The organism is Mesorhizobium sp. M6A.T.Cr.TU.017.01.1.1 (genome assembly GCF_004023115.1).
Lineage (GTDB): Bacteria > Pseudomonadota > Alphaproteobacteria > Rhizobiales > Rhizobiaceae > Mesorhizobium > Mesorhizobium mediterraneum.
The window spans coordinates 1-57,671 of the sequence record NZ_RZTA01000022.1; the positions used below are offsets into that span (position 1 = coordinate 1).

Sequence of the window (57,671 nt, forward strand, 5' to 3'; positions counted from 1 at the left end):
CCTCTGGGTTGGTGGCGCGCCGGAAATGGCGATCCCATCAGCTCTTCGCCGTGGCCGGAGACTTCGTTACAGGCTTCACCGCTTCGTGATCGTTCTTCTTCCCAGGACGGGGGAATGCAAGTGGCACCGGCTCCGCATGTCTTGAAATGACGTCGCTGTTCAAAACAAGCAAAAACACCGCCCGGCGGAAGCGGAGCGGTGTTGTCGGTGCGGCACGAAACCTGCCGGTGGCCTATTGCGTAAGCATTGTTTCCGAAGGCCGCTGATTAAACCCGCACTTGCCGGTCACGGTGTAGAAGAAGTCGGCTTGGGTATCTTTAAGGGCGGCGGCCGTCGGCACGGGCGATCCGCCGTCTTCCCAAGCCTGTGAACTGGGTTGGCCGCACGGCACCGCGGTGAAGATGTCCACCGGTTGGCCGCTCGCGACTTCGACGCCGTCGAGATACAACCGGTTCGATGTCGCCGTATCGTCGGACTTCAGTTTGTTGGGATTGCCCGAGGGGACATCCATCTGCAGATAGAGCCGGTTCATCTGACTGACGTTGATCACCGCGCCGGTGCCGGTGGCGGGGAAGTTGGTGGTCGCGCACGTGATCTTGAAGTAGATAGTCCTGTTGTTGTCGTTTTTGTTGGTGGTGGTGCTGGAGAAAGAACCGGCCGGCAGGGTTCCGAAGCTGGTTGTGGAGCCGACCGTCGTACAGACCTGCTGCTGAACCTTCGTCTCCATACTTCCGTTTACCGTATACACAGTTGACGTTCCGTACCCCTTTGGCTCAGCTGCCGAATAGTTTCTATTTCCAATCTTGTAAGTATAAGTATAACTTTGGAACGTGTAATCTATCTTCATCAGGCTCTGCGCGTTCGTCTCGCTGAATTTCGTGCCGTAAAGCCTCATCGTCTTGTTCCAATAGCCCGACACCTTGTCGACCTTGAAGGTGGCCTCCACCAGCGCCGGCCTCTTGCGCACCGCCGAGGCAACGCCGATCTGCACCGTCGGGATATGGGCGATCTGTATGAAATTGGTCGGCATGGCAAAGCCGGCCGAAGCATTGATGGTGGCGGTGCCGTCGGCGGCGACGACGAAGCCGTCGAGCTTGGCGGCGCCTTCCCCGCTATTGGCGGCAAATGACTCCTGCAGCTTAACCTGACGGTCCGCCAATGACGTGTCCGTCGGCAGCGTCGTAATCGACAGGGTCGCGGCATCGAGCGCGTTCTGCATCGATGCCTTGGTCGAAACGGCCGAGTTGTAGTCGAGCGAAAAGCCCAGGGTGGCAATCATCGGGATAAGTGCGATGGCGAGTATCGGCGCAAGGGAGCCGCTCTCGGAGTTGAGAAAATGACGTCCTGCTTGCGGCATGTCTTGGTTCCCCCAATGGTGACGGGTGTGCCCTATCACGCAGGGCGCGAACTATGCTCTAATGGGATGGATCAAAGTTTAACGACTTTGCTCCGCGGCCGGCAGGACAAGCGCTTCAGACGAATGCTGGCGTCCAATGCATGCGCAGCGACTGGCCGCACACCCGGCCGCTTGCCCGGGCAAGCTGCCCCTGCTAAAGCGCGCGGCATGACCACGCCGATCAAGAACATCCGCAATTTCTCCATCGTCGCCCATATCGACCATGGCAAATCCACGCTTGCCGACCGGCTGATCCAGTCCACCGGCGGGCTGGAGCTGCGCGACATGAAGGAGCAGGTGCTGGACTCGATGGACATCGAGCGCGAGCGCGGCATCACCATCAAGGCGCAGACGGTGCGGTTGAAATACCACGCCAGCAATGGCGAGGATTATATCCTCAACCTGATCGACACGCCCGGCCATGTCGACTTCGCCTACGAAGTGTCGCGGTCGCTGGCCGCCTGCGAGGGCTCGCTGCTGGTCGTCGACGCATCTCAGGGCGTCGAGGCGCAGACGCTGGCCAATGTCTACCAGGCCATCGACAACAACCACGAGATCGTCGTGGTGCTGAACAAGGTCGACCTGCCGGCCGCCGAACCCGAGCGCATCCGCGAGCAGGTCGAGGAGGTGATCGGCATCGACGCCTCCAACGCCGTGCTGATCTCGGCCAAGACCGGGCTGGGCATTCCCGACGTGCTGGAGGCGATCGTCAACGATTTGCCGCCGCCGCGCGAAGGCGACATCGCAGCCCCGCTGAAGGCGATGCTGGTCGACAGCTGGTACGACGCCTATCTCGGCGTCATCGTGCTGGTCCGCATCATCGACGGCGTGCTGAAGAAGGGCCAGACCATCCGTATGATGGGCACCGGCGCCAAGTACCTGGTCGAGCGCACCGGCGTCTTCACGCCTGCCCGCATCAATGTCGACGAGCTCGGCCCCGGCGAGTTCGGCTTCTTCACCGGCTCGATCAAGGAAGTCGCCGACACCCGCGTCGGCGACACCATCACCGAGGACAAGCGCCAGACGGCGCAGGCCCTGCCCGGCTTCAAGCCGGCGCAGCCGGTGGTGTTCTGCGGCCTGTTCCCGGTCGACGCCGCCGATTTCGAGGATCTGCGCGCCGCGGTCGGCAAGCTGCGCCTCAACGACGCTTCTTTCTCTTATGAGATGGAAACCAGTGCCGCGCTCGGCTTCGGCTATCGCTGTGGCTTCCTCGGCCTGCTGCATCTCGAAATCATCCAGGAGCGGCTGGAGCGCGAGTTCAACCTCGACCTCATCGCCACCGCGCCCTCGGTCGTCTACCGGCTGCTGTTGAACGACGGCACGACCAAGGAATTGCACAACCCGGCCGACATGCCCGACGTGGTCAAAATCCAGGCCATCGAGGAGCCATGGATCCGCGCCACCATCCTGACGCCGGACGAGTATCTCGGCGGCATTCTAAAGCTCTGCCAGGACCGGCGCGGCATCCAGGCCGACCTGTCGTATGTCGGCAAGCGTGCCATGCTCACCTACGACCTGCCGCTCAACGAGGTCGTCTTCGACTTCTATGACCGGCTGAAGTCGATCTCCAAGGGCTACGCCTCCTTCGACTATCATTTGACCGACTACAAGGAAGGCGATCTGGTGAAGATGTCGATCCTGGTCAATGAGGAGCCGGTCGACGCGCTGTCGATGCTGGTCCACCGCACGGCGGCGGAAAAGCGCGGCCGGCTGATGTGCGAGAAGCTCAAGGAGCTGATCCCGAACCATCTGTTCAAGATCCCGATCCAGGCCGCAATCGGCGGCAAGGTCATTGCCCGCGAAACGATCTCGGCGCTGCGCAAGGACGTCACGGCCAAGTGCTACGGCGGCGACGTCTCGCGCAAGCGCAAGCTGCTCGACAAGCAGAAAGAGGGCAAGAAGCGGATGCGCCAGTTCGGCAAAGTGGATATTCCGCAGGAGGCATTTATCCAGGCGCTGAAGATGGGGGATTGAGCGGGCCGGCCTTTCGGCCGGACGCATCGACCGGGTGGGTCGATGCGAGCGCAAGTCCGGGTGGGAGCTGCCGCAGGCAGCGGGTCCCACCCCGGGGGTTGCGGCAGCGCGGTGACTCAATTGACGTGCTGAGCGCGCCAACTTATCGATCCGGCGAATCGATGCCAGGCTTCGAGGCCGATGGTGATGCCTTCATCGCCGCCAACGTAGAGGATCCACTACACTGACGACGCTTCGCATTGGGACACGCTGGCGGCTTATTTCCCGATAAAGTGTATCAACCATCAGGACGAGTACTCGAAGGACGGCGCTCGCACCAATCAGTCAGAATCGTTTTTCTCGCGTCTGCGCTGTGCTGAAATCGGCATTCATCATCGCATCGCTGGCGACCATCTCGGCTCCTATGCCGCCGAGATGGCATGGCAGGAAGATAACCGCCGCAAGACGAACGGCACTCGGTGCGCAATGGTTGTCAGCGCAGTAAGTGTCGCGCCGAAGTCGGTCCGGTGGTGCGGCTACTGGCAGCGCCGGACCTAAGGCTCTAGTGCTTAGACGGCATAAGGGCCTTGATCTTTTCCAACTTGGCGATGAACTCGCCGAGATCGTCGGCGTTGTCGAACTGATATTGCCCCGACACTGTTTCCATGTCGAACATGATCGGCTTCGAAGGGGCGGCAACTGGCTGCGGCCTCGCAAATGGGTCCCAAACCGGCGACTGTGTCTTTTCCATAGATCCACCCTTGGTCGGTTCCTGGTCAGGCTTGGTCTGACCCTCTGGAGGGCCGGATTCTAAAGGCGATTTTGTGGCAGCGCCACCCCTCAACCCTGCAAACTGGATGTTATCTTTCAGAATACTCAAGAGCGCCCGTGCGGACTGGTCGTTAAGATGACGTTCAATTTTGAGATGGCTTCTCGCAACAGGATCAGCCGGAAGACCCTCTGACCATCCATCCTTTTCCCATAGGATTTTGAACAAAGTGGGCGACAACGCGAATGTCGCCAACATCCCTTGGCGCACCTCGTCGCGCTCATCGAGAAAATATTTGCGCGCCTCGTTTGTCAGTCTGACCTTGCGGTCATCGTTTGCGCCGTCATCATCAAGCAAGCCATACGCCTTAAGGGCGCTGATCGTCTGAAAGCCGCCACTGCTCTTAGGGCTGTAGCCCCACAATTCGAACGCAGTGGATACAGCCATTTGCTTGCCGCTGCGGTCGCCCTCATAGATTTGCCCCGCTCGACCTAGCGCTTTCTCTAGGCTGATGAACGGGAAGCGCACTGTCGTATCGGCGGCCATCGTGGGCATCTCCATCTTGAGTGGCAACAGAGATAGGCCCGCCCGTTTCTGAATACAACATATTTCTTTTTCAGTTCTCCATGACCCTTGACACAGAAACGGCAGCAGCATCTATTCCCGGTGCTGGCTTGCGATCATCTCGATTCGATGAGGGCGGGTTAGCAAGCGGAAAAAAGTAAGAGCTTCCAGCCCCGATCTTGGGACTGGAAGCTCACACGAAGGAGATGCGATGGAACCCATATGACGCCCGCTTCCTGATCTGACGAGGTTTGCCGACCTGGTCAGTTTCAGCAGCCGCCGCTGGGCGGTAGGAGCCGGGGCAGAAATGCTCCGGTTCCACACTGGTCCGGAAATCGTTCCGGATCAGAACATGCTACCGAATAAACGGCGCACAGCAACGCAGCGACAATGATTCATCCGTGATTCAGCGTCAACTGTTTATTCGGTCGCATCCTTTTCGAAAGGAAAAGGCAATGCACGACCGGAAGGTCACCCCGGACATGGTTCCGGTTATCAAGCTGGCCCGCGATCTGGGCATCAACTACGCGCTCATCGCGTCGTACTACCAGATTAATCAGGGCCGGATCGCGGACGTCATGAAGGGGCGCTTGTTCCCAGATATTTCGCCTGCGATCGAACTCCCCGCTGACTTCCCGATGACGGCGGCGGCTTAAACGAAAAGAGGGGGCGGCCCACAGGTCGCCCTCTCCTTGACGTATCCTCCCTAGCTTCGAGGAACATGAAATGCGCACCACTCTAGACACCACCGCCGCAATTGGCCTAGCCATCGGCGGCGCCTTCGGCCTGGCCGGAACCTTTGTTGCCAGCGCTCCGCTGCGCGAAACGCTCTGGACGATCGACGGCGTAGCACTTGCGGTGGCGACCGCGTTGCTCACCATGAAATACCAGCGGCTGGGCAATGACTGTGTCGCGGCCGGGTTCCTCACCTTCCTCGCCGGCGAGACCTTGATCATGGCCGGCAATGCGGCGGGGCTGGAGGCCAGCGTGCCCTCCTATGTCGGCGGCATTTCGCTGTGGGCGGCAGGGCTTGCCCTGATCGGCGCCGCGAACACATTCGCCCTGTGGATGCGGCTCACCGGCCTGATTGCCGCCATCCTGTTTGTCGCAACAGTGGGCATGGTGCTGTGGGGTGCGCCCTTGCTGCCGACCTCGGCGCCGCTGCCCGCCGCCGGCTATCCGTTCCTGGTGCTGACCTTCATCGGCTGGATCTGGACCTTGCTGAAGCCCGGTCGATGAGGCAACGGGGAAGCATGTTGTGAATGCGCCGGGCTCGCCGATGCGTCTCAGGTCGCACAAAGTAGGCGATCCTTCACGCCCCCCTCTGTCCTGCCGGACATCTCCCCCACGAGGGGGGAGATCGCCACTTGACGCCCTTCGCGCAGCAGCCCTAGCCTGTCCGCAACCCAGGAGACCCCACCCATGGCAGGCATGGTCGAAGGCGAAAAAATCGATGTCGGCTTTTCCGGCCGGCGCTGCATCCATTCGCGCAATTGCGTGCTGGGCGATCCGCATGTCTTCGTGCCCAACGCGCCCGGCCAGTGGATCCATCCCGAGGCGGCCAGTGTCGAGAAGATCGTGGCGATCGCCGAAAGCTGTCCGTCGGGCGCCATTACCTATGTCAGGAAGGATGGCGGCCCGCAGGAGAGGCCACCGGTGGTCAACACCGTGCGCATCCGGGAAAACGGCCCGCTGGCGCTGCATGCCGAGATCGTGCTGGGCGACGAGAATTTTTATCGCGCCACGCTCTGCCGCTGCGGCGCTTCGGAAAACAAGCCGTTCTGCGACGGCAGCCACAACAAATCAGGTTTTGCCGCCACCGGCGAGCCGGCGCTGAAGGACACGCCGACGCTGGACGCGAGGAACGGCCCGCTGACGGTGACGCCGACCACCAACGGCCCGCTCAAGCTCGAGGGCAATGTCGAAATCGTCACCGGCAACGGCCACACGGTCGAGCGCACGCAACGCACCTTCCTCTGCCGCTGCGGCCACTCCGCCAACAAGCCGTTTTGCGATGGCAGCCACAAGCGCGTGGGGTTTGTGGGGTAGGCGGTCGTTAGACGGCTCGCACCTGTTAGGGCGGCGATCCTGCCCACCCCCCTCTGTCCTGCCGGACATCTCCCCCGCAAGGGGGGAGATTGGCAGCTTCGCCGGCGGCACCCTGTTTACAGCGTTGAAAATTCGCGAAGGCGTCGGTGACATCCGATCTCCCCCCTTGCGGGGGAGATGTCCGGCAGGACAGAGGGGGGTGCTGTCCCTCCAGCGTTGGGCTAGCCTCCTGAACTCTCCATCGTGGCCCAGCGCTCGCGGCTTTATCCGCGGTTCCGTATCGGCTAAGGGGCGGGGACGAAATTCGCCGGACCGCTGACAGAATATGACCGCCAAGACCAAATCCTCCCCCCTGTTCCTCGGCATAGACACCGGCGGCACCTATACCGACGCCGTGCTGTGGTCGGAAGCCGGCGGGCCTAACGGCAAAGTGCTGGCCAAGGCCAAGGCGCTGACCACCCGCCACGACCTCGCGGTCGGCATTTCGGGCGCGGTCGACGCGGTGCTGCAAAAGTCCGGCACCGATCCTGCTGCCATAAAACTGGTGTCGATGTCGACGACGCTTGCCACCAACGCGCTGGTCGAGGGGCAGGGCGGGCGCGTGGCGCTGGTGATGATCGGTTTTTCCGAAGGCGACCTCGCCCGCGACGGGCTGAAGGCCGCCCTCGGCACCGACCCCGTGGTGTTCTGCCCCGGCGGCCATGATGTCCATGGCAATGCCGCCAAGCTCGACCTGTCCGGGTTGGAGGCAGCGCTGCCGGAACTCGGCGCCTCGGTGTCCGGCTTTGCCGTCTGCGCCTATTTCGCCACCCGCAATCCCGCGCATGAGCTTGCCGCTCGCGACCTCATCCGCGAAAAGACCGGCCTGCCGGTCACCGCCAGCCACGAGCTTTCGGCCAAGCTCGGCGGCCCGCGCCGGGCGCTGACGACGCTGCTCAACGCCCGGCTGATCTCGATGATCGACCGGCTGGTCGCGGCGACCGAAGGTTTTCTTGGCCAGCGTGGCATCGCCGCACCGCTGATGGTGGTGCGCGGCGACGGCGCGCTGGTCTCGGCCGCCTTTGCCCGCCAGCGGCCGATCGAGACGATTCTTTCAGGCCCGGCCGCCAGCCTTGTCGGCGCCCGCCACATGACCGGGCTCGACAATGCTGTCGTCTCCGACATCGGCGGCACCACCACGGACGTCGCCGTGCTCGACGGGGGCCGTCCCAGGCTCGACCCGGAAGGCGCTACCGTCGGCGGTTTCCGCACCATGGTCGAGGCTGTCGCCATGCGCACTTTTGGGCTCGGCGGCGATTCCGAAGTGGCGCTGGAGGATGGCGCGCTCAACCCAAGAATCCTGCTCGGGCCGCGCCGCCTGGTGCCGCTGGCGCTGGCCGGCATGGTGCATGGCGAAGCCGTCACATCAGAACTGGAGCGCCAGCTGCGGGCGCCGAACCCCGGCCGCATGGATGGCCGCTTCGCCGTCCGCACCGGCGTGCCGGAGCGGCTGGCCGCGGGCCTGACCGGCGCCGAAGCCAAGCTTTACGAGCTGATCGGTGCTGTGCCGCTCGCCCTCGACAGGCTTTTGACCTCTAACGCCCAGAACGCCACCTTGAACCGGCTGGTGTCGCGCGGGCTGGTGCATATCGCCGGCTTCACGCCGTCGGACGCCGCCCATGTGCTGGGCAAGCAGGCCAATTGGGATGCCGCCCCGGCCCGCCTGGGTGCGGAGCTGTTCGCCCGCAAGCGCGACGGCCGCGGGCAATCAATAGCCGCCTCGCCGGAGGCGATATCGGAACGGGTGCTGACCACGCTGACCCGCCTGTCGGCGGAAGTCATTCTCGAAACCGCCTTTGCCGAGGACGGGTTGGATGGCGCGGCGACCGTCGCCCATGCGCTGGTCCAGCGCGCCGTCGATTCCCATCCCGGCATCGCCCGTCTCAGCGTCACGCTAGACCGTCCGGTCATCGGCCTCGGCGCCTCGGCGCCGCTGCATTATGTCGGGCTGCCACCGCTGGTCGGCAATGACTGCGTTGTGCCGGAGGATACCGATGTCGCCAACGCGCTCGGCGCCGTCGTCGGCCAGGTCCGCGTCTCGGCGGAAGCGCGCGTCAGCCAGCCCAAGGAAGGGCTGTTTCGCGTTGCTTCGGGCGAAACCGTGCGCGATTTTATCGACGAGGCGGCGGCGATCGCCGCGGCGGAAACCGACGTGCGCGCCATTGCCGCCGGACGGGCCAGGGAAGCCGGCACCGACAGCGCCGAGATCGAGGTCGCCAGCGAGTTCCGCGTCTCCACCGTCGAGGGCCAGCGCATGTTCATCGAGGCGCATGTCGTGGCGGTGGCGTCGGGAAGGCCGAGGATTGCGGTGTGAGCGCGTAATCTCCCCCCTCGAGGGGGAGATGTCGCCGAAGGCGACAGAGGGGGTCGCCGCGCGTGCAGCGCTACTTCCTTCTGTCGCAGGAGGCCGAGCCCGGTCGGACCGACCCCCTCTGGCCTGCCGGCCATCTCCCCCTCAAGGGGGGAGATTGGCAGCTTCGCCGACTTCGAAAATCTTCCCCTTCACCCTAAGCTGAATTGACCGTGCTACCCTGACATGCCAAAGGCCCGGCCAAAGCCTTTCATCTTGGAGAAGCCCTGATGACCGATCGCGTCGAAATCGCCGGATTGCGGATTGCCCGCGAGCTTTATGATTTCGTCGTGAACGAGGCGCTGCGGGGCACCGGCATTGCCGCCAACGCCTTTTGGACCGGCTTCTCGGCCATCGTGCACGACCTTTCGCCGAAGAACCGGGCGCTGCTGGAAAAGCGCGACGCCCTGCAGGACCAGATCGACCGCTGGTATCGCGACAATAGCGCGCCCAGCGACATGGAAGCCTACAAGGCGTTCCTCAAGGAGATCGGCTATCTCGTGCCGGAAGGGCCGGCCTTCTCGGTCGCGACGGAAAATGTCGACCCGGAGATCTCGGTGATTGCCGGGCCGCAATTGGTAGTGCCGGTGATGAACGCGCGCTATGCGCTGAACGCCGCCAATGCGCGCTGGGGCTCGCTCTATGACGCGCTCTACGGCACCGACGCCATTCCCGAGACCGACGGCGCCGAGAAGGGCGGGAGGTTCAATCCCGTGCGCGGTGCCAAGGTGATAGCCTGGGCGAAGGTTTTTCTCGACGAGTCGGTGCCGGTTACCTCGGGAAAATGGGCAGGGGTGAACGGGCTTTCGGTTGCCAACGGCATGTTGCGGCTGGGCGAGGGCGCCGGCGCTACCACGCTTGCCGACCCAAAACAGTTTGCCGGCTATCGTGGCGATGCCGACAATCCCGAGGCCGTCCTGCTCACCAGGAATGGCCTGCATATCGAAATATCAATCGACCGCAGCAACCAGATCGGCAAGACCGATCCGGCCGGCATTGCCGACGTTGTGCTGGAATCGGCGCTGACCACCATCCAGGATTGCGAGGATTCGGTCGCGGCGGTCGATGCGCAGGACAAGGTCGTGGTCTACCGCAACTGGCTCGGCCTGATGAAGGGCGACCTTGCCGAGGAGATCACCAAGGGCGGCAAGACGTTTACGCGAAAGCTCAATCCCGACCGGTCGTACACCACGCCCGATGGCAGCGCGCTGACGCTGCCCGGCCGCTCGCTGATGCTGATCCGCAACGTCGGTCACCTCATGACCAATCCGGCGATATCGGACAGCGACGGCAACGAGGTGCCGGAAGGCATTCTGGATGCGGCGATGACGGCGCTGATCGCGCTGCACGATGTCGGGCCGAACGGACGCCGGCAAAACTCCCGCGCCGGCTCGATGTACGTCGTGAAACCCAAGATGCACGGACCGGAGGAAGTCGCCTTCGCCGTCGAGATATTCGACCGCGTCGAGGCGCTGCTGGGGATGCCAGCGAATACCATCAAGATGGGCATCATGGACGAGGAGCGGCGCACCACCGTCAACCTCAAGGAGGCGATCCGCGCCGCGAAGGACCGCGTCGTCTTCATCAACACCGGCTTCCTCGACCGCACCGGCGACGAGATCCACACCTCGATGGAAGCCGGCCCGATGATCCGCAAGGGCGATATGAAGCAGGCCGCCTGGATTGCCGCCTACGAGGCCTGGAACGTCGACACCGGGCTGGAATGCGGGCTGGCCGGCCATGCCCAGATCGGCAAGGGCATGTGGGCGATGCCCGACCTGATGGCGGCGATGCTGGCGGAGAAGATCGCCCACCCCAAGGCCGGCGCCAACACCGCCTGGGTGCCGTCGCCGACGGCGGCGACGCTGCACGCCACCCACTATCACAAGGTCGATGTGCATGCCGTCCAAGTGGCGCTGAAGAGCCGGCCGAAGGCCAAGCTCGACGACATCCTGTCGGTGCCGGTCGCGGTGCGGCCGAACTGGTCTCCGGAAGAGATCCAGAAGGAGCTCGACAACAACGCGCAAGGCATTCTGGGTTATGTCGTGCGCTGGATCGACCAGGGCGTCGGCTGCTCGAAAGTGCCTGACATCAACGATGTCGGCCTGATGGAGGACCGCGCCACGCTGCGCATTTCCTCGCAGCACATCGCCAACTGGCTGCACCATGGCGTCTGCACCTCAGACCAGGTGATGGAGACGATGAAGCGCATGGCCGGCGTCGTCGACCGCCAGAACGCAGGCGATCCGCTCTACCACCCGATGGCGCCCGACTTCGACAAGTCGATCGCCTTCCTCGCTGCCTGCGACTTGGTTTTCAAAGGCCGCACCCAGCCCAACGGCTACACCGAGCCGGTGCTGCACGCGAAGCGGCTGGAGCTGAAGGCGCGGGAACGGGCGGGATAGACGGCCGCTTTGCGCCGCTTCGGCACCGCAGTGGTTGCGGCCTCCTCCGTGAGAAGCGGAGGGCAACTCGTCCATGGCGTGACGTTGGCCGGAACTGTGTCGTTGCCCTCACATCCTTCTGGATTTTAGATTTTAGTTGCTTCTAAAATAAAAATGGAGCAACAATACTGGTAGGGGAATGCTAGGCGGGGTCGGGGATGCGAAAGCTCTTTGCCATTGCAGCAATGATCGTCTTTGTAGTGCAAGGTTGTGCGTCAACATCTTTTAAAGATCTGAAGCCAATCAGCCAGACCGACATATATAAGGTTATCGCGGAGGTAAAACGGCAACTTGGCGTCTATACAGCTTATCAGCGATCGCCCTTAGGCTACCCGTCTGTGATTGCTAACTCACGGACCAAGGTTTGCGGCAATGGTTTACTCGGATTTGATATAGTTTCTGTCAAGATGGAACTGCTTTCGACATCGGAAGGCACCGTAAGTGCTGGCGTGGCTGTCAGCCCCGTACCTGTGGGCGGAGGGGCCGTTGGAGGCAGCGTTGGGGCGAGCCAAGTGACAACCGATAGCCAGGTCCTCCTCATTCAGGAGGAGGTCTCGCTGAGCAGCAAGGCGCTCGACTATCAGCCAGGTGCGCTCGAAAATGCCCCGATAGCCAAAGCAATGGTCAATCTGTGGAGCGCTGCATTGCAGAGCGGTGGCGATGCTAGTGACATATGCTTGAAGTTGAAGCAGGGATCGACCGATGCGAATACGTTTAAAATGTCCATCAATGTTGTGAAAGGTATAAATGGCAAGGTGAGTGTGGGTCTTGCTCCCGTTACACTCACCGGGGGCGGTGAGTTCAAGGGCACTACCGGCAACACGATCACGGTGAAGTTCGAGCCGCATGATTTCAGGCAGCCCCCTCCGCCTCGCCCGCGGCCATGTCTTCCCAGAGACACGCGCCCGGAATGCCAGAAGCATTTCATTCCAGCCTGAAGAGGCGACCGTCTAAGCCGCCTGCGCCATCCGCTCCGAACTCATGCGATAGGAAATCGCCTCGGCCAGATGAATACGGCCGACCGCCTCGCTGGCGTCGAGATCGGCCAGCGTGCGCGCCACTTTCAGCACGCGGTGATAGGCGCGGGCCGAAAAGCCGAGCTTTTCGCTGGCGTCTTTCAGCAGCGACAGGCCCGATGCATCCGGCATGGCGATCTCCTCGATGACCGAGGGCGAGCAATGCGCGTTGGTGGTGGCGGAGGTCGCGCCGAGCCGCTCGAAACGCTCTCGCTGGATGGTGCGGGCGCGCGCCACGCGCAGCGCCACCGCGGCACTTTTCTCCGCCCGGTCCGGCCGGATGAGATCGCTGGCCGAGACCGCCGGCACTTCGATCCGGAGATCGATGCGATCGAGCAGCGGGCCGGAAATGCGCGCCTGATAATCGGTGCGGCAACGGTCGCCGCGCAGGCAGCGATAGCCCGGCTCGCCGGCCATGCCGCAGCGGCACGGGTTCATCGCCGCGACCAGCTGGATGCGGGCCGGATAGGTGACGCGATGATTGGCGCGGGCGATCATGCAGTCGCCGGTCTCCAGCGGCTGGCGCAGCGCATCGAGCGCCTGCGGCGAGAATTCGGGAAACTCGTCGAGGAACAGCACGCCGTGATGGGCAAGCGACGCCTCGCCCGGCCGCACGCGCAGGCCACCGCCGACCATCGCCGCCATCGAAGCCGAATGGTGCGGCGCGCGGAATGGCCGCCGGTCGGTCAGTTTTCCCTCACCGAGTTCGCCGGCCACCGACGCGATCATCGAGACTTCGAGCAATTCCCTCGGCGCCAGCGGTGGCAGGATCGACGGCAACCGCTGCGCCAGCATCGATTTTCCCGACCCCGGCGGTCCGATCATCAGCAGATTATGGCCGCCGGCGGCCGCCACTTCGAGCGCCCGCTTGGCGGTTTCCTGGCCCTTGATGTCGGCGAGATCAGGCAGGTCGCGCGCCGAGGCATGGATGCCGGCTTCCGGCCGCGAGAGAACCTGGGTGCCGCGAAAATGATTGGCGATGGCGATCAGGCTGCGCGGCGCCAGAATGTCGAAATCCTTGCCGGCCCAGGCCGCTTCCGGTCCGCAGGCGAAAGGGCAGATCAGGCCTTTGCCCTCGGCATTGGCGCCGATCGCCGCCGGCAGCGCGCCGGCCACCGCGGCGATAGTGCCGTCGAGCGACAGCTCGCCAAGCACGACATAGCCGGCCAGCATGTCGCCCGGAATGGCGCCAAGCGCCGCCATCAGGCCGAGCGCGATCGGCAGGTCGTAATGGCTGCCTTCCTTCGGCAGATCCGCCGGCGCCAGATTGACGGTAACCTTCTTCGACGGCATCGACAGGCCCGATGCGTGCAATGCCGCCTGCACCCGCTCGCGGCTTTCGGCCACCGCCTTGTCGGCGAGGCCGACGATGTGCATGTTGACCTTGCCCGGCGCGATCATCACCTGCACGTCGACCGGCACGGCCTCGATGCCCTGGAAAGCGACCGTGCGGACCCGCGCAACCATTTTTTCACCCCGGATGCAGGCTTGCCCAAGCCTCTGCGATCATGCCGCGAACGGCTTCACCAGAGACAACCACAGATTTACGGCCAAGGCAAGAACATTAGGGGAACAGACAAATACCATTGCTGCCAGGAAGTTGCGTCAGAGTTGCGGGCTCGAAATGCGCCTGGGAAGGCTACTTGCGCTTGCCCTCGACCGCATCCCAGAAGAGGCTCGCAATATCGGCGCCGCCGAAGCGTTTTACCTCGCGCACGCCGGTCGGCGACGTCACGTTGATCTCGGTCATGTAGTCGCCGATCACGTCGATGCCGACGAGGATAAAACCGCGCTCCTTCAGCGACGGGCCGATGCGGGCGCAGATCTCGCGCTCGCGCGCCGTCAGTTCGGTTTTTTCGGCGCGGCCGCCGACATGCATGTTGGAGCGTGAATCATGCTCGGCCGGCACCCGGTTGATGGCGCCGACCGGCTCGCCGTCGATCAGGATGATACGCTTGTCGCCCTTGCGCACGTCCTTCAGATAACGCTGCACGATGTAGGGCTCGCGGAACATCTGGCCGAACATCTCGAGCAGCGAGGCGAGATTGCGGTCGGCCTCGTGCAGATGGAAGATGCCCGCGCCGCCATTGCCGTAGAGCGGCTTGACGATGATGTCGCCGAACTCCTTGCGGAAGGCGGCGACCTCCAGCGGATCCTTGGTGATCAGCGTTTCCGGCATCAGGTCGGGAAACTCGGTGACGAAGATCTTTTCCGGGCTGTTGCGCACCCAGGCCGGGTCGTTGACCACCAGCGTCTTGGGATGGATACGCTCGAGTATGTGCGTCGAGGTGATGTAGTTCATGTCGAAGGGCGGATCCTGCCTGAGCAGGACGACGTCCATCTCCGACAGGTCGGTGCGCACTTCTTCGCCGAGCGAATAGTGATCGCCCTTCTCATCGCGGACCTGCATTGCCTCGATGCGGGCAAACACCTTGCCGCCGCGCAGCGACAGCCGGTCGGGCGTATAGTGGAACAGCTGGTGACCGCGGCGCTGCGCTTCCAGCGACAGCGCAAACGAAGTGTCGCCGGCAATCGAGACGGTGGAGATGTGGTCCATCTGGACGGCGATTTTCAATTTCATGGCGGCTCTCCGGCGCACTTGGAGCGACGTGCGTCCATTTGGACGCACAAAGTACGCTCCAACACTTTGAATCTATCCATCGTGCTTTCCGAAAATCGATTCCGCTTTTCGGGCCGATGCATCGACGACAGCGATATACGGAACTCGGCGCCTTCTGCCAATCGGCCCAAGACCTATATCGGCTAAGACCTATATGGGGCCGCGCTTCGCTTGGCGCAGCCCTTCACCGATCGAAGACCAGCCTGGAATAACCGAGGAAGGAGAGCGCCATCGCGACCAGCGAGGCGATGGCAAGTGCCGTCAGCGGCGGCATTGCCGGCAGCGCCATCAGGATGGCGCAATAGGCGAGGTAATTGAAGATGCTGGTGGCGATGCCGACGCCGCCATAGCGTGCGCCCTCTTGCGCGATGCCGCGGCTCGACGGCGAGAAGGTCAGGTGGCGGTTGATGGCCCAGGTGACGGACAGCGCAAAGCCGATCGAGACGACACGTGCGACGAAGGGTCCAAGCTGCGTGAAGGCCAGCAGAAGCCACAGCGCCGCCGCGTCGACGACGAAACCGACGCCGCCGGCGAAAACGAAACGCAGGACACGTTTCATCTCGGCTTAGAGCCTGTTCCATCCCGATGGGGTGGGGATGGGGCTCTTTCTTGTTTGACTATGATCTTATCCGAAAACCGGTTCCCACTTTTCGGGATCATGGTCTAGGCCGCCCGTGGGGTCTTGCCCGGTCCGGTCTTTAAGGTCGAGGGCGCGCCTGTGCGTTCGCGTTCGACCCGTCCGGAGGGCATCGACAGATAGAAGATGCGCTTCTGCTCGGCCCGGCCGCGCGATACCGAATCGAGGATCAGGCCGGTCACCGCCGCCAGCATCGACAGAAGCACAAGGCCGACCGACAGCACCCAGGTCGGCATGCGTGGGACAAGGCCGGTTTCGACGAACTCGATCAGCACCGGTGTCATCAGGAACAGGCTCGATGCCAGGAAGAGCACCGCGAAGGCGCCGAAAAAGCGCAGCGGCTGCGTCTCCTTCATCAGCATGGCGAACATCCACAGGATCTTCGCGCCGTCGCGATAGGTCGACAGTTTCGACGAGGAGCCCTCCGGCCGGCGGCCATAGTCGAGCCCGATCTCGCTGACCGGCAATTTGAGCTGCGAGGCGTGGACCGACATTTCGGTCTCGATCTCGAAGCCACCGGAGACGGCGGGAAAGCTCTTGACGAAGCGCCTGGTGAAGGCGCGGTAGCCGGAGAAGATGTCGGTGAACTCGCTGCCGAACAGCCATTTGTAGAGGCGATTGAAGACGCTGTTGCCGAAGGCATGGCCAGTCCTGCCGGCATCGTCGGTGACGCCTCGCCTTGTCCCGACCACCATGTCGGAGCGCTCGGTGAGCAGCGTGTTGATCAGTTGCGGTGCGTCCTCCGGCGCATAGGTGCCGTCGCCGTCGGCCATCAGATAGATGTCGGCTTCGATGTCGGCGAACATGCGGCGCACCACATTGCCCTTGCCCTGGCGCGGCTCGCGGATGACGGTAGCGCCGGCCGCGCGGGCTCGGAGCGCCGTCAGATCGCGCGAATTGTTGTCATAGACATAGATCGCGGCCGTAGGCAGGGTTTCGCGAAAACGCCGCACCACGTCCGCGATCGTCAGCTCCTCGTTGTAGCAAGGCAGAAGCACGGCGATGGCGGGTTCGTAGCGAACTTCTTGCGGCATTTTCGTCTCCGGATGCCTTGGCCCGGGTCCTTGGCCGTGCTGAATGCCGGCCTGCTCGGGCGCCTTTACTATTTATTGAAGCCGTTAAGGCTAGGTTTAAGTTGCCCCATATTCCTTCCAAAGGTCATAGAATGAGCATAGCCAAGCATGGCGCCTCCATTTGGAGGTCCGAAATCGTGCTGGCGCTGCTTGCCACGCTGGTGGCGTTCGCCGTCAATGCCTGGGCCGGATTCCCCCAATTGACCAACGCCCACGGCGACAACGACAATTTGCTGCGTTTGGTCGAGGTTCGCGACTTTCTGGCCGGCCAGGGCTGGTTCGATCTGCACCAGTACAGGATGGGGCTCGAAGGCGGCTTCGTCATGCACTGGTCGCGGCTGGTCGATGCGCCGATCGCCGCCATCATTCTTGCAGCGACGGCCCTGACCGGCAGCATGGCTCTGGCCGAGAACGTCGCGCAAGTGCTGTGGCCGGCGCTGCTCTTCTGCCTCGCGGTGTTTTTCATCACCCGCGCGGCGCGCAACTTCGCCGGTGAGGCCGCCGTGCTGCCCGCTGTCGTCGTCGGCGCGGCGGCGTTGCACTTCATAGGCATCTTCTCGCCGGGCGCGCTCGATCATCACAATGTTCAGCTCACGCTGACCATAGCCAGCCTCAGCCTGCTGCTTGAAGCCACCATGCGCGGGCCGGCAGCGCTGTTCTCCGGCGTGTGCGCCGCGCTGATGCTGGCTGTCGGCATGGAAACTGCCCCCTATGTCGCCACCATCGGCGCCTGCGTCGCGCTCCTGTTCGCTTTTGACGCAGATGGCGAAAGACGGATCGCCAGGGACTTCGGCGTCGGTTTTGCCGGCGCTTCCGCTCTCGTCTTTGTCACCACTGTTCCCGTCTCCGCCTGGAGCCAGGCGCAATGCGACGCCTTCTCGACCGTGCAGTTCGTCGTCGCCGTGTTGGCCGGAACCGGCCTTGCTGCGATAGCCTCGATCGAGGCCGTCGGCCGCACGCGCCGGCTGGTGTCGCTTGGCATCCTTGCGCTCGCGCTGGGCACGGTCGTCATGGTGCTGTTCCCGCAATGCCTGGCGGCTCCCTACGCGAACCTCAATCCGCGCCTCAAGGAGCTGTGGCTCGATCACGTCGACGAAGCCCAGTCGCTGTTCAGCCTTGTCGCCCAGGACCCGGCCAGAGTGGCGGCGCGCTATGTCACGCCGGCCGTCGCGCTCGTCCTGATGGCGCTTCGCCTTGGCCGTGGCGGTTGGCGGCGGCAGGACAGTCTTGTCGGCGCGCTGCTTGCCGTGGCGTTCGTCGTCAGTGCCTGGCAGGTGCGCGGCTCGACATTCTCGGTCGCGCTGGCGGTCATCCCGCTTTCCGCCTGGATCGCCAGTTGGCGTCAGCGGGCCGAGACCAGTCATTCGAGCAGCGTGGCGCTGCGCATGGCCGCGGTCTGGCTCGTCTCGGTGAATGCCGTGTGGACGGGCGCCGCGGCAGCGGCCGCGGTGGCGTTCGAAGCCGATAAGACGGCGGCCAATGACAGCGGTGCCGACATGGCCTGCCAGCGCCAGGCCTCCTTTGCCGCGCTTGGCGGTGTGCCGGACACGACGGTGCTGGCGATTTCCAATCTCGGATCGCCGATCCTCGCCTATTCCGATCATCGCGTCTTCGCCGGGCCCTATCACCGCAACATCGCCGGAGATCTGCTTGCGCTCGACACCTTCCTGGGGTCATCCACCGCTGCCAGGGCGGTCGTGGCAACGCATCACGTCGGCCTCGTCGCGGTTTGTCGTGGCAATGCGGAAAGCGCGCTTCTCACCGCCAAGGCGCCTCAGGGCTTTCTTGCCGGGCTGATGCGCGGCAGCGTGCCGGAATGGCTCGAGCCGGTCACACCAATCAGCGGAGGTTCCCTCGAACTGTACCGCGTTCGGCTCGACCGCTGAAACGGTTCTTCACCCGTGAAAGAAAATCGGTTTGGGATACGGTTCCTAAAGGGTTTGCTGCCAGCCTCGAAATATTCCGACCTAACAGGGTTACCGATGCAAACGACGTTTGGCACCGGGCAAGCAACCGGGGAAAGCACGGATCTGGCCTTTACCGATCCGTTGACCGGGCTTGGCAATCATCGCCGCTTCTTCGACAAGGTCGACCGCCTGATCAGCGACCGCGCCGACGATCCGGCGCCGTTCACCGTCGGCATCCTCGACCTCGATGGCTTCAAGCCGATCAACGACTTGTTCGGACAAAAGGCCGGCGACGAGATCCTGATCCAGGTGGCGATGCGGCTGCGCGCTTCGATGGACAGCCATTCCACCGTCTGTCGCATACGAATATGCCTTCCTCTATCCGATGGTGTTCAGCGAGGAGGCGGCGGCCGAAAAGTCGCGAACGCTGATCGAGATCCTGTCGGCGCCCTACGATGTCGGCGAACGCACTGCCAGGCTTTCGGCTTCGGTCGGCTGCTCGATGTTCTATTCGGGCGACGAGACCACCTAAATTCTGGTCAGCAAGGCCGAGACGGCGCTGTACCATGCCAAGCGTTCGGGCCGCGGACGGGTGGTCGTCTATAGCAGAGAGATGGAAGAAGCGGCCAAGCGCGTCACCCGCATCGAGCAGGCGCTGCGCCGGGCCGTCTCGGCCGGCGAGGTCGAGCCGCATTTCCAGCCCATCGTCGATCTTAGGACCCGTCGCATCATCGGCTTCGAGACGCTGGCGCGCTGGACAGATGGTGATCTCGGCTCGGTCCCGGCGACGGTCTTCATCCCGATCGCCGAGGAGCGGGGCATCATCGGCCCGCTGTCGCAGCTTGTGCTGCGCAAGGCCGCCGAGGCGGCCAGGAGCTGGCCCAAGGATCTGTTCCTGTCCTTCAACTTGTCGCCGTCGCAGCTCGTCGACCAGAACACCGGGCTGCACATATTGGCGATCCTCGACCGCACCGGCTTCGACCCGCGCCGGCTGGAGATCGAGATCACCGAAACCGGCCTGATGAACGATCCAGCCTCGGCCGAGAAGATCGTCGAGAACCTGCGTCGCGTCGGCATCCGTGTGTCGCTCGACGATTTCGGCACCGGCCAGTCCTCGCTCGGCCGTCTGCGCGAATTCCATTTCGACAAGCTCAAGATCGACCGCGCCTTCGTTTCCTCCATTCTCGACGACCGCCCGTCCGAACATATCATCCGGGCGATCCTGGCCATGTGCGAGGGGCTCGGCATGGACGTGGTCGCCGAAGGCATCGAGCAGGAAGCGCAGGCCGAGCGCCTTGTCCAGTTCGGCTGCGCCGGTGGGCAAGGGTTTCTGTTCGGTAGGCCGGTCGATGCCGACGCCACGCTCGGCTATCTCGGGGATAGCTTCCGCGGCGCCTTGCGCGTCAAGGCAATCTGACGACCGGCCACGTTGCCACTGCGGCGCAGCCTTCTTTTTGTCGGACATAAGCCGTAAGAATCCGTTTTTCGCCCTTGCTCCCTGGACCGGGCTGGCTAGGATGCGCGCCGGCCAGACCACAGCCCCGTGCGTCCGTTTGGGACGCGCCAAGGACGCTGCCGCACTTTGACTTTGTGGAGAAAAAAAATGATGCCATCGGCGCGCTTTGCCGACCTTGAAGGCGCTTCGGTGCTGATCACCGGCGGCGGCTCCGGCATCGGCGCGGCGTTGACGGAGGGTTTTGCACGCCAGGGGGCGAAGGTCGCCTTCATCGACATCGCTGACGGCCCGAGCCTGGCGCTGGCCGACCGCATCGAGAAGGATCTCGGCCGGCGACCCCTCTATCTCAACACAGACATACGCGACATCGAGGCGCTGCGGGCTTCTGCCGCCAAGGCGGCAGAAGCGCATGGCGACGTCACCGTGCTGGTCAACAATGCAGCACTTGACGAACGCCACGCGGTGGAAGACGTCACGGTGGAATTCTGGGACAACAATCAGGCGATCAATCTGCGTCCGCATTTCTTCTCCGCCCAAGCGGTGGCGCCGGGCATGAAGCGGGCCGGCGGCGGCTCGATCATCAACCTCACATCGACGTCGTTTCTCATCAACCACCCCGACATGCCGGCCTATACCGCGGCCAAGGCCGGCATCGTCGGCCTGACCAAGGGCCTTGCCGGCAAGCTCGGCGCTGACGGCATTCGCGTCAATGCGATCGCACCCGGCTGGGTGATTACGGAGCGGCAGAAGGAGCTCTGGGTCACCGAACAGGCGCTCGCCGCCCATGTCGCCAAGCAATGCATCAAGCAGGTAATGCAGCCGGATGACATCGTCGGCACGGTGCTGTTCCTGGCGTCGGACGCTTCGCGGATGCTGACCGCCCAGATGCTGATCGTCGACGGGGGCTTCCTGTGAGCCCAGGATCCCCGAGCAAAGCACCCTCTGTCGCCGCCGTGGATTGGGGCACCACCCGTCTCAGGGTCTGGCTGGTCGATGAGGCGGGAAAAATCCTTGCCGAGCGCCGCGGCGACGACGGGCTGATCACTGCGCAAGCCACCGGCTTTTCGACCATCCTCGAAGGACATCTGGCGGCGATGGGCGCGCCGGAAGCGATGCCCGTCATCATCTGCGGCATGGCCGGCTCGCGCCAGGGCTGGCTCGAGGCGCCCTATGTCACCGTGCCGGCGCCGATCGGCGCCATTTTGGCCGGTGCGGCGCGCATTCCGGGCCAGCGCCGCGACATCCGCATCGTGCCGGGCCTTGCCCAGCGCCAGGCCGACGCGCCCGACGTCATGCGCGGCGAGGAAACGCAGCTTGCCGGCGCTGGTTTGCCGGCAAAGGGTCGCCATCTCGTCTGCATGCCCGGCACCCATTCGAAATGGGTGCTGGTCGAGGACGGCGCCGTTACAGGTTTCGGCACCTGGCCAACCGGCGAGCTGTTTTCGGTGCTGGCGGCGCATTCGATCCTGCGCCATTCGCTGGGCGAGCAGCCCAAGCCGGTCGCATCAGGAAATCCGTTTTTCCGGCGCTGGTGCGAGCAAGCGCTGGCCGACGGCGGCGATGTCACGTCGAGACTATTCTCGATCCGTGCCGCGGGCCTGCTGCAGGACCTGAAACCCGACGATGCCGCTGCTTGCCTGTCCGGCCTGCTGATCGGCGGCGAGATCGCCTCTGCCAGCCACCGCTATGGGAAAGGCGCTGCGTCGGTCGTGCTGATTGCTTCCGGCGCGCTCGGCGCTCTCTACGCTGAAGCGCTCGGCCTTGCCGGACTTGCGGTCAAGACTGTCGACGCCGACGAGGCAGTGCGTGCCGGCCTGATCGAGGCCGCGTGCGAAAATGGCATGATTGCCGGAAGCGGAGTTGTAGCATGACCGAGACCGCACCGTTTCCGAAGCTCAGACGCGGCCTTGTCGCCATCCTGCGCGGCCTCAAGCCAGGCGAGGCGGTGGCCATTGGCCGGGTGATCTTCGAGGCCGGCATCGAAGCGATCGAAGTGCCGCTCAATTCGCCGGACCCTTTTGCCTCGATCGCGAATATCGTGCAGGCGCTGCCGGCGACGGCGCTGGTCGGTGCAGGAACCGTACTGACATCAGCCGATGTTGACGGATTGCACAAGGCGGGCGGCCGGCTGCTGGTCAGCCCCAACATCGATGCCGAGGTCATGGCTCGCGCGATGGATTACGGCATGGTGACGATGCCCGGCGTGTTCACGCCGACCGAAGCCTTCCAGGCGATCCGGCTCGGCGCCTCGGCGCTGAAATTCTTCCCGGCCAGCGTGCTTGGGGCTGCCGGCATCGCGGCGATGCGCGCGGTTTTGCCGGCAGAGACGCTGGTCGGCGCGGTCGGCGGTGTTTCAGAGAAGGACTTTGCCGGCTACAAGGCGGCCGGCGTCAGCGTCTTCGGCCTTGGCTCCAGCCTGTTCAAGCCTGGCATGAGCGTCGAAGAGGTGGCCGCACGGGCGCGGGCTGCCACAGTAGCCTGGGATGCGGCGTTTGGAGCAGCAGGATGAGTGAAGCCAAAGTTTCGGTTTTTTCCGACCATGTCTGCCAGCTCGGCGAAGGCCCGAGCTATGATCCAGCCACCGACACGCTCTACTGGTTCGATATCGTCAACGGCCAGCTTCTGGAAAAACGCCTTTCCGGCGGCGCGGTCAAAATCCACGAGCTTGGCCAGATGGCCAGCGCGATAGCCATCATCGACGACAGCAGGCAGTTGATCGCCACCGAAACCGGCCTGCACGTCCGCGACGTGGCGACCGGCAAGCTGACGCTGCACACGACGATCGAGGCCGACAACCCGGTGACGCGCTCGAACGATTCGCGCGTCCACCCCTGCGGCGCCTTCTGGGTCGGCACCATGGGCAAGGGCGAGGAAAAGGGCGCCGGCTCGATCTACTGGTTCTCTAGGGGGGAGTTGCGCCGGCTTTACTCGGACATCACCGTGTCGAACTCGATCTGTTTTTCCGAAGACGGAACGACCGCCTACTACACCGATACCAGCACCGGACTGCTGATGCGGGTCGGCTGCGATCCGGCAACCGGCCTGCCGTCCGGCGAGCCGAAGATCTTCGTCGATCACCGCAAGGCCAAGGGCTATATCGATGGTTCGGTGCTCGATCGCGACGGTGTCCTATGGAACGCCTGCTGGGGCGGCAGCGTCATCGAAGCCTACGGACCCGACGGCAAGCTCATCCGGTCGGTCGCGATGCCGGTGACGCAGCCGTCTTGCCCGGCCTTTGTCGGCAGGAATGCCGACCGGCTGGCGGTGACGTCCGCCTGGTCGGGGAAGGATGAGAAACAGCGCCTGCTGGACCCGCAAGCCGGCATGACGTTTCTGCTCGATGTTCCGGTCAACGGCCGCTTCGAGCCGCGCGTGCTGATCGCCTAGGCGATGATCCCGAACCTTCGGTTCGGAAAAGAACATGGTACCAAACGGGAAGATCGCACCAGCACTGTCGTGCAGGCGTCCGACTGACGTCGGTTTCCGCGAAAGCCTGATACATTCGCCGTGCGATGGTAGGCAATCGCGCTGCCAGGACCCGTTCATCCCCAGGACCCGCTCATCCCATGTCAAGCCGCAAGCCGAAGCTGATCCTTGTCTACGAGCCGGAAAGGGCCTGCTTCGACCGGCTGGTCGTCGAAGGCCATTTGCCGGCGCGTGCCGCCGAAATCGCCTCCTATCTGGCGCAGTCGACTGACATCGCCCCTGAGTTCGATGCACTAGCCGCAGCCTGTCTGACGCGCGGCCTGTCCTTCGCGCCGGTGGCGCTCGACGATGCCGCAAACGGGCTTGCCGGTGAGGACCCGGACACGACGCTGGTGTGGACGCTGACCGATGGCATCGCCTATTTCCGTGGCTGTGCAGCACCGGCTCTGGCAAGACTGAACGGCCTGAAGGTGCTCGGCGCCGATGATGCGCTGTTTGCGCTCTGCCAGGACAAATTCCGCTCCGGCGCCGTGCTCGGCGCGCTCGGCCTGCCGGTGCCGCGATCCGGCTTGGCCCGCGACGGCCGTTGGCTGGTCGAGCCGCCGGCTTCGCCAGCCGGCTGGTTCGTCAAGCCGAACCGGCTCGGCGCCAAGATCGGCATCTGGCCGGATTCACGCAGCAGTGATCTCGGCCACGCGCTGGAGCTTAGCCGGCGTGTGTTCGCCGCCTATCGCGACGATGTCGTCGTGCAGCCCTACGTCGCCGGGCGCAACGCGCGCGCTAGTTTTCTGGGCTTGAAGCCGAACACCGGCGTCGAGGCGCTCGGCGTCGCCTTTGTCGATTCGGGTAGTGATTTCCAGACCATGGCAGACAGCCTGGCGCTCTACGGCGACACCGGCGAGGCTGCCAGGGAGGCGGGGACATACGCCGAGCCCGACCTGCTGCCGGTCGCCACCAGCCAGCCGCGAGCCGATTCAAGGATCCGACGGATCGCGCAAAGGCTGATGACCGGGCTTGGGTTGCGGGATGTATTTTCCATTGATTTCCGGGTCGAAGCCGACGACAGCGTCCATCTCATCGAGTTCGAGGTCTGCCCCGGCCTGCCCTGCTTCGATTTCCGCGCGTATTGCCGCACGGAATGGGAGATGGGCCTCGCCGATGCGATGGCCGAGACCGCGGCGAGTCGTTTTTTTACCTCGCCAACGGGATGAGCAGCGCACGCGTACGCGGCAGCCGCTGGGACCCAGGATCGTATCTCGACAAATGGCTTGCGTTCCGGCACCTCACTTAATAGGGTGTTAAGTGAAGGAGGCACTCGGTGAAAATCGACCCTGCGACATCCCCGGACGTGGCGGCGCTGCCAGCGGCGGACGCGGACAAGACGAAGCATGTCGGTGGGCGGATCAAGGCCATTCGCACGGCCCGACGCATTTCGCTTCGCCAACTGGCCGACATGATCGGCACGACGGCGAGCTTCATCAGCCAGCTCGAGCGCAATCTGAGCGGAGCCAGCGCCAGCACCCTGATGCGGATCGCGGCTGCCTTGGACCTCGGCATCAACGACTTGTTCGAGCAGACCGACGGTGGGTTCCACAAGGTGCTCACCAGAGCCGACCGCCCCCTGCTGCCGATCAGCCACGGTTGTCGAAAGACGTTGCTGTCGCGGCGGCCGATCCATGAATTCGAGGTTTACTCGGGGGATTTCGACGTCGGCGGCTCGACCGGCAACGACGCTTACACGCATGGCGGCAAGCACGAGATGTTCGTCGTCCTGAAGGGGACAGTCGAGCTGACGCTGGCGGACGAGCGCTTCACCATGAACGAGGGCGACAGCATCGAGTACGCAACCTCGACGCCGCATCGCACGGTGAACATCGGCAAGACGCCGGCGCAGGTGCTCTGGATCATCGCGCCCCCGACCAGCGGCGCGGCGGAACTCAATCAATACACGCCCGGACAAGGCTCGCAACCGGGCGGACAGAAGTAATGCGGGTGCACGTAAATGGGAGATAAAACATGAAGACCAAGATCGGACAGGTGACCGCGCTCGGGCTGCTGATGATCGCGACCGCAGCGCTTGCACAGAGCAAGCCCGTGGCAGGCGAGGTGGCCGAGGGCTCGCTGAAGGACAAGACGCTTACCTTCGTCTCGTATGGAGGCATTTATCAGGATGGCCAGATCGCCGCGCTAAAAGAGTTCGTCGACAAGTCCGGTGTGACGCTGCTCAGCGATGGGCCGACCGAAATCTCGAAACTGCAGGCGCAGGTCGAGTCCGGCAATGTGACCTGGGACGTCGTCGACACCGGCGATTTCCCGCCCTACGTCTATTGCGGCAAGCTGTTCCAGAAGCTGGACTTCTCGAAGATCGATACGTCCAACATTCCACAGGGCCAGATCAGTGATTGCAGTGTGCCGGCCATGAACTATGGCGTGGTGCTGATGTACAACACCGAAAAGTACAAGGATAATCCGCCTAGGAGCTGGAAGGATTTCTTCGATATCGAGAAGTTCCCGGGCTCGCGCGCTCTGGAAGGCAGCGGCGATCTGTCCGGCGGCATGATCGAGCAGGCGCTGCTCGCAGCCGGCGGGTCGGTGGAAAACATGACGGTGGCCGACATCGACAAGGCTATCGAGAAGGTGAAGTCGCTCGGTCCGGACACGATCTTCTGGAAGACCGGCGCCGATTCCCAGCAGCTCGCCGAATCCGGTGAAGCCGACATGATCGCGATGTGGACCGGACGTGCCATGACCGCGGTGAAGAACGGCGCGGCGTACACGCCGGCGTGGCAGGACTGGCTGGTTGTGATGGACCAGATGACCATTCCGATGGGCGTCAAGGATCCCGACGCAGCACATGCGCTGATCAACGCCTATGTCGGCAAGAGCGCGCAGGAGACGCTTGCAAAAACCACCTCGTATACCCCGATCCACAAGGACGCGAAGCCCGAAGTGGACGAGGTCACCGCGGCGTTCATGACCAATACGCCGGACAAGCTGAAGCTTGGCTATCAGCAGAACATCAAGTTCTGGGTGGAGAACTTCGAGGTGGCGAACGAAAAGTGGAACGCGTTGATGGCGGGCAACTAGGTCCGCCGCAGTGGCAACGATAACAACCGACAGCCGGAACACTGGTCCGGCTGTCGCAGCAGACGACCGCCGGCGCTGGTTTCGTGGACAGGCTTTCTGGCTCGTCGCGCCGGCGCTGCTGCTGCTCGTCGTCTGCCTGGGCCTGCCGCTCGCCATCGTGACCTTGCGTAGCTTTTCCGAGCCGCAATGGGGATGGCAGAACTATGCCTGGTTTTTCGGCACACCGGTCAACCTGACCGTGCTTCAGCGGACCTTCGCGATCTCCGCCTGGGTGACGCTGGTATGTCTCATTGCCGGCTATCCCTATGCCTATGTGATGACTGCGGTCGGGCCCAAGATGCGGCTCGTCCTCATCCTGTGCGTTCTGGTGCCGTTCTGGGTGAGCGGTGTGGTGCGCACCTTGGCATGGGTCATCCTTCTGCAGGATTCCGGCGTGATCAACTCCGTCATACGGGCAGTCGGCCTTAGTCCGGTCAAGCTGATCCGCACGCAGACAGGCGTGGTGATCGGCATGGCGCAGGTGCTGTTGCCGTTCATGATCCTGCCGCTCTATTCGGTAATGAAGACGATTGACCTGCGGCTCATGCAGGCGGCACGAAGCCTCGGCGCAAGCCCGGCGCGCGCCTTTGCCCAGGTCTATCTGCCGCTCTCGCTTCCGGGCGTCTACGCGGGCGCCATCATCGTGTTCATTCTTGCGCTCGGGTTCTACATAACCCCCGCGCTGCTCGGCGGTCCGCGTTCGACCATGCTCTCGACCCTGATCCAGAACCAAGTGCTCAGCCTGCTCAACTGGGGTCGCGGCGGTGCGATGGGTGTGGTGTTGTTGATCGCGACCTTCGTCCTGCTCGCGCTTGCAGCACCGCTGTCGCGCCAACCGCACAAGACGGGCTCGACACGCTGATGAAACAGCCCGGTCGAATCCTGCTCGGTCTGTTCTGCCTGCTGGTCGCGGTCTGGCTGGTCGCACCGACAATCGTCGTCGTGCCGATGTCGTTCAACGACAAGAAGTCGCTGGCCTTTCCGCCATCCGGCTTTTCCTGGCAGTGGTACCAGAACTTCTTCACCAACCCCGAATGGTCGGCGAGCCTGGTCGGCTCGCTCAAGGTTGCCGTCGTCACTGCGGTGTTCGCCACCGTCATCGGCACGCTGGCGGCATTCGGCCTCGATCGCATGAAAAGCCGCGTCAGCGGCGTGCTGCGTGCACTGCTGATCACGCCGATGGTCGTGCCGGGGGTGGTGCTCGCCGTCGGAATCTATGCGGTCTATCTCGATACGCGGCTGGTCGGCACCATGACCGGCTTCGTGCTGGCCCACACGATGCTCGCCGTTCCTTTCGTCATCATCGCCGTCTCCGCCAGCCTTGAAGTCTTCGACAAACGGCTGGAGACGGCTGCGGCCAGCCTCGGCGCGACCCGGCTGATGGCATTCAGGACGGTGACGTTGCCGCTGATCGCGCCGGGCATCCTGTCGGGGCTGCTGTTTGCGTTCGTAACCTCGTTCGACGAGATCATCGTCGCGCTGTTCATCACCAGCCCTTATCTGAAGACACTGCCGGTCCAGATCTTCTCCAGCATTACCCGGGATGCCGACCCCACCGTTGCGGCGGTGGGCACGTTGCTCTTCATCGTGACGTCGCTGGTGATCGGGGCGGGGCTGCTGATCGGTTCGAGACAGGGAAAACGTTGACATGGCCTCACCATCGACCCGCGGCGCAGCCATCGATCTCAAATCCGTCAGCAAACAGTATGGCAGCTTCATTGCTCTCGATAAGGTTTCGCTGCGCATCGAGCCGGGGGAGTTCATGACGCTGCTCGGACCCAGCGGTTCGGGCAAGACGACCACGCTCAACGTCATCGCCGGCTTCACCGAGGTCAGCTCGGGTTCGCTTGATGTCGGCGGCAAGAGCGTCATCGGCGTACCGGCGCACAAACGCAACATCGGCGTGGTTTTCCAGCACTATGCGTTGTTTCCGCACATGACGGTGAGCAGGAACGTCGCATACCCACTGACCTTGCGCGGCATCGCCAATCCCGATCGTGAGGCGCGGGTGCGCAAGGCGCTGGACATGGTGAAGATGGCGGATTTCGGCCACCGCTTCCCCAGCGAGCTTTCCGGCGGGCAGCAGCAGCGCGTCGCGCTGGCGCGCGCCATCGTATTCGACCCGCCGCTGCTCCTGATGGACGAGCCGCTCGGCGCGCTCGACAAGAAGTTGCGTGAATGGCTGCAGCTCGAGATCAAACGGATCCACCGGGAGTTGGGCACCACCTTCGTTTACGTCACGCACGACCAAGAGGAGGCCCTGGTCCTCTCGGACCGCATCGCCGTGTTCAACCAAGGACGCATCGAGCAGATCGGCACCGGTCGCCAGCTGTACGACGAGCCCGAGACCTTGTTCGTCGGAAAGTTCGTCGGCGACTCGACGATACTGCGTGGCGCGGCCTCCACCTCCGGGAACGAGACCGCCATCGAGATAGAAGGGCGGAAAGTGGCCGCCGCCAAACGCCTTCCCGATGGCGCCAAGCCGGTGATGCTGCTGCGACCGGAGAAGCTGAGCCTCGCCAGACGGGGCAAGGGCGGACAGGATCGAAACACCCTGCCCGGGCGCATCGGCGAAGCCATCTATCTCGGATCGGGCTCCAAATACGAAGTCGTGCTGGCGGACACCTCCAAGGCGATCGTGCGCTCGACGCTGGATGCCGAGACCTTCGCCATCGGCGACGAGGTCGACCTCATATTCGCGGGCAGCGACGTGAAGCTGTTAGCGGACGACGAAAAGGCCGATTTCACGCTGACCTGAATCCTACCTGGGAAAATCGCGACAATGGACGTGAAGAAGAACGGCGACGTTTCATTCTGGTATGCCGACATCGGCGGGGTGCCCGGCTACCGGCCGCCGCTGCAGGGCGATATCGTGGCCGACGTTTGCATCGTCGGGGCCGGCTACACCGGCCTTTGGACCGCCTATTACCTGAAGCAGGCAGCGCCGCACCTCAACATCGTCATCGTCGAGAAGGAGTTCGCCGGCTTCGGTGCTTCGGGACGCAATGGCGGCTGGCTGTCCGGCGGCTTCTCATGGTCGCGCGAAAAATATGAGGAGGCATCGTCGCGCTCCGGGGTCATCGCCATGCAGGCGGCGATGATGGGCACGGTGAACGAGGTCATATCGGTCGCGGAGACCGAAGGCATCGACGCCGATATTCGCCGTACCGATGAACTGCTTGTCGCAACCAACGAGGGGCAGGAGCAGCGCGCCAAGGCGATGTATGCCCATGCCAGATCCTGGGAGCTGACCGACGACCGCGTCGGGTACATCGATGCAGCAGAGATGCGCCGGCGCATAGCGGTGCACAACGCGCGCGGCGCCTTCGTCATCAAGAAAGTTGCGCGGGTTCAGCCTGCAAAGCTGGTGCAGGGGCTCACCAGGGCAGTGGAGCGCCTCGGTGTCCGGATTTGTGAACAGACGACCGTGCTGTCGATCGAAAAAGGCAAGGTTGCAACCAACCGGGGCGTGGTGCGTGCCGAAAAGATCGTGCGGGCAACCGAGGGTTTTACCGCGGGCATCGCCGGCCACGAGAGACTTTGGTTGGCGCTCAACAGCGCCATCGTTGTGACCGAGCCGTTGTCCGAAAAACTGTGGAGCGAAATCGGCTGGGACGGCTACGAGGTGCTCGGCGACGCTGCGCACACCTACTGCTATGCGCAACGCACCCGGGAAGGGCGCATTGCCATGGGCGGGCGCGGGGTGCCTTATCGTTTCGGCTCCAAGACCGACATTCGCGGCGTCACCCAACAGGCGACGATCGATAAGCTGCACAAGATCCTGACGACGCTTTTGCCGCAGACCAAGGGGCTAAAGCTCGACCATGCGTGGTGTGGAACGCTGGGCGTGCCGCGCGACTGGTGCACGTCGGTGGGCTTTGACAAGCAGACCGGAATAGGCTGGGCCGGTGGCTATGTCGGCCTCGGCGTTTCCACCTCGAACCTCTCGGGACGCACATTGAGGGATCTGCTGCTGGGCAACGACACCGAGCTGACGCGGCTTCCCTGGGTCAATCGAACCGTGCGCAAATGGGAACCGGAGCCGCTGCGCTGGCTGGGCGTCCATTCCATGTATCAGCTCTATCGGATTGCCGACGAGCGGGAAGCAAAGGGGCTGCCGCGCACATCGCGGCTGGCCGCCCTGGCCGATCGCATCACCGGGCACTGAACCGCATTACCTCGAGGACTTAAGAAAATGATCGACTTCAAGACCTTCGCCCACCTTGCGCATATCGACCTCGGTGAGCCTCAGCCGAAACCCACCTCGGTGGAAGGCGATCAGCTGGAAGCAGCCAACACGCTCTGGACTTCGGATGATGGCAAGATCGAAGTTGGTGTCTGGGAATGTTCGCAGGGCCGGTTCACCGCGCGCCGAGACACGAATTCCGAGATTTGCCACATCGTCTCCGGCCGCGTGACGCTGCATGGTCCCGATGGCGCGGCCAAAGGTGTCGGACCCGGCGAATTGCTTGTCCTGCCGCTTGGCTGGCAGGGCGAATGGACCATCCACGAGAAAACGCGCAAGCTTTACATCCTGCATTCGGTCTGACCGCCGCAGGCGGCTGAACTAAACCCCTTCGACCAGCACGATCTCGCCGTCGGCCACTTTCTGGCGGATCGCCACGGCGCGCTGATACTCCGGCGAGTGGTAGCAATCATGCGCCGCAGCCAATGACGGAAACTCGATGATCACGTTGCGGTCGCGGCCCGGCCCCTCGGCCTTTTCGTGCGCGCCACCACGCGCGAGAAATTTCGCGCCGAAACGATCGAAGGCCGGTTTGGCGGCAGCAACATAGTCCTTGTAGCCTTCCGCATCACGCACATCGACGCGGGCGATCCAGTATCCCTTGGGCATGCTCTTTTTCTCCGAAATCTAAGCGTTAAGCCGAGCGCATTTCGTCAAGGATCGCTTCCGCGACCGCCCGCCTGTCGGTCGCGCCGACGATCGGCCGGCCGACGACGAGATGGCTGGAGCCGTTGCGGATCGCCTGCGCCGGCGTGACGACGCGTTTCTGGTCGCCATGGTCGCTGCCCTTGGGCCGTATTCCCGGCGTGACGACGGCCAGGTTGGGCCCGACGATCCGGCGCACCGCTTCCGCTTCCTCGGCCGAGCAGACGATGCCGCCCATGCCGGCATGCAGCGCCTGCTCGGAGCGCCTCAGCACCAGCGTATGCGGGTCATATTCATAGCCGGCGTCGATCACGTCCTGCTCGTCCATCGAGGTCAACACGGTGACGCCAAGCAGGCAGAGATCGCTGCCCCTGGCGGCCTCGACCGCTGCCTTCATCGTCTTCGGATAGGCGTGCAGCGTCAGCATGGTCATGCCCATCCTGGCAATGGCCTCGACACCCTTGGCCACTGTGTTGTCGATGTCGAGCAGCTTCATGTCGAGGAAGATTCTGGTGCCGCCGCTGGCGAGCTCGCGGGCGAAGTCGAGCCCGCCGGCGAAAGCGAGCTGATAGCCAATCTTGTAAAAGGAGACGACCCCGTCGAGCTCGCGCACCGCCTTCTCGGCTTCCTTCAGCGTCGGCACGTCGAGGCCGACGATCAGCCTGTCTTGCATGGTGCTGGCGCGCTCCTGGATCAAGCCTCGATCCGCGTGGACAGCAGGCGCGAGGTTTCGATCAGCGTGCGGCATAGGTGCTCCATCGATCTGTTCAGTCTCTCGTCCCTGAAATTTCCGTCGTCGTCGAAGGCGTTGCCGCCCTCCGGCACGGAACACTCCGGCGTTACCACCTCCATCTGGCAGCGCACCAGCACGGCGCGCAGATGGTTGATGCAGCGTACCCCGGCGAAGTGTCCTTTGGAAGACGAACAAAGGCCGGCGGGCTTGCCGGTGAACGGCCTGAACGACCGCCCGCCATCCGTGCGCACCCGGCTCACCCAGTCGATAGTGTTCTTGAGCAGCGGCGGGATGGAGCCGTTATACTCGGGCGTCGCGATCAGCAGCCCGTCATGGGCAGCGATCTGCCTGGCAAGCTTGAAGACGTTTTCGGGAACGCCTTTCTCCTTTTCCAGATCCTCGTCCAGGATCGGCAGCGGACAGTCGGCAAGCGAGATCCGGGTCACCTCGGCGCCCTGCATGGCGAGTTCCTTCTGCGCCACGTCGGCGGTCCTGCCGCTGTAGGCGCCAGCGCGAATCGAGCCCGCGAAGACGAGAATTTTCGGGATCACTGCCATTGGCCACCTTTGTCCCCGGACAGGTACAGCCAAGGATCGCTCAGATCAACGCATCGGCCCAAAAATCGAAAATCGATTTCTGGAAAGCACGATGCTTGGATTCAAGGTGTTGTGCGTCCAAGAGGACGCACCTCGCTCAAGGGATCAAACCTCGCTCACTCTGAGCGACCGAGTTCGACGCGGAGCGGACGCTTAATGACGGGCCAAGGATCGCCTGTTCCAGGCGTCGTTTCCGTGTAGATATAGCGCTATGACTCAAGGATTGACCTCGACAAATCCTCCGCAAAAACTTCCGCTTGCATTCGGCGGTGGCGCAATCATTGGCGCTCTCGGCGGCCTAATCGGCCTCGGCGGTGCTGAATTTCGTTTGCCGCTGCTGATCGGGGTCTTCCGCTTCACCGCGCTGGAAGCCGTCATCCTCAACAAGGCCATGAGCTTGGTGGTCGTCGCCACGGCGCTACCCTTTCGCATGGGCACGGTGCCTTTTGGCCAGATTGCGGCGCATTGGCCGATCATCGTGAATTTGCTTGCCGGAAGCCTTCTCGGCGCATGGTTCGGAGCGGGATGGGCAACGCGCCTGAAATCGGAAACGCTCTACAGGGTGATCGCAGCGCTGCTCATCGTCATCGCGGCTGTGCTTGTGTTCGGACATGATGCCAGTGTGGGGCGAGCACTGTTGACGGGTACGGCCCAAATGGCGGTGGGTGCTGTCGCAGGGTTCGCAATAGGCGTCGTCGCGTCGTTTCTCGGCGTTGCCGGCGGCGAACTCCTGATACCCACGCTGGTTCTGCTCTTCGGTGCGGACATCAAGCTTGCTGGAAGCCTGTCGCTCGCCGTGAGCCTTCCGACGGTGCTGGTCGGCTTCTCACGCTACAGCCGCGATCAGAGCTTCGCCACCATCGGACGAAATCGGTCGCTCTTGCTTGTAATGGCAGCTGGATCAATCATGGGGACCTTGATCGGCGGTTTTCTGCTCGGCATCGTTCCTAGCGCCCTGCTATTGCCAGCGCTAGCCGCGATCCTCGTAATCTCCGCGTGGAAAGTCTGGCACCAGGCGAGGTAGAGATGTCCGCTTCCACCCATTTTAGGCCATTTGCGGCGGCTGGCTAAGTTTCGACCCTAGTGTGCCGCGCGCCGGTAGATCCACAGCTGCGTTGGCGGGATGTTGCGGATGACGAAATGGAAATGCTCAACCGTGTAGTCGCCGCGGCCAGGCGGGATCGGCGACATTGGGCCGTAGGTCAGCTGCACGATCGGACGGCCTGTCGGGATGCGGTCGAGAAGGCTTTCGACATAGGCGATGCGCTGGGCGACCGGGAAATTGAGCAGTGGGACGCCGGAGACGACCGAATCGAAGGTCAGGCCGCTCTTGTCGCCAAGCGTCGCATCGAGATTGAAGGCGTCGCCCTCGATAACGTTGACGCCGGGATAGAGCCGGCGCAGATGGCGCACGAAATCGGGGGAATATTCGACCGCATAGAGATTTTCAGGCTTTACGCCCTGGGCGAGGATGGCTCTGGTGATGACGCCGGTGCCGGGTCCGACTTCGAGCACCGGCAGGCCCGACTTCGGGTTGACGACGGATGCCATCTTGCGGGCCGTGATGGAACTGGTCGGCACGATCGAACCGACTGCCTTCGGCTTGTCGATCCAGCCCTTGAAGAACTTCAGTTCGTCGTCGAACTTTTCCGCCAGCGCTTTTCGCAGTCCGGGACCATGTGCCATGCAAGTTCTCCTGAACGCTCCCCCGAGAGGCTACTTAGCAGCTACGGGGTTCTAGGCAAGGCGGATGCCGGTATAAGATGTTGATGACGCTAGGGAAGCTTCGCCTTAATTGCACTCTACACCCGATTGACGAGAATAGGCATCAGCGCTCGCTGAAGGTTTCGAAAAAGTCCTTCATGCGGGCAAAAAAGCCGCTCGACTGGGGCGAATTGTCCTTCGAGGAAAGCTGCTCGAATTCCTCCAGCAACTCGCGCTGGCGGCGGGAAAGGTTCTGCGGCGTCTCAACCGCGGTCTGAATATAGAGATCGCCGACATTGTGCTGGCGTAGCACCGGCATGCCCTTGCCCTTGAGGCGGAACTGACGGCCGTTCTGGGTGCCTTCCGGCACCTTCACTTTCGTCTGGGTGCCGTCCAGCGTCGCCACCTCAAAGGAGCCGCCAAGGGCGGCCGTCGTCATCGAGATCGGCACCTTGCAATAGAGATCGGCGCCGTCGCGCTGGAAGAATTCGTGCGGCTTGACCGCAAGGAAAATGTAGAGATCGCCCGACGGGCCGCCGCGCAGGCCGGCCTCGCCCTCATTGGCGAGGCGGATGCGGGTGCCGTCCTCGATGCCGGCCGGGATGTTGACCGACAGCGACCGCTCCTCGGTGACGCGACCCTGACCAGCACATTTCGGGCACGGCTCCTTGATGGTCTGGCCACGCCCTTGGCATTGCGGGCAGGTGCGCTCGATCGAGAAGAAGCCTTGCGTGGCGCGCACCTTGCCGTGGCCGTTGCACATCGAGCAGGTGACGGGCTGGGTGCCGGGCTTGGCGCCGGTGCCGGAGCATTCCGTGCAGGAGATCGACGCTGGCACGTGAATCTGCGCTGTCTTGCCGGCGAATGCCTCCTCCAGCGTGATTTCCATATTGTAGCGCAGGTCGGCGCCGCGCTCGCGGCCGCCTGAGGAGCGGCGCTGGCGCCCGCCCATCATGTCGCCGAAAATATCCTCGAAGATGTCGGCGAAGCCGCCGGCGCCGAAGCCTTGCGCGCCGCCATTCATGCCGCCCTGCTCGAAGGCGGCGTGGCCGAAACGATCGTAGGCCGCGCGCTTCTGCGGGTCCTTCAGCGTCTCGTAGGCCTCGTTGATTTCCTTGAACTTGTGCTCGCAGGAATGGTCGCCGGGATTGCGATCGGGATGGAACTGCATGGCGAGCTTGCGGAAAGCGCTCTTGAGCTCCTTCTCGTCTGCCCCCTTTTGCACGCCCAGCGTTTCGTAGAAATCAGCTTTCATCTTTTCCTGCAGTCCGGATATTCAACGTCTTGAAGCCTTGTTGCGTCGTTTGCCGGCACGCTGTTCCGATTTAGGTGCGATGGGGCCGGGATGCCAGTGTCGACGCGGGCTTGCCCGCATTTTTTCGATCAAGCCCGTATTTTTTCGGTCAGAGTTGCAAAAAAGCCCGGCTTTGCGCCGGGCTTTCCGCTTTATCTGCCGTCAGGCGGCTCAGGCCGACTTCTTCTTGTCGTCGTCCTCGTCGATTTCCTCGAAATCGGCATCGACCACGTCGCTGTCCTTGGCGGCGTCCGCCTTGGCGTCGGCTTCCGCGGCTTCCTTCTGCGAAGCCTCGTACATGGCCTGGCCGAGCTTCATCGAGGTTTCGGCGAGCGCCTGGGTCTTGGCTTCGATCTCGGCCGCGTCGTCGCCTTCGGCGGCGGTCTTCAGCGCCGCGATCGCATCGGCGATCGCCGTGCGGTCGGCCTCGGAAACCTTCTCGCCATATTCTTTCAGCGACTTCTCCGAGGAATGCACCAGCGCCTCGGCCTGGTTGCGGGCCTCGACCAGCGCGCGCCGCTTCTTGTCGGCCTCGGCATTGGCTTCGGCGTCCTTCACCATCTTCTCGATGTCGGCGTCCGAAAGGCCGCCAGACGCCTGGATGCGGATCTGGTGCTCCTTGCCGGTGCCCTTGTCTTTGGCCGAGACGTTGACGATGCCGTTGGCGTCGATGTCGAAAGTGACCTCGATCTGCGGCACGCCGCGCGGCGCCGGCGGAATGCCGACCAGGTCGAACTGGCCGAGCGCCTTGTTGTCGGCGGCCATTTCACGCTCGCCCTGGAAGACGCGGATGGTCACGGCCGACTGTGAATCCTCGGCCGTCGAGAACACCTGGCTCTTCTTGGTCGGGATCGTCGTGTTGCGCTCGATCAGCCGTGTGAACACGCCACCCAGCGTCTCGATGCCGAGCGACAGCGGCGTCACGTCGAGCAACAGCACGTCCTTGACGTCCCCCTGCAGCACGCCAGCCTGGATGGCGGCGCCCAATGCGACGACCTCATCCGGATTGACGCCCTTGTGCGGCTCCTTGCCGAAGAACTGCTTCACGATCTCCTGGATCTTGGGCATGCGGGTCATGCCGCCAACCAGGACGACCTCGTCGATTTCGCCAGCTTTCAGGCTGGCATCCTTGAGCGCCGCCTTGCAGGGCTCGATCGTGCGCTGGACGAGATCCTCGACCAGGCTCTCGAACTTCGCCCGCGTCAGCTTCAGCGTCAGGTGCTTGGGGCCGCTGGCATCGGCGGTGATGAAGGGCAGGTTGATCTCGGTCTGTGTGGTGGACGACAGCTCGATCTTGGCCTTTTCGGCCGCTTCCTTGAGGCGCTGAAGGGCGAGCTTGTCGTTGCGCAGGTCGATGCCCTGTTCCTTCTTGAACTCGGCAGCCAGATACTCGACCAGACGCATGTCGAAATCTTCGCCGCCGAGGAAGGTGTCGCCATTGGTCGACTTCACCTCGAAGACGCCGTCGCCGATTTCGAGCACCGAAATGTCGAACGTGCCGCCGCCAAGGTCATAGACGGCAATGGTCTTGCCTTCCTTCTTGTCGAGGCCGTAGGCAAGTGCGGCCGCGGTCGGCTCGTTGATGATGCGCAGCACTTCAAGGCCGGCGATCTTGCCGGCGTCCTTGGTGGCCTGGCGCTGGGCGTCGTTGAAATAGGCCGGAACGGTGATGACCGCCTTCTCGACCTTCTCGCCGAGATAGGCTTCCGCCGTTTCCTTCATCTTCTGCAGGATCATTGCCGAGATCTGGCTGGGCGACTGCTTCTTGCCGCCGGCCTCGACCCAGGCGTCGCCATTGTCACCCTTGACGATCTTGTAGGGGACGAGCTTCTTGTCCTTGTCAGTCACCGGGTCGTCATACCGGCGGCCGATCAGGCGTTTGACCGCGAAGATGGTGTTTTCAGGATTGGTGACCGCCTGGCGCTTGGCCGGTTGGCCGACGAGGCGCTCGCCATCGCTGTTGATGGCGACGATGGAAGGGGTCGTGCGCGCGCCTTCCGCATTCTCGATGACCTTCGACTCCTTGCCATCCATGATGGCGATGCAGGAGTTGGTGGTCCCCAGATCGATACCGATTACTTTTGCCATTTTTCTAGTCTCTCCGCTAAGCAGGCTCTCAGGACCCGTACAGGCGTTCCGACGAAAGCCCCTGTTCACAAGAAATTCCGCTTCGGCAACCGGCATTCCGGCGTCGAACGGCTTGGCGCGTATATAAGAACAGGCTGCGCGGCGCGCAAGCATTCTGCGCAAGGCCGTCCAACATCCTTTGCTCGGGCCGAGCCGGGTGTTCTCCGGCCATGGCACGGTGAGCCCAGGCCGTCCAGCGCTTCCCATGAACCTTTCCGCGTCTGTTCGCGACTGACACCTAGGTGCTGCATGGTGCGGCCCCGGAAAGGAAAGTGCCATGACTGGAAATCCAAAGGCTCCGCGGTCTCCGGGAACTCAGCGCGACCACCGCTTTCGGGATGGGGGCGATCCGCTGGGCTTTCCGCTGATTCCGTTGACCCTGCGTAAGAGCCGGCGTATCGTGACTGCGAGGAAAGCAGACAATTCGATCAGGGAAAAACGTGCCGGAACGTCGCGCCTTGCCCTGATTTGCGCGGCAAGACCGGATGTTTCTCTCGCCCGCGGGGGGAATTCCATGTCTTGCGACCACGGCGCGTTCGTGCGCTCTCGTGCTGGCCGTTTGCGCCGTGCGATCCAAGCAACCAGTGGATTCCCGGCAACCAGTAGATTCCTGGCGCTCGCCACCACCCTGTGGCTTGGCTGTGCCGCCCAGGCGCAGGAAACGCAGATCATCTATCCGGGCTCGATAGCGGTGACCGGGTTTTCCGGCACTGTCATTCCCAATTTCGAAGAGGGGCCCAATTTCGAAGCAGGCTTGCCGCCCGGCGTCGATCCCGTCGACGAAACCTTCATCGACACGACGCGCGCAACCTTGCGCGTTTTCGACGTTTCAAGGCTAGGCGGGCCGGCCTCCGGCCAGCTCGTCTTCACGCCGCCGCCCTTCGAAGTGACAGCCGAGCAGATCGGCCAGGTGTTCGGCATCACCTATGACGACGGCGTCCGCGACGGTGTTCCATCAGGCATTCCGAACCTCTATGCCGGCGCCAGCTCGCTGCACGGCATCCGCATCGTCACATCAGACGAAGATGCGGACGGGCGCCCTGAGCGGCAGCGTCGCGGTGCTGCCGGCGCCATCTTTATGGACGGCCAGTTCGGCACCGAGAACGGCGGCGGACCGGGCACGATCTGGAAGATCGACGGCATCACCGGCCAGGTGAGCAAATTTGCCGACATCGACACCAACAGCGGTCCCGGCGTTGGCGACATCACCTTCGACAATATCCACCGCCAGATCTTCGCCAGTGACCTCGACACCGGTCTCATACACCGTGTCGACGCCAACGGCACGTCGGTCGACACGTTCGACCACGGCGTTGCCGGGCGCCCGGCGCACGGGCTGGCCCCGCTTGCCGACGATGGCTCGGTCATGGACATCGAGGACGCTGCCTTCGACAGCGAAGACCCCGACAGCTGGGGTTATACGCAGGACGAGCGCCGCGTCTGGTCCGTCGCCTATCATGGCGGCCGGCTCTATTATTCGGTCGGTGAAAAGGCCGAGATCTGGTCGGTGGGCGTTGCCCGCGACGGCAGTTTTGCCGGTGACACGCGCTGGGAACTGACGGTCAAGGCCGACAAGGACCAAGCCGTAACCGACATCGCTTTCGACATCAGCGGCTTCATGTACCTGGCCCAGCGCGGCCCGATAGAAAACCGCTACGACTACAGCCAGTTCGCCGATTCCGGCAAGGGCGAGGTCATCCGCTACTGGCGCGATAACCCGGACGATCCGGCGACGGAATCAGTCTGGGTGGAAATGCCGCAGGAATATGCGGTCGGTTTCCCGGAGGACAACCGGCAGTCGGCCGGCGGCCTCGACCTGCAATATGGCTACGACTCCGACGGCAATCTCGATGCCGGCGTCTGCACCGAGACGCTGGTCAAGACCGGCGACAAATTGCGCGACAATCCCGCACTTGCCGAACAGCTTGCCGGCGGCGGGCCGCTCGCCGTGCACGGCGTGCAGATCACGCCGACAGCACTGGTCAAGCCGGCCAACGTGCCGCCCTTCGGCTCGTGGTTCGTCGACTTCGACGGCTATTTCGAAGACCCCGAGGTTGAAGGCCATGTCGGCGATGTCGAGGTCTGGCACCCCTGCGAGGGTCGTGCCGGCTATTACGAGCAGGTACCGGGCGGCGGTTACCTGCCACCTTTCTATCCGCCCGACTTCCCGCCCCCCGGCGGCGTGCCTCCTTGCCTCGATGTCGAGGATGTCAGGTATTTCTGCACGCCCTCCGGCCTCGAGGCCGAACTCTATCTCCGTGACCATGCCGGCTTTGGCGGCGATTCGATCAAGGCTCTGTCCAGGACATCAGGCGTCGGGGTGACCTCACTCCTCTCCCATGCTCCCGGCGCGCCCTACACGATAGGTATCACCGGCCATTATCCTGGCGACACGGTCGATGTCGGGCTCTGCTTCTACAAGCAGTTCGATCGCGACAAGGGCGGCTATTTCCCTTGCTGCAAGATGACGGTGCCGCTCAGAACCCCAGCCGTCAGCTGCGAACGTTGAGGAGGGGAAGATGAGCATTTCAGCACTTTCCCCACTCGCGACGACCATGAAACCGCTGTCACTCTCCAGGCGCGGCGCGCGCTGGCTGATGGCGGCCGGTATCGCGGTCGCCATGCTGAGCCCGGGGCAAGGCTTCGCGAAAGATCTTGTTCCGGTCCAGACCAGCCAGGCCGACATCGACAAGCCTGCCGATTCCGGTCCGCTCGAAACCGCCAGTCCGGATTTCGGGCTCGACCTCGATGAGCCGCGCATCGTCAATCCGCGGCCCGGCCGGGTCGTGCCTTTCTTCACCAAGAAAGGCAGACAACGAGGCTGCGACTATGTCGTATATTCCCTGAGCTTCGGCCTGCGCGGCAACCCGCAAGCCTTTGCCAGCCCAGGCCTCGCGACCGCGCTGGAAAAGGCCAGGATCGACTTCAAGGACCAGCTTCCGCATGGCCTGCGGATCGTCGGCGTGCATCTGTCCGGCGACGGCACGGATGCGTCCGGCGGACCGCTGCCCGGAGCCTCGATCAGCACGTCGGCAAATCCCAACGACACGGCTGATGTTTCCGACTTCCGGATATCCGCCGCCGATCTCGACGGCGTCGGCGCTCCAAACGAACGCGTCATCACCTTCCAGATCACCGCCAAGATCGACCATGCGGCGTTTGCCTCGCCGGCGATCGTCGACAATCAGGGCATGATCAAGATAACCGTCGGGCCCGGCACCGGGACCATCATCCCGTCACAAGACCCAGGCAAGCCGGACGACGGCAACATCCTTACCGGCGAAAAGACCTCGATCAAGATCGACCTGACCAAATGCAACCCGCCGCCTCCACCTCCCGGCAAGGAATGCTTCAAGGTGGAGCGCGGCACGCTCGATTGCGTGCCCGGCGGCGGCGCCTTCATCTACCATATGCCGGTCGGCCCCGAGATGGGCGGCAAGTGGGTGCATCTCTCGACGACGACACCCGGCATCACCATCATCCCCGACACGCAATTGGTGCCGGCGGGCGGCGGTGTGCTCAACTGGAAGATCGTCGGTGCGTCACCCGGAGACGTCATCCACCTCGTCGTCACCGGCATCGAAACCTATGCCGGCCCGGAGGAGGGCTGGGGCTTGTGCTGCACGCAGACGATCGAAATTGTCATTCCGCGTGACCAGAGGTGTCCGCCCAAGGACAGGGAACCGGATCTGAAAGTCGAAAAACGCGCCAACGTTCCGCGTTGCACGATGGGCGGCGGCTGCGACTTCACCATCAAGGTCACCAATGTCGGCGACGGGCCGTATCACGGCAAGATCGTTCTCGACGACGTGACCTTGCCGGCCGGCTCCACCCTCGATTCAGGACCGAATGCGCCCTGGGTCTGTGCGCCGGCGGCCACCCCGATGACGTGCACCCATCCGGTGACCACGCTCAACCCGGGTGCCTCTGTCGACCTCAAGCTCGGCTTCAAGCCGGCCGCAGGCTGGCAAGGTCGGAGCTTGCGCAACTGCGCCGCCTATAATTATGGCGCCAGCGGCAAGCCGCTGTTCGGCAGCCAGCAAAACGACCGCGGCTGCGCCTCGATCCCGATCTGCCGGCGTGGCGACCGTGACCGCGACTGCCGGCCGCCGGTGGAAAAGAAGGTCGATCTGATCCTGAAGAAGCGTGCGCGCACCCCGGTCTGCACGGCCGATGGTGTCTGCACCTTCGTGATCGACATCATCAACAACGGCAGCGTCCCCTATGACGGGCCGCTGACGGTCACGGACACCTATCCGGGCGGCGCGCCGGTATCCTCGACCTTCGGCCCGACTCCGCCCTGGACATGCGGGCCGAACGGCCCCGGCCAGTTCCGTTGCGACAATGCCGGCATCGTGCTCTCGCCGGGCGCCTCGACGCCGATCTTCGTCGAAGCGGTGATGCCGGCCGGCTACCGGCCGGACACCGTCGAGAACTGCGCCGAAGTGAAGGCCATCCCCGGTGAGAACGACCTCACCAACAACAAGGCCTGCGCCAAGCAACGCATCCGTGATGGCGGAAAGCCGGCCATGCGCATCACCAAGGTGTGCGGCGGAGCACTGGCCGGTGCTGCGGCCGTCACCTGCCGCATCACCGTCATCAGCACCGGCACCACGGCCCCCACCGGTCCGGTGCGGGTCAACGATGCCGCCACGCTGGTGGCCGGCGGCGCGCCCATCCAGATCCAGACCGTCATCCCTGATGGCGCCGAATGGGCGTGCGGACCGGTTCCGGCCAATACGCTGTCGTGCCAGATTCCTGGCGCCGTGATGACGCCTGGAACCAGCCGCCACTTCGACGTGACGGTTGCTGCGAACGGCGAATTCGAGAACTGTGCGCGCGGCTCTTACGGCCCAGCGCCCGGAGACGAGATCGTCTATCCGATCGGCAGGGCCTGCGCCAAGGGTGGCGGCCCTGCCACCATCCGGGTCGAAAAGACCGGCGATGCCGAGTGCCGGGTCGGCCAGCCCTGCTCGTTTGAGATCACCATCACGAATGATGGGGAAGGCACCTTCTCCGGTCCGGTTCGCATCGGGGATGCGATCGGCGTTGAAGGCCTCGGCCGGCTGGAAGGCGTTGCGATCACCTCGATCGACCCGCCCTTCGGCTGCGCGCCGGAACCGGCGACCTTGCCCGCATCCTGCATCGCCAATTTGACGCTCGGCGCCGGGGAAAGCCACGTTCACCAAGTGACCGTGATCATTCCCGACGACGGCCGCCTGGCCAATCTGCAGGGCACCGTCAGCGGCCAGAACTGCGTTGGCGTGCTGTCCCCCGACACGCAGGTGCGAGGCGCGGGCGACGTGCTCTCCCGCGACCCGACCAACGTGCAGGGCGATCGTGGCAAGGCCTATGCCTGCCATCCCTTCACCATCAAGCGTGAGGTGCAGAAGAAGTGCTCGGCAGGCCTCGTCACGAACGACGCCGGCCGGTGTGTCTGCCCGGAAGGCACCACTTTCCGTAACGGCCAGTGCTCGTCCGGTGGCGGCACGGTCATCATACCGAAGCCGAAGGACCCGCAGCGCTGCGTGCTGCTCAAGGGCCAGATCCGGACCTCCGACGGGCGTTGTATCTGCCCGCGCGGAACCGAGCTGGAGAACCGCAGGTGCGTGTCGACCGACGACCCGCCGGCACGCCTGTGCAAGCTGCTGCCTGGCCAGATCCGTACCCAGGACGGCGATTGCATCTGCCCGAGAGGGACGGAGCTAAGGGGCGACGCCTGCCGGCCGATCCGGAAAAAGCCGCCGGTAGTGGAGCAATGCAAGCTGCTGCCCGGCCAGATCCGCACCAAGAACGGCGACTGCGTCTGCCCGAGACGGACGGAACTGAAGGGCAGAGCCTGCGTGCCGATCGTCAAAAAGCCGACCGTGGAACAGTGCACCATCCGCGGCCAGGTCCACAACAAACGCGGCGCCTGTGTCTGCCCGCGCGGGACCGAGGTGATCAGAGGCGCATGCCGCCGGCCGCAGGTGGAGTGTGCGCCCGGTTCACGGCTGATCGACGGCCAGTGCCAGCCGATCATCAAGCGGCGCTGCCCGGTTGGGACAACCGGACAGTATCCGGACTGCACCCCGATCCGCAGAAGGCCGGGCTTGGAGATCAATCCGAACCTCTTGAACCCGAACATCCTGCAGCAGTTTGTGCCGAGGCAACAACGGATTCCCCGGCAGCAGGATCCCGCGCGCAACAGCATTTTGAACTAACCATTCGCACCCACCAAAACCCCGCCGGTGCAATCCGGCGGGGTCTTGGCGCCGACATCTGAAGCCATCGCGCCAAGGACAAACCGGCTTCCCCTTTTCCGGATCATGGTCTAGCAGTCGATCCAGACGACGTGCCCGCAACCACGGGCGCCTGGAAAGGCCGGATCATGAGCAAAAAAACCCTGATCGCGCCATCGGTGCTGGCGTCGGATTTTTCGAAGCTCGGCGACGAGGTCGCGGCGGTGGCGGCGGCCGGGGCCGACTGGATCCATCTCGACGTCATGGACGGGCATTTCGTGCCCAACATCACCTTCGGTCCGCCGGTGATCAAGGCGATCCGCAACCGCACCAAGGCCTTCTTCGACTGCCATCTGATGATCGCGCCCGCCGATCCTTATCTGGAAGCCTTCGCCGAAGCCGGCTGCGACGGCATGACGGTGCATGCCGAGGCCGGGCCGCATCTCGACCGTTCGCTGCAGACGATCAGGAATCTCGGCAAGAAGGCGGGCGTGTCGCTCAATCCGGGGACGCCGGAATCGGCTGTCGAATATGTGCTCGACCGGCTCGATCTGATCCTGATCATGACCGTCAATCCGGGTTTTGGCGGCCAGGCCTTCATTCCGGCGATTGTCGAGAAGGTGAAGCGGGTGAAGGCGCTGATCGGCAACCGGCCGATCCGGATTGAGATCGACGGCGGTATCTCGCCAGAAGCCGCCCCTTTGGTCACCGCCGCCGGCGCCAGCGTGCTGGTCGCCGGTGCGGCGATCTTCAAGGGCGGCAGCGTCGAAGCCTATCGGGCGAACATCGAGGCGATCCGGACAGCGGCCGACCGGGCGGCCGGCTAACGCTGATGCTGACGGCGCCACGTGCCGTCTCTCCAGCCGGTCCGACGCCGGTGCGCTTGTGCTCATCACATGCGGTCCCATATTCTCTGTCTCATCCTTATGCCCGGACCCTCCCGCAGGCGCCTCTTCGACGGTTGGATCGATGAACCGCAGCCCTTTCTTTGCTGATCTGCTGAACACCATCGCCGACCGCGGCCGGATGATGCTGAACCTCGTTCGCGGTGACGAGCCGGTCTCGGCCGACAGCCTGGCGCGTCTGTGCACGCGTCTTCTTTCCAGCCAGGGTGAGGCATCGGGCGTCGCCTATGCCCGCGAAATCCTCGATCGCTGGCGCACCCTTGATGCTGACGGCCGGCTGGCCTTCCTGCATGTGCTGCGCGATCGGTTCGGCACCGATCATGTCAGGCTTGCCGCTGCCGTGGATGCCTATCGCGACGCGCCCGACGATCGCTCGGCACTTGCCCTGCACGACGCCGCCGAGCCGGCCAGGCAGGAGCTTCTGCGCCGCCTGAACCTGGCGCCCGGCGGCATCGAGACGCTGGTGCGCATGCGCGAGGATCTGCTTGCCCGGTTGACCACGTCGCCCGATCTCGCCATCGTCGATGCCGATTTCACGCACCTCTTGTCGTCATGGTTCAACCGCGGCTTCCTGGTGCTGCGGCGGATCGACTGGTCGACGCCGGCCAACATCCTGGAAAAAATCATCCGCTACGAGGCGGTGCACGCCATCCACACCTGGGACGATCTGCGCCGCCGGATCGAGCCCGCCGACCGGCTCTGCTATGCGTTCTTCCATCCGCAGCTTGGCGACGAGCCGCTGATCTTCGTCGAGGTCGCGCTGACCCGGGCGATGCCGACGACGATCGCCGAGCTGCTTGCCGATGAGCGGCCGCTGGTGCAACCACGGCAGGCCACGACGGCGGTATTCTATTCCATCTCCAACTGCCAGGAGGGCTTGCGCGGCATCTCCTTCGGCAATTTTTTGATCAAGCAGGTAGTCGAGGATCTGCGCCGCGACCTTCCCGGCCTGACCGATTTCGTCACGCTGTCCCCGGTGCCGGGCTTTGCCCGTTGGCTAGCCGAGCAGACCGGTCCCTCCGCCACTGAGGCGCTGGACCTCGTCGCCGACGAAGGCTGGCATGCGGACGCTGCCGCGCGCGACCGCGTGGGCCAGGTCCTGCTTCCTCTCGCGGCACAGTATTTCCTCGAAGCCCGCACCGCTTCCGGCAAGGTGATCGACTCGGTCGCCCGGTTCCATCTCGGCAATGGCGCGCGGCTGGAGCGCATCGACCTTTTCGGCGACCTGTCGCCCCGAGCCTTGCGTCAGGCGCATGGGCTGATGGTCAATTATCGCTACAAGCTCGATGACATCGAGAAGAACCACGAGCTGTTCGCCGCCAGGAACGATGTGGCGGCCGCACCCGCCGTGCGCCGCCTGCTGCCGAAACCAACGAGGCCGGCCGCGCCGCGGCTTCCGGCGCAACCTCAGGGGAATGAGGACAAGAGGGACATATGAGCAACCATTTGTTCGACGCCTTCCGCGCTCGCATGCCGGCGCCCGAGCGTCTGTTGATGGAGACGGATGACGGGCGCTCGATCACCTATGGCGACATGCTGGCGCGATCCGCGCAACTGGCCCACGCGCTGCTGCAACTGGGCGTCCAAGCCGGCGACCGCGTCGCCGTCCAGGTCGAGAAGAGCCCGCAGGCAGTCCTGCTCTATCTCGCCTGCCTGCGCGCCGGTGCGGTCTTCCTGCCGCTCAACACCGCTTACACGCTGACCGAACTCGACTACTTCTTCGGCGATGCCGAGCCGCGGCTGGTCGTCTGCGATCCGGCACGGGCAGCCGATATCGGGGCCTTGGCGGAGACATCGGGCGCTATCACAGTCACGCTCGGCGGCAATGGCGAAGGGTCGTTGATGGATCAGGCCTCGCGGCAGTCTTCGGATTTCCACGATGTGGTGCGCGGGCCGGACGATCTTGCGGCGATTCTCTACACCTCGGGAACCACCGGCCGCTCGAAAGGCGCCATGCTCAGCCATGAGAATCTCGCCTCGAATGCGCGCGTGCTGGTCGACCACTGGCGCTTCACTGCCGCAGACATTTTGATCCACGCGCTGCCGATCTTCCACACGCATGGCCTCTTCGTCGCCACCAACGTCGTCCTGATGGCCGGCGCCTCGATGCTGTTCGAAACCAAATTCGACCCGGCCCGCATCGTCTCGCTGCTGCCGCGCGCCACCGCGCTGATGGGCGTGCCGACCTTCTATGTGCGCCTGCTGCAGCAGGACGGCTTGAACCGCCAAGCGGCCAAAAACATCCGCCTCTTCGTTTCCGGCTCGGCGCCGCTGCTGGCCGAGACGCACAAGGCCTGGCGCGAGCGCACCGGCCACGCGATCCTTGAGCGCTACGGCATGACCGAGACCAACATGAACACGTCGAACCCCTATGATGGCGAGCGGCGTGCCGGCACGGTCGGCTTCCCCTTGCCCGGCGTGGCACTGCGCATCGCGGACCCCGACGGTGGCGCCACGCTTGCCCAAGGCGAGGTCGGCATGATCGAGGTGAAAGGCCCCAATGTCTTCGGCGGTTATTGGCGCATGCCGGAAAAGACCAAGGCGGAATTCCGTGACGACGGTTTCTTCATCACCGGGGATCTCGGCCTGATCGACGCCGACGGCTATGTCCACATCGTCGGGCGCGGCAAGGATCTGATTATTTCCGGCGGCTATAACATCTATCCGAAGGAGGTCGAGAGCGAGATCGACGCGCTGCCCGGCGTCAGTGAAAGCGCCGTGGTCGGCGTTGCTCATCCGGATTTCGGCGAGGGCGTCACGGCGATCGTGGTGCGGACGCCGGCCTCGACCATCACCGCCGCCGAGATCGTTGGTGCCATCGCCGGAAGGCTGGCGAAATACAAGCACCCGAAGCGGGTGATCTTCGTCGACGAGCTGCCGCGTAACACAATGGGCAAGGTGCAGAAGAACCTGCTGCGCGAAACCTACAAGGACCTCTACGCGCCGGCCAAAGCCGGCTGAAGCAAGAGGTTTGCGTTCAATTGATGCCTGCTCCGAAAACCTTGTCGCCTTCTATCCAGACGCCCTTGACTTCCAACTCGTCCGACAGCGCAACAATATCGGCGGCGGTGCCATTGGCGAAGCGCCCAAGCCGATGCGCCTGGCCGATCGCTTGTGCCGGATAGAGCGAAGCCATGCGCAGCGCCTCCGACAGGTCCAGTCCGACGACGTGGTGAACGAAGCGCACGGCGGCGATCATGTCGAGATCGGCGCCTGCCAACGTCCCGTCGGCAAGCGTCAGCCGGCCGTCCTTGCGGTAGATGGTGCGGCCGTTCAGCGTGAACGAGGTCATGTCGGTGCCGATCGTCGCCATGGCGTCGGTGACCAGAAAAATTTTTGCCGGCCCCTGCTTGGCGCGCAAGGCAATCGCCATGGTGGCGGGATCGACGTGGATGCCGTCGGCGATGATGCCGGCAAACAATGTGCCGGTATCGATGGCGGCACCCGCCAGCCCCGGCTCGCGATTGCCGATCTGGCTCATAGCGTTGAACAGATGGGTGACCACCGTTGCGCCGGCATCGGCGAACCCGCGCGCCTTGGCATAGCCGGTATCGGAATGGCCGAGGCTGACGACGATGCCGGCCTCAACGAGCGCCGAAATGCGCGCGGGGTCGACGGATTCAGGCGCGATCGTTGTCAGCAGCACCGGCAGAGTTTTTCGCGTTGCTATCAGCATCGCCTGGTCGACGTCGGTCATCGGCCGGATCAATGCCGGATCATGCGCGCCCTTGCGGGCGACCGATAGATGCGGGCCTTCGAGATGCAGGCCCAAAAAACCCGGCACCTTCTGTTGCGCGGCCAGCGCTCCGGCGGCAACCGCCGCTGCGGTGATTTCAGGCGTGTCGGTGATCAGCGTCGGCAGCAGTGCCGTCGTGCCGAACGGCGCGTGCGCCCGGCAGATGGTCTCGATCGAGGCGACATCGGGATGATCGTTGAGCATGACGCCGCCGCCGCCATTGACCTGCAGGTCGACGAAGCCCGGCGCAAGCATGCCGCCGTCGGTTTCGACACGCTCGACACCGGACGGAATGGCGCCTGCCGGAACGATGGCCTCGACAAGGCCGTCACGCACGACAAGGGCGGCGTTGTCATGCCAGTCCTCACCGTCGAATATGCGGGCGCCAGTCAGGGCAAAACGGTCGCTCATATGGTTTCCGTCACCTTGCGAAGATTGGGCGGCGTGTCCGGATCGAGGCCGCGATGGCGAGCAAAGGCCTCGACGAAGCCATAGAAGGACACGATCAGCGCCAGCGGGTCGGTCAGCGGATGGCCGGTGGCGACATGCGGCAGTTGCTGAGCGCTTTTCGCCTTGTCCGAGGTCACAAAAACGGCCGCGCCTTTGGCCGCCAGGCTGTCGGCAGCCTCGGCAACCGACGGCTCGGAAGCATCGCGGGCGGCGAGCGCCAGCACCGGGAAGTCGGGCCCGACCAGCGCCAGCGGGCCATGCATCACTTCGGCAGCACTATAGGCCTCGGCATGCATGGCGCAGGTTTCCTTGAACTTCAGCGCCGCCTCATTGGCGATCGCCGCGGACGGACCGCGACCGAGGATGAACAGCGATTTCGGCGTCTCCAAGGCACCGGCCAGCGCCATCCAGTCGCAGGCGATCGCCTTGCGGAAATGCTCCGGCAGGCAGGCAAGTGCTGCCAGAAGCTTGTCGTCGCCGGTGCTGTGCGCCATCAAGGCGAGGCCGGCGACGGCGGAATTGACGAAGGTCTTGGTCGCCGCGACGCTGCGCTCCGGCCCGGCCAGTATGTCGATCGCGTAGTCGCAGGCGCGCGCCAGCGGCGAATCGGCGGTGTTGGTGATGGCGACGGTCAGCGAACCACCCTCCCTCGCGGCTTGCGCCATGGCGACGATGTCCGGGCTCTTGCCCGATTGCGAGATCGCCAGGCAAGCCGAGCCGCCGAGCTTGAGCTTGGCGCCATAGATCGAGGCGATCGAAGGACCGACCGAAGCGACCGCGAGGCCGGCGGTCAGCTCCACGGCATATTTCATGAAGGTGGCGGCATGGTCGGAGGAGCCGCGCGCCACGGTGACGATAAAATGCGGGTCGCGCTCGCGAATGCCGCGCCCGGCCTCGGTCAGCACGGCTGCCGAACCATCGAGCAGGCGCGCGGTCGCCTCCGGGATCTCCTCGATCTCGCGCCGCATATGAGTTTTGGTCGCGCTCATGGCCGGCCCTCTTCGCCCGGCCCGCTCAGCCGGAGCTCGGCGACGAAATCATAGGCGTCGCCCCTGTAGATGGAGCGGGTGAATTCGATCACCTTGCCGCTCGCCAGATAGGAAATACGCTCGATGTGCAGCCCGGCAATCCCGGGCGGCACTTCGAGCAGGCGCGCGTCACTGTCGCCGAGATTGGCGGCCGAAATGCGCTGCACCGCCCGCACCGGCCGGAGGCCGGTCGTTTCCAGCGCAGCATAGAGCGAGGACCCTATTCCTGCCGGGTCGGGCAGCACGCTGGCCGACAGTGCCGCGCGCTCGATCGCCAGCGGCGTGTCGTTGGCGATGCGCAGGCGCGCCACGCGGGCCACCAGCTCGTTCGACGACAGTCCGAGCACCATCATCTCGTCCGGCGAGGGCGCATAAAGGCCGCGGTCGAGCCAGGCCGAACGGACAGCCATGCCGCGCCGCGCCATGTCTTCGGTGAAGGATGTGAGCCGCGACAGCGACTGCTCGACGCGCTCCATGCGCGGCGCGACGAAAGTGCCGGAGCCGTGGCGCTGGACGAGGATGCCGCCCTTGACCAGATCCTGCACCGCCTTGCGCACGGTGACGCGCGAAATGTCGGCCTTGCTGGCGATGTCGCGCTCGGAAGGCAGCGCGTCGCCCGGCCCGATCAGGCCGCGATTGACCGCGTCCTCGATGCTCTTCCTGAGCTGCAGATAGAGTGGCGCGCCGCTTTGCGAGGACTGCTTCAGCGTGGCGAAAATCTGGTCGGCGGCCTCGCTCATCGCGCTGCCTCCGCCGCTTTGGCGAAGACACGGACCGCCATCTGCACCGCGCCGCCCAGCGCATCGTCGAGCGGCGGCTTCAGCAGCGCCCGGTAGCGCGACGACAGGCGCGGCGCGTAAAACTGCGCCAGCCCGCCGAGCAGGCACAGCGGATCGTCGCCGCCGAGATCGAGGACGCCAAGTGCTGCCTCGACATCGGCGACCGCCTTGTCCAGGATCCAGTTGGCGACGGCGTCGCCTTTTTCGGCATGGTCGAAGACCTTGGGCGCGAAGCCGCCGAAATCGCCGGGCTTGGCATTGGTGGTGAACTCGACCAAATCCTCGGGATTGTCACGGAAGATGGCGAGCATGGCCTGCGTCAGCGGCGACGCTTCGCGGATGCCGTCATAGGCGAGGAGCGTCTGTTCGAGCAGGTCGCGGCCGATGCGGGCGCCGCTGCCCTGGTCGCCGACCTGGAAACCCCAGCCGCCAATGGCGCGCGATTTGCCTTGTCTGCGCGCCATATAGGCGGTGCCGGTGCCGAGGATGGCCATGGCGCCGTCGCCGGAGCCGATCGCGCCTTCGAGCGCAATCTCGGCATCGGTCTCGACACGGCTTTGGCTGAACGGCAGGATGGCTTCGAGTTGCTGTCTGTAGGTTCCGACATTGGCGCCGGCGAGGCCTAGGATGGCCGGGGTTTGCGGGATCAGTTCGGGGTCTTGTCCGGCGGCTACAAAGGCCTGCCTCGCCGCGTCGACGATGTTGGCCCTGGCGCCGGTGAGATCGGTGCGGATATTGGCGGCGCCGCTCTTGGCGCGGCCGACGACCATGCCGCCCGCTGTCGCAAGAGCCGCCCTGCAGCTGGTGCCTCCGCCATCGATGCCAAGCACGAAATTCACGCGATTTCTCCTCCGGGTGGATAATACCAATAAAGTACCAATAGCCAAGGATTAATTTCTGTTTCAAAAAGATTAAGCGGTATTTTGTTGAAAAATCAATGCATTCTGCCGGCAGGCCGATTTGGTTGCAACGATTCCGTTAATGCGTGTGGACAAGTGGTATTTTTTTGGTATTGTTTTGTGGATTGGAGGGAACGGTATGGCCGAGAAGCGCACCGAAGCGCATCACCAGAATGCCGAGGGGCTGGACATCCAGGCCCCGGACGCCATCCTTTCCTCCTTGGCCAATGCGCAGATCGAGGCCGCCAAGGCGGTTCGCGGCGCCATTCCCGCCATCGCCAAAGCAGCCGAGATCATCGCCGGCCGTCTGAAGAGCGGCGGTAAGCTCGCTTACGCGGCGGCCGGCAGCTCGGGACTGATGGCGCTGGCCGATGCGCTGGAACTGCCGGGCACCTTCGGCATCCAGCGCGACCGCATCGCCATACTGATCGCCGGCGGCGACGATGCCTTCAAGACATTGGCCGGCGGGCCGGAAGACAATATCGACGAAGCCTCGGCGGCGGTTGCCAATGCCGGCATCGGCGAGGGCGACTGCTTGATCGCGGTCTCGGCCAGCGGCTCGACACCCTATGCCGTCAGGGCGATCGAGGACGCCAGGCGCCGGGGTGCGGCAACCATCGCCATCGCCAACAACAAGGATGCGCCGCTGCTTCGGCTGGCCGACATCGCCATAGTGCTCGAAACGCCGCCCGAGCTGATCGCCGGCTCGACGCGCATGGGCGCCGGCACCGCCCAGAAGATTGCGCTCAACATGCTTTCGACGCTGGCCGCCATTCATCTTGGCCATGTGCATGACGGCTACATGGTCAACCTCATGGCCGACAACATCAAGCTGCGCGATCGCGCAGCAAGCATCGTCGCCGCCATCAGCGGGCGCGACAAGGAGGATGCGGCGCGCCTGCTCGAGAAGAGCGGCGGCGGCGTCAAGACTGCTATTCTGCTCGCCGCCGGCGCGGCCGGCGCCGGTGCGGCCGAGAAGATACTGGAAGGGACCGGCCAGAAACTGCGCCCGGCCCTTTCCGTGATTGAGGGGAGCATGGGGCAAAAAGCCCCTGTTCTCAAAACCGAACCTGAAAAAGGTCAACAGGGAGACTGAGCATGACAACGAAACTACTGACGGCACTTCTTCTCGGCACCAGCATTCTCGGCTCAGCCGGAATGGCCTACGCCCAGGACGTAACGCTCAACATCGAAAGCTGGCGCGGCGACGACCTTGCCATTTGGAAGGACAAGCTGATCCCGGCTTTCGAGGCCAAGAACCCGGGCATCAAAGTGGTGTTCGCGCCGTCGGCGCCGACCGAATATGACGCCGCGCTCGGCGCCAAGCTCGCCGCCGGCTCGGCGGGCGACCTGATCACCTGCCGCCCGTTCGACAAGTCGCTGGAGCTCTTCAAGAAGGGCAACCTCGCCGACATCTCGACACTGCCCGGCATGGAGAATTTCTCCGACGTCGCCAAGGCCGCATGGCAGACCGACGACGGCAAGGCGAGCTTCTGCGTGCCGATGGCTTCCGTCATCCACGGCTTCATCTACAACAAGGACGCTTTCGACAAGCTCGGCATCAAGGTGCCGACGACGAACGAGGAGTTCTACGCCGCGCTCGACAAGATCAAAGCCGACGGCACCTACATCCCGATGGCGATGGGCACCAAGGACCTTTGGGAAGCCGCGACCATGGGCTACCAGAACATCGGCCCGAACTACTGGAAGGGCGAGGAAGGCCGCGCAGCGCTGATCAAGGGCGAACAGAAGCTGACCGACAAGGACTGGGTGGCGCCATATGAAGAGCTGGCCAAGTGGAAGCCCTATCTCGGCGACGGCTTCGAGGCGCAGACCTATCCGGACAGCCAGAACCTGTTCACGCTCGGCCGCGCTGCCATCTACCCGGCCGGCTCATGGGAAATCGGCCTGTTCAACACGCAGGCGCAGTTCAAGATGGGCGCATTCCCGCCGCCGGTGCAGAAGGCCGGCGACACCTGCTACATCTCCGACCACACCGACATCGGCATGGGCCTCAATGCAGCGTCGAAGAACGCGGATGCGGCCAAGACCTTCCTGACATGGGTGGCCTCGCCTGACTTCGCCACCATCTACGCCAACGCGCTGCCGGGCTTCTTCAGCCTGAACAACACCCCGGTGAAGATGGAAGACCCGCTGGCACAGGAATTCGTCTCCTGGCGCGACAAGTGCAAGTCGACGATCCGCTCGACCTATCAGATCCTGTCGCGCGGCACGCCGAACCTCGAGAACGAGACGTGGGTTGAATCGGCCAACGTCATCAACGGCACCGTCACGCCGGAAGCTGCCGCCAAGAAGCTGCAGGACGGCCTCGACAGCTGGTATAAGGCTGGCAAGTAAGAGCGAGCGCTATCTCCCCCCTCGAGGGGGAGATGTCGCCGAAGGCGACAGAGGGGGTCGGTAAAGGCAGGCCGCGGCTTCATCGTTGCTGAAAGGCACGGTCGAAGTCACGATGGCGCACTGCCTTGGCCGACCCCACCTGCCTCGCTTCGCGAGGCACCCTCCCCTCGAGGGGGGAGGGAGGCGCCGCGCCTTTTTGCGGCAATTGCAAGAACCTGATCGGCGGGGACCGAACGCATGGCCGCAGCACCGAAACGACCGTTCCGCTGGCATATCGTCGTCTTCCTGGCGCCGGCGGTGCTGGTCTATACGGCGATCATGATCCTGCCGCTGGCCGGCACGCTGCAGCTCTCGCTGTTTCGCAACATCGAGCAGGCCCAGGTCTTCGTCGGGTTCGAAAATTTCCGCAGGCTGTTCGGCGATCCCAACTGGTCGGTCAATTTCTGGAACGCCCTGCGCAACAACGTCTGGTTCTTCATCATCCACATGGTCGTGCAGAACCCGATCGGCGTCCTGCTGGCCGCACTGCTGTCCAGCCCGCGGCTTAGGTTCTCCGCCTTCTACCGCACGGCGATCTTCGTGCCGACGATCCTGTCCTTCGTCATCGTCGGCTTCGCCTGGAAGCTGATCCTGTCGCCGCTGTGGGGCGTGGCGCCTAACCTGATGGATATTGTCGGCCTCAAAAGCCTGTTCACGCCGTGGCTCGGCAAGGAGCAATATGCGCTGACCACGCTCAGCCTGATCTCGGTGTGGCAGTTCGTCGGCATCCCGATGATGCTGATCTACGCCGCGCTGCTGTCGATCCCCGAGGAAGTGATCGAAGCGGCCGAATGCGACGGCATCACCGGCATGTCGCAGTTCTGGAAGATTAAGCTGCCGCTGATCCTGCCGTCGATCGGCATCATCTCGATCCTGACCTTCGTCGGAAATTTCAACGCCTTCGACCTGATCTATACCGCGCAAGGCGCGCTGGCCGGGCCGAATTATTCAACCGATATTCTCGGCACCTTCCTCTACCGCGCCTTCTTCGGTTTCCAGTTGCAGGTCGGCGATCCCAACATGGGCGCGGCGATCGCCACGATGATGTTCCTGATCATCCTTGGCGGCGTCTGCGTCTATCTCTTCCTCGTCCAGACGCGCCTGCGTCGGTATCAGTTTTAGGGGGCGAGATGTTGAGCTTGAGCACCCCCCTCTGGCCTGCCGGCCATCTCCCCCTCAAGGGGGGAGATTGGACTGCCGCATTGCTTTCGCCACTTTTCAACGTTGCAAGAGAAGCCGCCAGGCTGGAGCTGCCAATCTCCCCCCTTGAGGGGGAGATGTCCGGCAGGACAGAGGGGGGTGCCTTGGCACAAAATCGGGAGACTCTGGGATGAGCACGGCAACCCATTCCCTGCCCCGCACCATCGGCGCCCATGCGGTGCTGTTGACCTACACGGTGATCGCGCTGTTTCCCGTGATCATCGTCATCGTGAATTCGTTTAAATCCCGCGCGGCGATCTTCGGAGCGCCGCTAGCGCCGCCGACCCCGAAAACCTTCGACCTGATCGGCTACACCACCGTGATCGGCCAGGGCGACTTCATCCACTATTTCCAGAACAGCCTCGTCGTCACCGTCGCTTCGCTGTTCTTCGTGCTGCTGTTCGGCGCCATGGCCGCTTTCGCGCTGTCGGAATACCGCTTTCGCGGCAACACGATGATGGGGCTTTATCTCGCGCTCGGCATCATGATCCCGATCCGCCTTGGCACCGTCGCCATCTTGCAGCTGATGGTGATGAGTGGGCTGGTCAACACGCTGACAGCGCTGATCCTGGTCTACACCGCGCAAGGCCTGCCGCTCGCCGTCTTCATCCTGTCGGAGTTCATGAAGCAGGTATCCGACGATCTGAAGAATGCGGGCAGGATCGACGGGCTGTCCGAATACACCATCTTCTTCCGGCTGGTGCTGCCGCTGGTGCGGCCATCGATGGCGACGGTCGCGGTCTTCACCATGATCCCGATCTGGAATGATCTGTGGTTTCCGCTGATCCTGGCGCCGTCGGAGGAGACCAAGACGGTGACGCTCGGCGCCCAGCTGTTCCTCGGCCAGTTCGTCACCAACTGGAACGCGATCCTGGCGGCACTGTCGCTGGCGATCATGCCGGTGCTGATCCTCTACGTCATCTTCTCGCGGCAGCTGATCCGCGGCATCACTTCCGGAGCCGTCAAATGAGTGATGGTCGAGAGATTATCGTACAGGCCCTTGTCGAGACAGCGAGCCGCTATGGATTTCGAGGCGTGCGCGCCACGAATTTCTACCGCGAATGGCCGGAGACCGTCTGCTTGCTAAACCTTCAGAAGTCTTCCTGGGGACCGCAGTTCTATCTCAACGCTGCCATCTGGTTGACGCGGTTCGGGGCGGAGCGCCGGCCGAAGGAATACAACTGTCATATTCGTTGGCGCGTCAATTCCCAGATGGAAGACGAGCAGTCGAAGGCGTTCACCCAGGCGCTCAATCTTGAGCATCCCTTGTCTGACGATCATAGGCTTTCGCTGATCAAGGAAGGAGTCGGTGCCTATGGCTTCCGACTTTTGGCCCGCTGCGACAGTGAAGAAGCGGCTCTGCGGGTCGCAGATGAATGCGAGCCACAGGTAATGGTGGCTCTCGCAGCTCGCAGGCAAGAAAAGGCAGATTGAAATGGCCGAACCTCTTCGCGTCGTCGTCGCCGGTCTGGGCAATATGGGCCGCAGCCATGCGCTGGCCTATCACACCAATCCGGGGTTCCAGATCGCGGCACTGGTCAACCGCTCGGACGTGCCGTTGCCGGCCGGGCTTTCCGGCTATGATATCAGGCGCTCCTTCGACGAGGCGCTGCGCGACGAGAAACCCGATGTCGCCTGTATCGCCACCTATTCCGACAGCCATGCCGACTATGCGGTCAAGGCGTTCGAGGCCGGCTGCCATGTCTTTGTCGAAAAGCCGTTGGCGACGACGGTGGCGGACGCCAAACGCGTGGTCGCGGCAGCCAAGGCCAACGGCAAAAAACTGGTGATCGGCTACATCCTGCGCCATCATCCGTCCTGGATCAGGCTGATCGCCGAGGCGCGCAAGCTCGGCGGCCCTTACGTGTTCCGCATGAACCTCAACC

Annotated in this window: 48 protein-coding genes and 2 pseudogenes (1 of these 50 running past the window's edge); 34 read left to right on the plus strand and 16 right to left on the minus strand. The window is 63.6% G+C overall.

Features of this window, described 5'->3' with window-relative positions; all coding sequences use genetic code 11:
* Window positions 1-232: 232 nt before the first annotated feature.
* Window positions 233-1,357 (minus strand): TadE/TadG family type IV pilus assembly protein, encoded by a 1,125-nt coding sequence (locus tag EOB36_RS09715; protein WP_128284754.1) that lies wholly within the window; start codon window positions 1,355-1,357, stop codon window positions 233-235.
* A gap of 207 nt (window positions 1,358-1,564) precedes the next feature.
* On the opposite strand from EOB36_RS09715, the gene lepA reads away from it, so the two are divergent.
* On the plus strand, window positions 1,565-3,370 hold the full coding sequence (lepA, locus tag EOB36_RS09720) for a translation elongation factor 4 (RefSeq protein ID WP_128284755.1): 1,806 nt from the start codon (window positions 1,565-1,567) through the stop codon (window positions 3,368-3,370).
* Between the two features lie 213 nt (window positions 3,371-3,583).
* Window positions 3,584-3,907, plus strand: a pseudogene (locus EOB36_RS09725) (transposase); the annotation flags it as partial.
* Window positions 3,908-3,911: 4 nt separating this feature from the next.
* Here EOB36_RS09725 and EOB36_RS09730 read toward each other — a convergent pair.
* A complete protein-coding gene (locus EOB36_RS09730; protein WP_128284756.1) occupies window positions 3,912-4,664 on the minus strand; it encodes a hypothetical protein in 753 nt (250 codons plus the stop codon).
* 473 nt (window positions 4,665-5,137) lie between these two features.
* On the opposite strand from EOB36_RS09730, the gene EOB36_RS09735 reads away from it, so the two are divergent.
* From EOB36_RS09735 to EOB36_RS09760, 6 genes are all read left to right on the plus strand, one after another.
* On the plus strand, window positions 5,138-5,338 hold the full coding sequence (locus tag EOB36_RS09735) for a hypothetical protein (protein WP_128284757.1): 201 nt from the start codon (window positions 5,138-5,140) through the stop codon (window positions 5,336-5,338).
* 70 nt (window positions 5,339-5,408) lie between these two features.
* On the plus strand, window positions 5,409-5,921 hold the full coding sequence (locus EOB36_RS09740) for a hypothetical protein (RefSeq protein ID WP_128284758.1): 513 nt from the start codon (window positions 5,409-5,411) through the stop codon (window positions 5,919-5,921).
* Window positions 5,922-6,104: 183 nt separating this feature from the next.
* Window positions 6,105-6,731, plus strand: coding sequence for a CDGSH iron-sulfur domain-containing protein (locus tag EOB36_RS09745; RefSeq protein ID WP_128284759.1), 627 nt, complete (start codon window positions 6,105-6,107; stop codon window positions 6,729-6,731).
* 325 nt (window positions 6,732-7,056) lie between these two features.
* The gene (locus tag EOB36_RS09750; protein WP_128284760.1) at window positions 7,057-9,084 is read left to right on the plus strand and encodes a hydantoinase/oxoprolinase family protein; all 2,028 of its coding nucleotides are present in this window, start codon (window positions 7,057-7,059) and stop codon (window positions 9,082-9,084) included.
* Window positions 9,085-9,350: 266 nt separating this feature from the next.
* The gene (locus EOB36_RS09755) at window positions 9,351-11,525 is read left to right on the plus strand and encodes a malate synthase G (protein WP_128284761.1); all 2,175 of its coding nucleotides are present in this window, start codon (window positions 9,351-9,353) and stop codon (window positions 11,523-11,525) included.
* Between the two features lie 197 nt (window positions 11,526-11,722).
* Window positions 11,723-12,502: a hypothetical protein gene (locus tag EOB36_RS09760; protein WP_128284762.1), complete on the plus strand. Its 780-nt coding sequence runs from the start codon at window positions 11,723-11,725 to the stop codon at window positions 12,500-12,502.
* Between the two features lie 12 nt (window positions 12,503-12,514).
* Here EOB36_RS09760 and EOB36_RS09765 read toward each other — a convergent pair whose 3' ends face one another.
* The 4 genes from EOB36_RS09765 to EOB36_RS09780 form a co-directional block, all read right to left on the minus strand.
* Window positions 12,515-14,047, minus strand: a complete 1,533-nt coding sequence (locus tag EOB36_RS09765) for a YifB family Mg chelatase-like AAA ATPase (protein ID WP_128284763.1) — start codon at window positions 14,045-14,047, stop codon at window positions 12,515-12,517.
* A gap of 172 nt (window positions 14,048-14,219) precedes the next feature.
* On the minus strand, window positions 14,220-15,161 hold the full coding sequence (gene gshB, locus EOB36_RS09770) for a glutathione synthase (protein WP_095484675.1): 942 nt from the start codon (window positions 15,159-15,161) through the stop codon (window positions 14,220-14,222).
* A 223-nt stretch (window positions 15,162-15,384) separates the two neighbouring features.
* Complete coding sequence (locus EOB36_RS09775; RefSeq protein ID WP_095484674.1) at window positions 15,385-15,759, minus strand: GtrA family protein; 375 nt, start codon at window positions 15,757-15,759, stop codon at window positions 15,385-15,387.
* Between the two features lie 104 nt (window positions 15,760-15,863).
* Complete coding sequence (locus tag EOB36_RS09780; RefSeq protein WP_128284764.1) at window positions 15,864-16,871, minus strand: glycosyltransferase; 1,008 nt, start codon at window positions 16,869-16,871, stop codon at window positions 15,864-15,866.
* 131 nt (window positions 16,872-17,002) lie between these two features.
* Between EOB36_RS09780 and EOB36_RS09785 the strand changes: the two genes are divergently transcribed.
* The 14 genes and pseudogenes from EOB36_RS09785 to EOB36_RS09850 all read left to right on the plus strand — a co-directional run bounded on the left by EOB36_RS09785 (window position 17,003) and on the right by EOB36_RS09850 (window position 31,374).
* Window positions 17,003-18,796: a GtrA family protein gene (locus EOB36_RS09785; RefSeq protein WP_128241670.1), complete on the plus strand. Its 1,794-nt coding sequence runs from the start codon at window positions 17,003-17,005 to the stop codon at window positions 18,794-18,796.
* 96 nt (window positions 18,797-18,892) lie between these two features.
* Window positions 18,893-20,234 (plus strand): annotated as a pseudogene (locus EOB36_RS09790) (EAL domain-containing protein).
* Between the two features lie 186 nt (window positions 20,235-20,420).
* Window positions 20,421-21,188, plus strand: a complete 768-nt coding sequence (locus EOB36_RS09795) for an SDR family oxidoreductase (RefSeq protein WP_128241669.1) — start codon at window positions 20,421-20,423, stop codon at window positions 21,186-21,188.
* Window positions 21,185-22,144 (plus strand): 2-dehydro-3-deoxygalactonokinase, encoded by a 960-nt coding sequence (locus tag EOB36_RS09800; protein WP_128284765.1) that lies wholly within the window; start codon window positions 21,185-21,187, stop codon window positions 22,142-22,144. The genes EOB36_RS09795 and EOB36_RS09800 overlap by 4 nt, the downstream gene beginning before the upstream one ends.
* Window positions 22,141-22,782: a 2-dehydro-3-deoxy-6-phosphogalactonate aldolase gene (locus tag EOB36_RS09805; RefSeq protein ID WP_128241667.1), complete on the plus strand. Its 642-nt coding sequence runs from the start codon at window positions 22,141-22,143 to the stop codon at window positions 22,780-22,782. The genes EOB36_RS09800 and EOB36_RS09805 overlap by 4 nt, the downstream gene beginning before the upstream one ends.
* Window positions 22,779-23,660: an SMP-30/gluconolactonase/LRE family protein gene (locus EOB36_RS09810; protein ID WP_128284766.1), complete on the plus strand. Its 882-nt coding sequence runs from the start codon at window positions 22,779-22,781 to the stop codon at window positions 23,658-23,660. Before EOB36_RS09805 ends, EOB36_RS09810 begins: the two co-directional genes overlap by 4 nt.
* Window positions 23,661-23,839: 179 nt before the next feature.
* A complete protein-coding gene (locus tag EOB36_RS09815) occupies window positions 23,840-24,910 on the plus strand; it encodes a D-alanine:D-lactate ligase-like protein (RefSeq protein WP_128241665.1) in 1,071 nt (356 codons plus the stop codon).
* 107 nt (window positions 24,911-25,017) lie between these two features.
* Window positions 25,018-25,686: an XRE family transcriptional regulator gene (locus EOB36_RS09820; RefSeq protein WP_127206354.1), complete on the plus strand. Its 669-nt coding sequence runs from the start codon at window positions 25,018-25,020 to the stop codon at window positions 25,684-25,686.
* Window positions 25,687-25,715: 29 nt separating this feature from the next.
* The gene (locus EOB36_RS09825; RefSeq protein ID WP_127206353.1) at window positions 25,716-26,786 is read left to right on the plus strand and encodes an extracellular solute-binding protein; all 1,071 of its coding nucleotides are present in this window, start codon (window positions 25,716-25,718) and stop codon (window positions 26,784-26,786) included.
* A gap of 10 nt (window positions 26,787-26,796) precedes the next feature.
* On the plus strand, window positions 26,797-27,687 hold the full coding sequence (locus EOB36_RS09830) for an ABC transporter permease (protein WP_127206352.1): 891 nt from the start codon (window positions 26,797-26,799) through the stop codon (window positions 27,685-27,687).
* On the plus strand, window positions 27,687-28,472 hold the full coding sequence (locus EOB36_RS09835; protein WP_127206351.1) for an ABC transporter permease: 786 nt from the start codon (window positions 27,687-27,689) through the stop codon (window positions 28,470-28,472). The genes EOB36_RS09830 and EOB36_RS09835 overlap by 1 nt, the downstream gene beginning before the upstream one ends.
* Before the next feature lies 1 nt (window position 28,473).
* Window positions 28,474-29,583, plus strand: a complete 1,110-nt coding sequence (locus EOB36_RS09840) for an ABC transporter ATP-binding protein (RefSeq protein WP_126104155.1) — start codon at window positions 28,474-28,476, stop codon at window positions 29,581-29,583.
* Window positions 29,584-29,607: 24 nt separating this feature from the next.
* Window positions 29,608-30,993, plus strand: coding sequence for an FAD-binding oxidoreductase (locus tag EOB36_RS09845; RefSeq protein ID WP_128284767.1), 1,386 nt, complete (start codon window positions 29,608-29,610; stop codon window positions 30,991-30,993).
* Window positions 30,994-31,020: 27 nt separating this feature from the next.
* On the plus strand, window positions 31,021-31,374 hold the full coding sequence (locus EOB36_RS09850; protein WP_128241663.1) for a cupin domain-containing protein: 354 nt from the start codon (window positions 31,021-31,023) through the stop codon (window positions 31,372-31,374).
* An 18-nt stretch (window positions 31,375-31,392) separates the two neighbouring features.
* Here EOB36_RS09850 and EOB36_RS09855 read toward each other — a convergent pair whose 3' ends face one another.
* From EOB36_RS09855 to EOB36_RS09865, 3 genes are read right to left on the minus strand one after another with little or no spacing between them, the layout of a single operon-like run.
* The gene (locus EOB36_RS09855) at window positions 31,393-31,680 is read right to left on the minus strand and encodes a DUF1330 domain-containing protein (protein WP_127206348.1); all 288 of its coding nucleotides are present in this window, start codon (window positions 31,678-31,680) and stop codon (window positions 31,393-31,395) included.
* Window positions 31,681-31,705: 25 nt separating this feature from the next.
* Complete coding sequence (pyrF, locus tag EOB36_RS09860; protein ID WP_128241662.1) at window positions 31,706-32,389, minus strand: orotidine-5'-phosphate decarboxylase; 684 nt, start codon at window positions 32,387-32,389, stop codon at window positions 31,706-31,708.
* A gap of 20 nt (window positions 32,390-32,409) precedes the next feature.
* A complete protein-coding gene (locus EOB36_RS09865) occupies window positions 32,410-33,006 on the minus strand; it encodes an NADPH-dependent FMN reductase (RefSeq protein WP_128284768.1) in 597 nt (198 codons plus the stop codon).
* Window positions 33,007-33,268: 262 nt separating this feature from the next.
* Here EOB36_RS09865 and EOB36_RS09870 point away from each other — a divergent pair, with 262 nt between their 5' ends.
* Window positions 33,269-34,069, plus strand: coding sequence for a sulfite exporter TauE/SafE family protein (locus EOB36_RS09870; RefSeq protein ID WP_245467713.1), 801 nt, complete (start codon window positions 33,269-33,271; stop codon window positions 34,067-34,069).
* Between the two features lie 56 nt (window positions 34,070-34,125).
* Here EOB36_RS09870 and pmtA read toward each other — a convergent pair whose 3' ends face one another.
* The 3 genes from pmtA to dnaK all read right to left on the minus strand — a co-directional run bounded on the left by pmtA (window position 34,126) and on the right by dnaK (window position 38,131).
* The gene (pmtA, locus tag EOB36_RS09875; protein ID WP_095484656.1) at window positions 34,126-34,731 is read right to left on the minus strand and encodes a phospholipid N-methyltransferase PmtA; all 606 of its coding nucleotides are present in this window, start codon (window positions 34,729-34,731) and stop codon (window positions 34,126-34,128) included.
* A gap of 142 nt (window positions 34,732-34,873) precedes the next feature.
* Window positions 34,874-36,004, minus strand: coding sequence for a molecular chaperone DnaJ (gene dnaJ, locus EOB36_RS09880; protein WP_095484655.1), 1,131 nt, complete (start codon window positions 36,002-36,004; stop codon window positions 34,874-34,876).
* A 210-nt stretch (window positions 36,005-36,214) separates the two neighbouring features.
* Complete coding sequence (dnaK, locus tag EOB36_RS09885; protein WP_126104150.1) at window positions 36,215-38,131, minus strand: molecular chaperone DnaK; 1,917 nt, start codon at window positions 38,129-38,131, stop codon at window positions 36,215-36,217.
* A gap of 553 nt (window positions 38,132-38,684) precedes the next feature.
* Here dnaK and EOB36_RS09890 point away from each other — a divergent pair.
* The 5 genes from EOB36_RS09890 to EOB36_RS09910 all read left to right on the plus strand — a co-directional run bounded on the left by EOB36_RS09890 (window position 38,685) and on the right by EOB36_RS09910 (window position 48,257).
* Window positions 38,685-40,679, plus strand: coding sequence for a hypothetical protein (locus EOB36_RS09890; protein WP_095484653.1), 1,995 nt, complete (start codon window positions 38,685-38,687; stop codon window positions 40,677-40,679).
* 10 nt (window positions 40,680-40,689) lie between these two features.
* The gene (locus tag EOB36_RS09895; RefSeq protein ID WP_128284769.1) at window positions 40,690-44,373 is read left to right on the plus strand and encodes a DUF11 domain-containing protein; all 3,684 of its coding nucleotides are present in this window, start codon (window positions 40,690-40,692) and stop codon (window positions 44,371-44,373) included.
* 167 nt (window positions 44,374-44,540) lie between these two features.
* Window positions 44,541-45,218: a ribulose-phosphate 3-epimerase gene (gene rpe / locus EOB36_RS09900; RefSeq protein ID WP_128284770.1), complete on the plus strand. Its 678-nt coding sequence runs from the start codon at window positions 44,541-44,543 to the stop codon at window positions 45,216-45,218.
* A gap of 142 nt (window positions 45,219-45,360) precedes the next feature.
* A complete protein-coding gene (locus tag EOB36_RS09905; RefSeq protein WP_127206093.1) occupies window positions 45,361-46,734 on the plus strand; it encodes a malonyl-CoA decarboxylase in 1,374 nt (457 codons plus the stop codon).
* Entirely contained in the window at window positions 46,731-48,257 is a 1,527-nt protein-coding gene (locus tag EOB36_RS09910) for a malonyl-CoA synthase (RefSeq protein ID WP_127206092.1), read from the plus strand. Before EOB36_RS09905 ends, EOB36_RS09910 begins: the two co-directional genes overlap by 4 nt.
* A 16-nt stretch (window positions 48,258-48,273) precedes the next feature.
* Here the strand turns inward: EOB36_RS09910 and nagA are convergent, their stop codons facing one another.
* From nagA to EOB36_RS09930, 4 genes are read right to left on the minus strand one after another with little or no spacing between them, the layout of a single operon-like run.
* Window positions 48,274-49,443, minus strand: a complete 1,170-nt coding sequence (gene nagA, locus EOB36_RS09915; protein ID WP_127206091.1) for an N-acetylglucosamine-6-phosphate deacetylase — start codon at window positions 49,441-49,443, stop codon at window positions 48,274-48,276.
* Complete coding sequence (locus EOB36_RS09920) at window positions 49,440-50,471, minus strand: SIS domain-containing protein (protein ID WP_127206090.1); 1,032 nt, start codon at window positions 50,469-50,471, stop codon at window positions 49,440-49,442. Before EOB36_RS09920 ends, nagA begins: the two co-directional genes overlap by 4 nt.
* Window positions 50,468-51,250: a GntR family transcriptional regulator gene (locus EOB36_RS09925; RefSeq protein ID WP_127206089.1), complete on the minus strand. Its 783-nt coding sequence runs from the start codon at window positions 51,248-51,250 to the stop codon at window positions 50,468-50,470. The genes EOB36_RS09920 and EOB36_RS09925 overlap by 4 nt, the downstream gene beginning before the upstream one ends.
* Complete coding sequence (locus EOB36_RS09930; RefSeq protein WP_128284771.1) at window positions 51,247-52,128, minus strand: N-acetylglucosamine kinase; 882 nt, start codon at window positions 52,126-52,128, stop codon at window positions 51,247-51,249. Before EOB36_RS09930 ends, EOB36_RS09925 begins: the two co-directional genes overlap by 4 nt.
* 199 nt (window positions 52,129-52,327) lie before the next feature.
* On the opposite strand from EOB36_RS09930, the gene EOB36_RS09935 reads away from it, so the two are divergent.
* From EOB36_RS09935 to EOB36_RS09965, 6 genes are all read left to right on the plus strand, one after another.
* Entirely contained in the window at window positions 52,328-53,284 is a 957-nt protein-coding gene (locus tag EOB36_RS09935) for an N-acetylmuramic acid 6-phosphate etherase (protein WP_095484645.1), read from the plus strand.
* A gap of 2 nt (window positions 53,285-53,286) precedes the next feature.
* Window positions 53,287-54,546 carry an ABC transporter substrate-binding protein gene (locus EOB36_RS09940; protein ID WP_095484644.1) on the plus strand — a complete coding sequence of 420 codons (1,260 nt, stop codon included), beginning with the start codon at window positions 53,287-53,289 and terminating at the stop codon, window positions 54,544-54,546.
* Between the two features lie 237 nt (window positions 54,547-54,783).
* Window positions 54,784-55,707 carry a sugar ABC transporter permease gene (locus EOB36_RS09945; RefSeq protein ID WP_095484643.1) on the plus strand — a complete coding sequence of 308 codons (924 nt, stop codon included), beginning with the start codon at window positions 54,784-54,786 and terminating at the stop codon, window positions 55,705-55,707.
* Window positions 55,708-55,915: 208 nt separating this feature from the next.
* Window positions 55,916-56,755: a carbohydrate ABC transporter permease gene (locus tag EOB36_RS09955; RefSeq protein ID WP_128284772.1), complete on the plus strand. Its 840-nt coding sequence runs from the start codon at window positions 55,916-55,918 to the stop codon at window positions 56,753-56,755.
* Window positions 56,752-57,219, plus strand: a complete 468-nt coding sequence (locus EOB36_RS09960) for a DUF4304 domain-containing protein (protein WP_127206084.1) — start codon at window positions 56,752-56,754, stop codon at window positions 57,217-57,219. Before EOB36_RS09955 ends, EOB36_RS09960 begins: the two co-directional genes overlap by 4 nt.
* Before the next feature lies 1 nt (window position 57,220).
* Window positions 57,221-57,671: the 5' end (the start) of a Gfo/Idh/MocA family oxidoreductase gene (locus EOB36_RS09965; protein WP_095484640.1), read on the plus strand. 605 nt of this gene lie beyond the right edge of the window; the window shows 451 of its 1,056 coding nt (coding positions 1-451); the start codon lies at window positions 57,221-57,223; its stop codon lies beyond the right edge, outside the window.

Coding starts and splice junctions, on each gene's coding strand:
- EOB36_RS09715 (WP_128284754.1), bottom strand. CDS start 1,357: ATGCCGCAAGCAGGACGTCATTTTCTCAACTCCGAGAGCGGCTCCCTT.
- lepA (WP_128284755.1), top strand. CDS start 1,565: ATGACCACGCCGATCAAGAACATCCGCAATTTCTCCATCGTCGCCCAT.
- EOB36_RS09730 (WP_128284756.1), bottom strand. CDS start 4,664: ATGGCCGCCGATACGACAGTGCGCTTCCCGTTCATCAGCCTAGAGAAA.
- EOB36_RS09735 (WP_128284757.1), top strand. CDS start 5,138: ATGCACGACCGGAAGGTCACCCCGGACATGGTTCCGGTTATCAAGCTG.
- EOB36_RS09740 (WP_128284758.1), top strand. CDS start 5,409: ATGCGCACCACTCTAGACACCACCGCCGCAATTGGCCTAGCCATCGGC.
- EOB36_RS09745 (WP_128284759.1), top strand. CDS start 6,105: ATGGCAGGCATGGTCGAAGGCGAAAAAATCGATGTCGGCTTTTCCGGC.
- EOB36_RS09750 (WP_128284760.1), top strand. CDS start 7,057: ATGACCGCCAAGACCAAATCCTCCCCCCTGTTCCTCGGCATAGACACC.
- EOB36_RS09755 (WP_128284761.1), top strand. CDS start 9,351: ATGACCGATCGCGTCGAAATCGCCGGATTGCGGATTGCCCGCGAGCTT.
- EOB36_RS09760 (WP_128284762.1), top strand. CDS start 11,723: ATGCGAAAGCTCTTTGCCATTGCAGCAATGATCGTCTTTGTAGTGCAA.
- EOB36_RS09765 (WP_128284763.1), bottom strand. CDS start 14,047: ATGGTTGCGCGGGTCCGCACGGTCGCTTTCCAGGGCATCGAGGCCGTG.
- gshB (WP_095484675.1), bottom strand. CDS start 15,161: ATGAAATTGAAAATCGCCGTCCAGATGGACCACATCTCCACCGTCTCG.
- EOB36_RS09775 (WP_095484674.1), bottom strand. CDS start 15,759: ATGAAACGTGTCCTGCGTTTCGTTTTCGCCGGCGGCGTCGGTTTCGTC.
- EOB36_RS09780 (WP_128284764.1), bottom strand. CDS start 16,871: ATGCCGCAAGAAGTTCGCTACGAACCCGCCATCGCCGTGCTTCTGCCT.
- EOB36_RS09785 (WP_128241670.1), top strand. CDS start 17,003: ATGAGCATAGCCAAGCATGGCGCCTCCATTTGGAGGTCCGAAATCGTG.
- EOB36_RS09795 (WP_128241669.1), top strand. CDS start 20,421: ATGATGCCATCGGCGCGCTTTGCCGACCTTGAAGGCGCTTCGGTGCTG.
- EOB36_RS09805 (WP_128241667.1), top strand. CDS start 22,141: ATGACCGAGACCGCACCGTTTCCGAAGCTCAGACGCGGCCTTGTCGCC.
- EOB36_RS09810 (WP_128284766.1), top strand. CDS start 22,779: ATGAGTGAAGCCAAAGTTTCGGTTTTTTCCGACCATGTCTGCCAGCTC.
- EOB36_RS09815 (WP_128241665.1), top strand. CDS start 23,840: ATGTCAAGCCGCAAGCCGAAGCTGATCCTTGTCTACGAGCCGGAAAGG.
- EOB36_RS09825 (WP_127206353.1), top strand. CDS start 25,716: ATGAAGACCAAGATCGGACAGGTGACCGCGCTCGGGCTGCTGATGATC.
- EOB36_RS09835 (WP_127206351.1), top strand. CDS start 27,687: ATGAAACAGCCCGGTCGAATCCTGCTCGGTCTGTTCTGCCTGCTGGTC.
- EOB36_RS09840 (WP_126104155.1), top strand. CDS start 28,474: ATGGCCTCACCATCGACCCGCGGCGCAGCCATCGATCTCAAATCCGTC.
- EOB36_RS09845 (WP_128284767.1), top strand. CDS start 29,608: ATGGACGTGAAGAAGAACGGCGACGTTTCATTCTGGTATGCCGACATC.
- EOB36_RS09850 (WP_128241663.1), top strand. CDS start 31,021: ATGATCGACTTCAAGACCTTCGCCCACCTTGCGCATATCGACCTCGGT.
- EOB36_RS09855 (WP_127206348.1), bottom strand. CDS start 31,680: ATGCCCAAGGGATACTGGATCGCCCGCGTCGATGTGCGTGATGCGGAA.
- pyrF (WP_128241662.1), bottom strand. CDS start 32,389: ATGCAAGACAGGCTGATCGTCGGCCTCGACGTGCCGACGCTGAAGGAA.
- EOB36_RS09865 (WP_128284768.1), bottom strand. CDS start 33,006: ATGGCAGTGATCCCGAAAATTCTCGTCTTCGCGGGCTCGATTCGCGCT.
- pmtA (WP_095484656.1), bottom strand. CDS start 34,731: ATGGCACATGGTCCCGGACTGCGAAAAGCGCTGGCGGAAAAGTTCGAC.
- dnaJ (WP_095484655.1), bottom strand. CDS start 36,004: ATGAAAGCTGATTTCTACGAAACGCTGGGCGTGCAAAAGGGGGCAGAC.
- dnaK (WP_126104150.1), bottom strand. CDS start 38,131: ATGGCAAAAGTAATCGGTATCGATCTGGGGACCACCAACTCCTGCATC.
- EOB36_RS09890 (WP_095484653.1), top strand. CDS start 38,685: ATGTCTTGCGACCACGGCGCGTTCGTGCGCTCTCGTGCTGGCCGTTTG.
- EOB36_RS09895 (WP_128284769.1), top strand. CDS start 40,690: ATGAGCATTTCAGCACTTTCCCCACTCGCGACGACCATGAAACCGCTG.
- rpe (WP_128284770.1), top strand. CDS start 44,541: ATGAGCAAAAAAACCCTGATCGCGCCATCGGTGCTGGCGTCGGATTTT.
- EOB36_RS09905 (WP_127206093.1), top strand. CDS start 45,361: ATGAACCGCAGCCCTTTCTTTGCTGATCTGCTGAACACCATCGCCGAC.
- EOB36_RS09910 (WP_127206092.1), top strand. CDS start 46,731: ATGAGCAACCATTTGTTCGACGCCTTCCGCGCTCGCATGCCGGCGCCC.
- nagA (WP_127206091.1), bottom strand. CDS start 49,443: ATGAGCGACCGTTTTGCCCTGACTGGCGCCCGCATATTCGACGGTGAG.
- EOB36_RS09920 (WP_127206090.1), bottom strand. CDS start 50,471: ATGAGCGCGACCAAAACTCATATGCGGCGCGAGATCGAGGAGATCCCG.
- EOB36_RS09925 (WP_127206089.1), bottom strand. CDS start 51,250: ATGAGCGAGGCCGCCGACCAGATTTTCGCCACGCTGAAGCAGTCCTCG.
- EOB36_RS09935 (WP_095484645.1), top strand. CDS start 52,328: ATGGCCGAGAAGCGCACCGAAGCGCATCACCAGAATGCCGAGGGGCTG.
- EOB36_RS09940 (WP_095484644.1), top strand. CDS start 53,287: ATGACAACGAAACTACTGACGGCACTTCTTCTCGGCACCAGCATTCTC.
- EOB36_RS09945 (WP_095484643.1), top strand. CDS start 54,784: ATGGCCGCAGCACCGAAACGACCGTTCCGCTGGCATATCGTCGTCTTC.
- EOB36_RS09955 (WP_128284772.1), top strand. CDS start 55,916: ATGAGCACGGCAACCCATTCCCTGCCCCGCACCATCGGCGCCCATGCG.
- EOB36_RS09960 (WP_127206084.1), top strand. CDS start 56,752: ATGAGTGATGGTCGAGAGATTATCGTACAGGCCCTTGTCGAGACAGCG.